We start from the raw sequence: 57,671 nt of genomic DNA, 5'->3' as shown, positions 1-57,671 counted from the left end.
TGACCAGGAAGAACAACAACAACGCCATCGCGTCATTGCGGCCGCCCAATTGGGGCATGACGCCCAGGTCCACATAGAACCAGGGTTGTTGGGCGATCCAGCCGAGAATGGCGAAAAACACGAGGGCCATGCCGAAACTGAAGACGATGCGCTTGATGATATGGCGTTTGGCGAAATGGCCAAGTTCATGCGCCAGCACGGCTTCGATTTCGTCGCCGTTCAGGCGGGCCAGCAAGGTGTCGAAGAAGACGATGCGGCGTGATCGGCCAAATCCCGTGAAATACGCATTGCCGTGGGCGGAACGGCGCGAGCCATCCATCACGAACAGGCCGTTGAGCGCAAAGCCGCAGCGTTGCGCCAGGCGTTGGATGCGCCCCGCCAGTTCCGGGTCGGACAGCGGCGTGAACTTATTGAACAGCGGAGCGATGAACATGGGATAGATGATCAGCAGCGCCAGATTGAACACGGTCCAGAGTGCCCACGCCCAAATCCACCAGTAGGTGCCGGCGCTGCCCATCAGCCACAGCACGGCGGCGGCCAGCGGCAAGCCCAGGACGGCGGCGACCAGCAAGCCTTTGGTCGCATCCGCGATGAACAGTTCGGGTGTCATGCGGTTGAACCCGAAACGGGCCTCCAGCTTGAACTGCCGCCAAAGCGTGAACGGCAACCCCAGCACGCCCAGCAACAGCGCCACCGCGACCAGCAGCAGCATCTGGCGCAGGAAGTCATTGCTGGTAAGCTGGCCTACCATCAGGTCAATGAACTGTAGTCCGCCCATCAGCGTCAGGCATACCAGCAGGATCGCGTCATAGGTGCGCTCCAACATGCCGAGCTTGACGCGCGCCACCGTATAGTCCGCCGCTCGCTGGTGGCTGGACAGCCCGATACGATGCGAGAACTCCACGGGCACTTGGTCGCGGTTACGCGCGACATGGCGAATCTGGCGTGTCGCCAGCCACAGGCGCACGGCAATATCGGTCAGCAGGAAAGCAACGAACAACAGTGTGAACATGGGCGCAGCGGTTTGCTCAAGTAGGGATGTGCGAAAATCGCGTGTTTTATAGGCAAATTATATGGCTGTGAACGAAAATCGCCTGGTTTGGCTCGACATGGAAATGACGGGCCTGGAACCTGAGAAAGAACGCATCATCGAGGTGGCCGTTGTTGTGACGGAGCCGGATTTGACGGTGGTGGCAGAAGGCCCGGTGCTGGTGATCCATCAGCCCGACAGCCTGCTTGACGCCATGGACAACTGGAACAAGTCCACCCACGGAAAGAGCGGCCTGATCGACAAGGTCAAGGCATCGACGGTGTCCGAGGCGCAGGCAGAGGATACGCTGTTGGCGTTTCTTGCGCAGCATGTGCCGGCCGGTAAGTCGCCGCTGTGCGGCAATACCATCAGCCAGGACCGTCGCTTCATGTTTGCTTACATGCCGCGCCTGGAACAGTTTTTTCACTACCGCAATCTGGACGTCAGCACGCTGAAGGAATTGGCGCGTCGCTGGGCGCCCGCCGTCTACAAGGGTTTCGAGAAGAAAAGCCGCCACGAAGCGCTGGCGGACATCTACGAATCCATCGACGAACTCAAGTACTACCGCGAACACTTCCTGAAGGTGTAAGCGGCACAAAGGCGTGCGCGGCGTACACTGGATTGGACCTATTTCCGGGGCGCACCCACTTGCCGCGCTTTCGTCATGCCGTCCTATTCAGTCGCTCAGATCCGCCGTGCCGAACAGCTAGCCCTGGCTGCCGGCCGGGCGCTGATGCCGCTGGCCGGTCGAGCCGCAGCCGAGTTCATCGCGGCTCGCTTTCCCCCTGATCGTTCCATTCTTGCGCTGGCCGGCCCGGGTAATAACGGGGGCGATGCGCTGGAAGCCGCATCACGCCTGCTGGCGCTGGGGTTTGCCGTGCAGGCGGTGCTGCCCTCCGGCCCGGCCAAGCTGCCGCCCGATGCGGCCCGCGCCTGGGCATGCTGGCGTGCGGCGGGCGGACAGACGCAAGAGACGCTGGCCTCCGCGGCCGTCCCCGATATCGTCATTGATGGCTTGTTCGGTATCGGCCTGAACCGGACCCTGGACACGGCTTGGCAAGCGCTGGTTGATACCGTCAATGGCTGGAATGTGCCGGTGTTGGCGCTGGATGTGCCAAGCGGCATCGATGCCGATACCGGCGCGGCGTTGGGGCGGCCGATCCAGGCGCACTGGACACTGTCCTTCATTGCCACCACGGCAGGGCTGACACGCCCTGGCCCTGGCCAGGACGCCGCTGGCGAGCGCTATGTCGATACGCTGGGCGTGACCATGCCGCCGGCCGACTGAGGCAAGGCGCTTTCGCTGGCTGTTCCCGCTGGCCGTCCGCCGAAGCGTGATGCAATCTCTCCCGCCACGGGCACATAGCGTTCGTTGTCTTGGCCGGCCAGGGCATCCAGATGCGCTTCCGAAGCGTCGAACACCTTCCAGTAGATCCGTCCGCACAGTTCGCGCGCCGCATGGCCCGGCCAGTTGTCGGGCAGCATCTGGCTGGGCAGGTGTGGATCATGCAGGACGATCCGACGCCAATTGTGCAGCAGCATGACGCGCACCACGAATGCCTCGGACGGCGAGGGCGGCTCCTCCAGCAGTTTTTCCACCGGGCCGAAATTCCGTGAAAACTGGCGATACTGTTCGGCCACGTCGTCAAGGTTCCAGCATTGAGACGCCAGGCTGGCGATCGGCAGGCCGCCCGCGCCGGCCAGGTCGCGGGCCGATAGCACCAGCGCCCGATCCGGAATACCCAGTTTTTCCAGAATGTCATGCGCCGCCCGCGCCTCGGTATGCGGGTGGGCGAACAGCCCCGGCGCGATCATGCCGAAGCCTTCCCAGACCAATTCTCGGCGCAGTTCCGCGCGTTCGGCCAAGCCATTGCCCGTGCGCGGCAGCGCCACCAGCGTCCATTCCCCGTTCCAGTCCCGCGCCGCGCCTTCATAGATGCGTTGCGAGGCGTGCGCGGTGTGGCGCAGGCCTTGTTCGGAAATCAGGTAGAGGCTGCGCCGGCCATGGCGTTCTGATTGCAGCCAGTTCTGGGCAACCAGCCGGAACACGCTGGTGCGCAGCAGCCGTTCATTGATACCCAGCGGCGCCAGCAGGGCGATCAGGTCGCCCAGCCAGATGGCGCCGCCATGGGGGGCGAGGGCGTCCCCCAGCAAGCTGACGCAAAGGGATTTTGCGCGGGGCGGATCGCTTTTCAACAAGCGGGACAGGAAGCGGTCCAGGGGCGACTGAGGGTTTGCCATAGGGTGGGCCGCAAGCGGCCGATATCAGGATCCGTAATATGATACATAAATCCAATGTGATACAGATTTGAGTTTGACAATGGTTTTTTTGTATTAAATAATCCGCCTATGACATGACGGCACTGCGGAACGTTTGCTTTGCGTTTTCGCAAACCGTCTCTAGGAGACAGACATGTACGCTCAACTCGTCGAAACCGGCGTCAAGCAGGTCAAGACCGCGGACCAGCTGGAGGGCCGCGACCAGACGTTCCAGCGCCGTATTGACGACGGTGTGCGCATCGAGGCCAAGGACTGGATGCCGGACGCCTATCGCAAGACGCTGGTGCGCCAGATCTCGCAGCACGCGCATTCGGAAATCGTCGGGATGCTGCCTGAAGGCAACTGGATCTCGCGTGCGCCGTCCCTCAAGCGCAAGGCGATCCTGCTGGCCAAGGTGCAGGACGAAGCCGGCCACGGCTTGTACCTGTACAGCGCCGCGGAAACGCTGGGCGTGTCGCGTGACGACCTGATCGACGACCTGCACACCGGCCGTGCCAAGTACTCCAGCATCTTCAATTACCCCACGCTGAGCTGGGCCGATATCGGCATGATCGGCTGGTTGGTCGATGGCTCGGCGATCATCAACCAGATCCCGCTGTGCCGCTGTTCCTATGGCCCGTATGCCCGGGCCATGGTGCGCGTCTGTAAGGAGGAGTCCTTCCACCAACGCCAGGGCTACGATCTGCTGATGCAGATGTGCCTGCACGGCACGCCCGAACAAAAGGCGATGGTTCAGGATTCTCTGAACCGCTGGTGGTGGCCCGCCCTGATGATGTTCGGCCCGTCCGATGCCGACTCGCCCAACAGCGCCCAATCCATGGCGTGGAAGATCAAGCTCTTCTCCAATGACGAACTGCGCCAGAAGATGGTCGACCAGACCGTGCCGCAGGCCGAATACCTGGGCCTGACCGTGCCGGATGCCGATCTGAAGTGGAACGCCGAACGCGGCCACTATGACTTCGGCGAGATCGACTGGAGCGAGTTCTACGCGGTGCTCAAGGGCAACGGCCCCTGCAACCGGGAACGCCTGGCCGCGCGCGTCAAGGCGCACGAGGACGGCGCCTGGGTGCGTGACGCCCTGGTCGCTTACGCGGACAAGCAGGCGCAGCGCAAGGCCGCCTGATCCGCGCCCGGCGCATTCTTCATCCCATCATCATTGCAGACCGGTGCGCGCGGTGCGCGCCCGGCATTCCAAGGATATCCATCATGAGCAAAGACTGGCCTTTGTGGGAAGTCTTCATCCGCAGCCAGCACGGCCTGGCGCATAAGCACGTCGGCAGCCTGCACGCCTCGGACGCCGAAATGGCGATCAACCACGCCCGCGACGTCTATACCCGCCGCAACGAAGGCCTGAGCATCTGGGTCGTGCGCGCCTCCGACATTTCGGCCAGCAGCCCCGGCGACAAGGAACCCCTGTTCGAACCGGCCAACAGCAAGGTTTACCGGCATCCCACGTTTTTCCCGATGCCCGAAGAAATCAAGCACATGTAAGGCGGCGGGGGAGACATGGACAAGACACTGTTTGAATATCTGCTGCGGCTGGGCGATTCGTCGCTGATCCTGTCGCAGCGCCTGGGCGCCTGGACGGGCCACGGCCCTATCCTGGAAGAAGACCTGGCGTTGACCAATACCGCGTTGGACCTGCTGGGCCAGGCCCGGATGTGGCTGACGTTGGCGGGTGAAGTCGAAGGCGCTGGCCGAGACGAGGACGCGCTGGCCTATCACCGCGACGCGCACCAATTCCACAACGTGTTGCTGGCGGAACGCGATAACGGCAACTACGCCGACACCATGGCGCGTCAGTTCCTGTTCGACGTATGGCACTACTTCCTGCTGCAACGCCTGGAGCAATCCGCGGACGAGCGCGTTGCCGCCATCGCGGCCAAGTCGATCAAGGAAGTGACTTATCACGTGCGCCGCTCGTCGGACATGGTGGTCCGCCTGGGCGACGGCACCGCCGAAAGCCACGCCAAGATGCAAGCCGCCATTGACGACTCCTGGCGCTTCACCGGCGAACTGTTCGCCGACGACGCCGTGGACCAGGACGTGGCCGCGCGCGGCATCGGTTGCGAACTGGCCTCCCTGCGTGAGCCCTGGCTGGCCCACGTGCGCGAGGTACTGGAAGAAGCCATGCTGACCGTGCCGGACGAAGCGGCCGCCAACCATCTGGCTTACCGCGGCGGCCGCCAAGGCCGACACACCGAGGCACTGGGCTATGTGCTGGCGGAAATGCAGTATCTGCCGCGCGCCTATCCGGGAGCCACGTGGTGAACGCGCTTGCGCCCATTTCCGCCGACCAGGTCTACGCCTGGCTGCAAGAGGTTCCCGATCCGGAGATCCCCGTGCTGTCCGTGGTGGACCTGGGCGTCGTGCGGGACGTGTCCTGGGACGGCGACGCCTGTGTGGTCGTCATCACGCCGACCTACTCGGGCTGCCCGGCCATGCGCGAGATCACGCAAGACATTCAGCAGACGCTGGCCCGCCATGGCATCGACGCCGTTCGTGTCGAAACCCGCCTGGCGCCCGCCTGGACAACGGATTGGATGAGCGAAAAAGGGCGCGAAGCGCTCAAGGGCTACGGCATTGCCGCGCCCGCTGAACGCGCCATCGACATCTCGGGCATCAGCCGCCGCGTCGCTGCGCCCGCCATTGCTTGCCCGCGCTGCGGGTCACGCGATACGCGGATGGTCAGCAACTTCGGGTCCACGTCATGCAAAGCGCTGTATCGCTGCGTTGCCTGTCGCGAACCCTTCGATTATTTCAAGACTCACTGAGAGCGGTTTCGAGATGAGCCAGAACCAATTTCATTCGTTGAAGGTGGCCTCGGTGGCGCGCAATACGCGCGATGCCGTCGTCGTGACTTTCGATCTGCCCGACACGCTGACCGAGGAATTCGCTTTCCTGCCCGGGCAGTACCTGACCCTGCGCACGCAGTTGAACGGCGAGGAGCTGCGCCGCTCGTATTCGATCTGTTCGGCGCCGCACGACAAATTGCTGCGCGTGGCGATCAAAAAGGTCGACGAAGGCACGTTCTCCAGCTGGGCGAACCAGGAACTGCAACCCGGCCAGACGCTGGAAGTCATGGCGCCGGCGGGCAATTTCACGGTCGATTTTTCGCCCGAGAACCAGCGCCACTATGTGGCGTTTGCGGTGGGCAGCGGCATCACGCCGGTGTTCTCCCTGGTCAAGACCGCGCTGTCCACGGAGCCCGGCAGCAAGTTCACGCTGTTCTTCGGTAACCGTGCGTCGTCGGCGGTGCTCTTTCGCGAAGAGATCGAAGACCTGAAGAACCTGTACATGGATCGCTTTTCGCTGGTCTATGTGATGAGCCGCGAGTCACAGGACATCGAACTGTTCAACGGCCGCCTGGATGGTGACAAGGTTGACCAGCTGATGTCGGCCTGGATGAGCCCAGAGGATATCGATTACGCTTTTGTCTGTGGTCCGCAGACCATGACCGAAAGCGTGGTCGAGCGTCTCCAGGCCCGGGGTATCCCGAAGGCGAACATCAAGTTTGAGCTGTTCGGTGCGCCCAAGGGGCCGCGTGCGCTGCGCACCGGCCACGAGGCTCGCCAGGCGCCCGGCAAGGGGCAGTGCGAAGTCACGGTGGTGCAGGACGGCCATAGCCGCAAGTTCGTCATTGAAAAGAATAAAGACAGCGTGCTGGACTCGGCGCTGGCGCAAGGGATCGAGTTGCCGTATTCGTGCAAGGGCGGGGTGTGTTCCACCTGCCGTTGCAAAGTGGTCGAGGGCGAGGTGGACATGGATGCCAACTTTGCCTTGGAAGACTACGAAGTGGCGCGCGGTTTCATCCTGAGCTGCCAGAGCTTTCCGGTCAGCGACCGCCTGGTCATCGACTTCGACCAGGAAACCTGACCCGGCCCACGCCAGTCAGACATACCTATCTAATTGGAGAGACGCAGTGTCCCAGAAATTCTTTGAACGCCACCAACCCCTGCTGGAACAAGCGATGGCCGCCGCCGCACTGCGCGGCTACTGGAGCCCGTTCGCTGAATCGCCCAGCCCCCGCAATTACGGCGAAACCGCCAACGACGACGGCCGCGCGGCCTTTGAAGCCTTGCAGGGCAAACCATTCCCGCTGAACCTGCACGATGCCGATGGCACCGTGGGCGGCGAAAAGTCCCCTTACGGTTTCGACCTGGGCATCACGTATCCGCACGTGCCTGTCGACCGCCTGATCGCCGCGTCCAAGCGTGCGCTGGAAGACTGGCGCCGCGCAGGCCCGCAAGCGTGGGTTGGCGTGTCGCTGGAGATCCTGGCTCGTCTTAACAAGCTCAGCTTCGAGATCGCCTATGCGGTCCAGCACACCACTGGCCAGGGCTTCATGATGGCCTTTCAGGCCGGCGGCCCGCACGCGCAGGACCGTGGCTTTGAAGCCGTGACCTACGCCTGGCAGGAAATGTCGCGCGTTCCGGGCGTGTCCATCTGGGAAAAGCCGCAAGGCAAGAACGATCCGATCCGCATGGAAAAGCAATTCACCGTGGTGCCGCGTGGCGTCGCGCTGGTGATCGGTTGCTCGACCTTCCCGACCTGGAACGGCTATCCCGGCATGTTCGCCAGCCTGGCGACCGGCAACACCGTCATCGTCAAGCCGCATCCGGGCGCGATCCTGCCGCTGGCCATCACGGTCAAGGTGGCGCGTGAAGTGCTGCAAGAAGCGGGCTTCGATCCCGACGTCGTGTTGCTGGCCGCGCATGAAGCCGGCGACGATACCGCACAGAAGCTGGCGCTGGATCCGGCGGTCAAGATCGTCGACTTCACGGGCAGCACCGCGAATGGCGACTGGCTGGAAAACAACGCTCGCCAAGCCTTGGTCTATACCGAGAAGGCAGGCGTCAATCAGGTCATCATTGATTCGGCCGCCGACCTGAAGGGCGTGGCTCGCAATCTGGCGTTCTCGCTGGCCCTGTATTCGGGCCAGATGTGCACGGCGCCGCAGAACATCTACGTGCCGCGCGACGGCATCAATACGCCGGAAGGCCGCGTCAGCTTCGATGACGTCGCCGCCGCCCTGGGCGTGGCGCTGGACAAGCTGGGTGCGGATGCCGCGAAGGCCGTCGAACTGACTGGCGCGATCCAGAATGAAGGCATCGTCGAGCGCATCGAGCGGGCCCGCGCATTGGGCATGCCTGTCGTGGCCGACAGCAAGACGCTGACGCACCCGCAGTTCGAGAACGCCCGCGTCCGCACGCCGCTGCTGCTGCGCACGGAAGCCGGCAATGCTGCGATCAGTCAGGAATGGTTCGGCCCCATCGCTTTCGTCGTGGCCACCGATTCCACCGCGCACAGCATCCAGTTGGCGCGCGACAGCGTCATCCAGAACGGCGCCTTGTCCTTGTCCGCCTACACGACGGATGCGCAGGTGGCCGATCAGGTGCAGGATGCGGCGGAAGTGTCCGGCGTGTCGCTGTCGTTGAACCTGACGGGCGCAGTGTTCGTCAACCAGACCGCGGCATTCAGCGACTTCCATGGCACCGGGGCCAACCCGGCCGCCAATGCGGCGCTGTCCGATACGGCTTTCGTGTCGAACCGCTTCCGCGTGGTGCAGACCCGCCGTCACGTCTGAGCAGGGTGGCGTACATGAGCTATCAGGATATTCAATTCGATCTGTCCAACGGCATCGCGCGCTTGACGCTGAACCGTCCGGACAAGCTGAACAGCTTCACCGCCAACATGCACGGCGAAGTCGCCGACGCCTTGACGCGGGTGGAAACCGAAGGCGCGCGCGTGCTGGTCCTGACCGGTGCGGGGCGCGGCTTTTGCGCGGGCCAGGATCTAAGCGAGCGCAAGCCCGCCGAGGACGGCACGCCGCCTGATCTGGGCGAAACCGTCGACAAGTTCTACGGCCCGCTGGTGCGCCGCTTGAACGCCTTGCCCATGCCTGTCGTGGTGGGCGTGAACGGCGTGGCTGCGGGGGCGGGCGCCAATTTGGCGTTCGCGGGCGATATCGTCATCGCCAAAGCCTCGGCGAATTTCATCCAGTCGTTCTGCCGCCTGGGGCTGATTCCCGACACCGGCGGCACGTTCGTGCTGCCGCGCCTGGTCGGCCGTGCGCGCGCCATGGGTCTGGCCATGCTGGGCGACAAGCTCAGCGCCAAGCAGGCAGAAGCGTGGGGCTTGATCTGGCAATGCGTGGCGGACGAGGAATTCGACGCTACGCTGGACGGTCTGGCCAAGCACTTCTCGACGGCGCCCACCAAGGGGCTGGCGTTCACCAAGCGGGCCTTGCAGGCCAGTCTGGGCAATGACCTGTCTACGCAGCTGGACCTGGAACGCGACATGATGCGCGAACTGGGACGCAGCGCGGATTACGCCGAAGGCGTCGCCGCCTTCCTCGGCAAGCGCGAACCGCAATTCAAGGGGCAATGATGAACGTACACGTTCCCGCCGTGGAAGTGCCGAACGATCCCCAGGAACTGGCGCAGGCTGTCGGCACCGTGATGTACGCGGGTGACGCGGCCTCGCAAGGCCTGGACATGAAAGTCGAGGAAATGGCGCCGGGCTATGCGCGTCTGACGATGCGCGTGCGCGCCGATATGCTGAATGGGCACAAGACCTGCCACGGCGGTTTCATTTTTGCCCTGGCGGACAGCGCCTTCGCGTTCTCGTGCAATTCGCGCAATGTCAGCACGGTGGCGTCGGGTTGCACCATCGATTATCTGGCCCCTGGATTTGAAGGCGATGTGTTGACCGCCGTCGCCCAGGAACGGTCGCTGGCAGGTCGCACGGGCGTCTACGACGTCACCGTGACCAATCAGGACGGCCGCAACGTTGCCTTGTTCCGCGGACGATCCTACCGGATCAAGGGCCAGATCGTCGGCGTGCCCGACGAAGCCTGACGCAAGAGGCCCAAGGCGCAACACCACCACATCCGTCATCCCACCACAAGACAAGGCCGCCGGCAGGGCGGCGCGCGCCCGGGGCCCTTCGCCCCTGACGCCGCCCGGATCGGTGTAGAGAGAATTTCAGGAGAGAGATAACCATGTCCAACACCATGAGCAAGCCGGGGCTGGACCCCATCGAGCATGCCAGCGAGGATGAGCTTCGCGCGTTGCAGTTGCAGCGCATGAAGTGGACGCTGAAGCACGCTTACGACAACGTCCCGCATTACAAAAAGGCGTTCGATGAAGCGGGCGTGCATCCCGACGATCTGAAGCAACTGTCCGATATCGCGAAGTTTCCCTTCACGACCAAGAAGGACCTGCGCGAGAACTACCCCTTCGGCATGTTCGCCGTTCCGCGCGAACGCATTTCGCGCATCCATGCCTCCAGCGGCACGACCGGCAAGCCGACGGTGGTGGGCTACACCAAGAGCGACCTGGATAACTGGGCCAATCTGGTGGCGCGGTCGATCCGCGCGGCAGGCGGCAAGCCGGGCGATACCATTCATATCGCTTACGGCTACGGCCTGTTCACGGGCGGTTTGGGCGCGCATTACGGCGCCGAACGCCTGGGTTGCACCGTCATCCCGATGTCGGGCGGGCAGACCGAAAAGCAGGTGCAGCTGATCAATGATTTCCGTCCGGACATCATCATGGTCACGCCCTCCTATTTCTGCAATATTCTGGAAGAACAGCGCCGCCAAGGCATTGATCCGCGTCAAAGTTCGCTGCGCATCGGCATCTTCGGCGCCGAGCCATGGACGGGGCAGATGCGTGCCGACATCGAGACCGAAGCCGGCATCGACGCAGTGGATATCTACGGCCTGTCCGAAGTGATGGGGCCTGGCGTGGCCAGCGAATGCGTCGAGACCAAGGATGGCCCGGTGGTCTGGGAAGACCATTTCTACGCCGAGATCATCAACCCCGATACCGGCGAACCGGTGGCGGATGGCGAACCGGGCGAGCTGGTGTTCACGTCGTTGACCAAGGAAGCGATGCCGATCATCCGCTACCGCACGCGCGATCTGACCCGCCTGTTGCCCCCGACCGCGCGCAGCATGCGCCGCATCGGCAAGATCACTGGCCGCAGCGATGACATGCTGATCGTGCGTGGCGTGAACATGTTCCCGACGCAGGTTGAAGAACTGGTGTTGAAGATCGCCCAGCTGGCTCCGCACTATCAACTGGTGCTGTCCCGCACGGGCAACATGGACGAGCTGGAGATCCTGACCGAAGTGCGGGCCGAGTTCTCAGGCCTGTCGGACGCCGAGCGCGCCAGCCTGGGCAAGCAGCTGCAACATGCGGTGAAGACGCACATCGGCGTCAGCGCGCGCATTCAGGTGTCGGATGCCGGCCATGTGGAACGCACCCTGACGGGCAAGGCGCGTCGCGTGATCGACAAGCGTCCGAAGGTGGTGTGAGGCCTTCACGCTGAACGCCCGCAAAAAAGGCAGCCTTCGGGCTGCCTTTTTCATGCGCGTCGGGCGTGGCGGACAGGATGGTTACCGCGCCACCGTCCGCACGATCCGCCGATACCAGAAGTGCAGCAGGGCGGCGGACAGCGCCAGCCCGACCATCGCCATCAGCCACATGCTGCCCGCGCCTTCGGGCGAGCCCGGCACGAGAACGTTGCGTATGCCGTCCAGTCCGCCACGGCCCGGGCCGAAGCCGAACCACCAGCCGCCGACCAGGCCAACGCCTGCCAGCGCCACCATTTGCAGCAGCAACGGCACCACCGCGACTTTGTAGGCGCGCAACAGATAGGAGTTGATGCACTGCATGGAGTCGAACAGGTGGAACAGCGGCAGCACCATCAGCAGGGTGGTGGCGACGGCGGCCACATTGGCATCATTGGTGTAGGCCGCCAGGATGAGCGGGCGGCCAACCAGCAGGACCGCCGCGGTCAGCAGCGCGCCGATCACGCCTAGCGCCAGCCCGGCCATGCCGGTTCGGTGCGCATGGGCAAGATTGCCGGCGCCGATCGCCTGGGCGGTGAGCGCGGCGGTGGCGACGCCCAGCGCCATCGGCATCATGTAGCACAGCGCGGCCAGGTTCGACATGATCTGGTGCCCGCCGGTGACATACGTGCCTTCACGGGCCACCAGCAAGGCCATGAACGTGAATGCTGACACTTCCACCAGGTACGACCCACCCATCGGGATACCCAGGCGCAGCAGTTCTTTCAACGTCTTCCAGTCGGGCTTGCCCACCCGCAATTGGAAGCGGCGGTAAAAGCGGTCGTGCGTAATCACCCACAGGCCCAGCCCCAGGCTCATCCAGGACACCAGGGCGGTCGCCAGGCCAGCCCCGGTGGCGCCCATGGCCGGCAGACCCAGGCTGCCGTAGATGAACAGCCAATTGAAGAAGGCCTTGAAGCCGATGGCCGACAGGTTGATGGCCATGACCAGTTTGGGGCGCGACACCGATGTGCCCAGCGCATAGATGGTGCGGAACACCAGCGCGGCAGGCAACGCCAGCACCAGCGCTTGCAGGTAGGAGCCGATCCGTTCGCGCACGCCGGGAGCCACGTTGCCCGACATCGACAGCCAGACGTTCGGGAACAGCATCAGGATCGCGCCCACGACCGACAGGCCCAGCGCCAGCCAGACACCCTGGCCCCAGCTGCGGCCGACTTCCAGGTTGTTTCCCGCGCCATAGTGTTGGGCCAGGATGGGGATCAGGGCGTGGATCACGCCCATCAGGCCAACGAAAACGGTGATGTAGATCGACGCGGACAAGGCCATCGCCGCCAGATCATCGGGGCTGGAATGGCCCGTCATGGCGGTGTCCAGCACGCCGAACGAGATGCCGGCCCATTGGCTGATCAGCACGGGCCACGCTTGCTTGGCGATGCCGCGCAGGGTGGCGCCGAAGGTCATCGGCGCCGTGTTCGCGGGAGTCATCGGTTGGAGCCGATCCGCAGCAGGCGGAACACTTCCTGCCTGTCGGCGCGGCGGCCACCCTGCCACAGGACGTCTGCACCATCGCTATACGCAGCGGTGTTGTCGCGCAGGCTCTGGTTGGTCGTCTGTTGCAGGATCAGCGTGCACTTGGCGTCGAACGTGAAGGTCAGGTTATTGAAAATCAGGAACGATGCTCGCTGGCCGCTGCCCAGGCTCAAGCCGCGGACGCATTCACCCGGCCGCATGTTCTGCTCCAGCGCCTGGGCCAACTGGCCCGAGACGGTGCGGTAGCTGCGAGCGTAGTCCACGGCGGGTTGCCACAGCAGCACCAACAGGATCCACGTCACGGTCAGCCCACCGGCCGACAGTACGGTGCCACGCCACAGGGCCTGCGGACGCACGCGCAGACGCCACACCACCAGCGCGATCCATACGATGGTGAAAACGACGGCCAGTGCAAAGGCAGTCCATGAAATCACGGGCTCATAGCCCGTGGTCTGCCGGGCGATATTGCGGGAGATCTGGGCCGGCCAGTTGAAATGCAGGGCGACCCAGCCCAGCCAAGCCGTGGCGGCCGTCAGCGAAAAACACATGACGGCGAACCAGTCCAGCGTGTTGACGACGCCGCGGCGCAGGGTGGGCAGCGAGAAGGCACCCAGCACGGCGCAAGGCACCGCCAGCAATACGTATTCGGAATCCGTGGCTTCTTCAAGGCCGAACAGCACCAGGGTCGAGCACACGAACATCATCAGCGGCAGCCAGATGTGGGGCGCATAGATCCATGCGCGCCAGCGCCAGATGGCCAGCAACGCCAGCGGCCAGGTCGGCCACAGATACCAGGGCAGGTCGCGCAACGTCCGGCCAACGTCGTGCCATGACGGCAATGCGAAGGACGACAGGTTCCAGGTCTTCCAGTTGCGAATCCAGTATTGGCTGGTTTCACTGGCCGGGATCCACCAGGCCAGGATCAGCGCGGTGGTCAGGAGCGCCGCCCAAGGCAGCCAGCGCTTGCATTTCCACAACTGGCTGCGCGGGTAGAACGCGAGCAAAGCGCCGATCATGATGGGTATCGCGCCCACCCAGCCGCGCGCCAGGAAGCTGGCAGCCAGGGCGATGCCCAGCGTGGTGGTGCCGGTAATCGGACGGTCCACGCTGCGGGCCAGGGAATAGAAGGCCAGCGCCTGGCACGCCATGATGGCGGGCACGACGGTGGTTTCGTGAGTGCGCTGCAAGATACCCACCGTGGCCAGCAGCAGCAGCAGGGCGGCGTCCGCCAGCATGCGCCCATAGTCGCGTGGAGCAGGTTCGCCGCCGAACGGCAGCGCCAGGGGTTGGGCTTCAGCGCGGCGGCCCAGCAGATACGTGCCGTACCAGACGCTCGTCGCGGTGATGCCGAACCACAGCAGATTGGGCAGGCGTCCAGCGGTGATGTCGCCGACGAATGGGCCGAACAGCCAGATGCTGATGGCGCCCACCCAGGTAATGAGCGGGCCTTCTTCGGCGTGCGCCAGGTGGCCCACTTGCGGGAGCAGCCAGGTGATGCCGCCTTCGCGGATCGCCGTGATCATGGTCGCCAAACCGACCGCATCATCCGTTTTCCACGGATCGCGCATGAACAGGCCGGCCAGGATGTAGGCCAGCGACAGGCCTAGCAGAATCAGCCTGGGGAGTTTTGCGGTGGCCACTGACGTGAGTCGGGCCGGCGTGGAAATTGAAAGTGGGGACACGGGCGTTAATGTAACCGAGTGATCTGGTTGCGCCAGCCCCAGCCCATGACAAGCCAGCTAGGGGGAAAAAAAAGCAGCCCGGAGGCTGCCTTTTTGCTGTGACTCCCGCAGGAGCAACAGGATCAGGAAGCGGACTTGACCGTGCCGGCAGTACGGGCGAAGCGGGCGCGGAACTTTTCCACACGGCCGGTTTCGACGATGCGCGTTTGGGCGCCCGTGTAGAACGGGTGCGATTCGGACGTCACGTCGCACTTGAACAGCGGGTACGTCTTGCCGTCGATTTCGACGGTTTCGCGCGTGTGGACGGTCGAACGGGTGATGAACTTGTTGCCCGTTTGCAGGTCGGCGAAAACGACATCGCGGTATTCGGGGTGAATGCCTTCTTTCATGGTGCTTTCCTAGGACTCGCAAGGAGTCTTTCTCAAGTTGTTAGGGTCGCCAGCCAGGACGCGAAAAGCCGTTTACAACGAAACGCCCACGCGAGGCCTCTAGCCACGTATCCAAAAAGTAACCCCAAATTCTAGCATGGGAAATTCCCGATGCGCCAGTCATGGAAAGCAGGCAAGGCCTGGCCCGCTTCCCTTGCCTGATAGGGGGACGGGCTTCAGAGCTCCGTGCGCAGCTTCCAGATTTCCGGAAACAACACCACATCCAGCATGCGGCGCAGGTAATCGACGCCAGATGTGCCGCCTGTGCCGCGCTTGAAGCCGATGACCCGTTCGACGGTGGTGACGTGGCGGAATCGCCACAGGCGGAACGCATCCTCCAGGTCGGTCAGCTTCTCGCCCAGTTGGTACAGGTCCCAATAGCGGTCGGTGTCGCGGTAGACCGTCAGCCAGGCCGCTTCGACGCCTTCCGAGGCTTGGTAGGGTTGTGTCCAGTCACGGTCCAGGCGGTCGGCCGGCACGTCCACGCCGTGGCGAGCCAGCAAGCGCAACGCTTCGTCATACAGCGAGGGGGCTTCGTAGGCGGTTCGCACCTGGGCCAGCAGGTCTTCGCGGTGCGCGTGCGGCTTGAGCATGGCCGCGTTCTTGTTGCCCAGCAGGAATTCCACTTGGCGGTATTGGTAGCTCTGGAAGCCGCTGGAACGAGCCAGGTACGGGCGCAGCGCGGAATACTCGGGCGGCGTCATGGTGGCCAGCACATCCCAGGCGTGAACCAGCTGTTCCATGATCTTGCTCACGCGCGCCAGCATCTTGAATGCGGGCTGCAACCGGTCGGCGGCCACATTGGCGATGGCGGCACGCAGCTCGTGCAGCATCAGCTTCATCCACAGTTCGCTGGTCTGGTGCTGGATGATGAACAGCATCTCGTTGTGCTCGGGCGACAGCGGATGCTGCGCGCCCAGCAATTCGTCCAGATGGAGGTAGTCGCCGTAGGTCATGTCGCGCGTGAAATCCAGCTGCGCTTTTTCCTGGTGGACGATGTCTTCGGGGCGGTGCGGGCAGCTCATGCTTGGCCTCCGGGGCAGGGCGGGGCGGCGCGGCGAGCGGATGCGGGCAATGCGCGCCAGCTGGGCGCGTAAGGGGGGAAATGTCTCATGGTCGTGCCTAGTCGAATAGGGGCGGCTGGAAGGGGCCAGCCGCCCAATGGCCAGCAAACCAGCCTACAGCTCGCGCAAGACGGCGCGAACCGGGCTGGCATCAGCCTGGACCAACGCCAACGGCAGGGCGATCAACTCGTAATCGCCTTCCGGCACATCATCAAGCACCAGGTTTTCCAGTACCCGCATGTCGTGCCGCAAGATCGTGTGATGGCTGTCCAGGGTCTTGCTGGACGCGGGGTCGATGCTGGCGGTATCCAGTCCGATCAGCATGACGCCGCGTTCAGCCAGCCATTCGATGGTCTGGGGCGCATAGGCGGAGAAATCGTCTGTCCACCAGTCTTGGGCGGCATGCTTGGCGGTGCGCACCAGCACGCGAGGCGGAAGATTCAGGGCCGCATGGGCCAGGTGGTCGGTGGTGATCAGCGGACCACAATCAATGGCGTGGATGACGCGACAGGGGCCCAGGAACGGCTCCAGCGACACCGCGCCAATGGCAGCTGCGCCATTCTGGTAGTGCAGCGGGGCATCCGCATGGGCGCCGATATGGGGCGACAGCGTGATTTCACTGACATTGACCGGACACCCAGGCGTAAGCGACCACTTCCATTGCTGGCGGTAGGGCGTGTCGCCCGGAAAGACAGGCGAAGCCGTGGAGACGGGCGGGGAAATATCCCACAGGCGTTTCATGTTGGCGGGTGGTCGGGGTGATGCCGGAATAGGTTAAAGCCTAAAGCAATTCAGGGCGGTAGTCTAACGAATTCCAGCGCGCCGCGCCGCTGCTACAGGCCGCCCAGCTCGGCCATGGAGACAACGGCCGCGCCGGCGACGATCAGGTGATCCAGCAGTTTGATGTCCACCAGCGCCAAGGCCTGTTTCAGTTGCAGGGTGAAGCCGCGGTCGGCGGCGCTGGCCTCGGCCAGGCCTGACGGGTGGTTGTGGGCCACGATCAGCGCGGCGGCATGGTGGCGCAGGGCTTCACGGACGACTTCGCGCGGGTACACCGAGGCCTGGGACAAGGTGCCGCGGGCCAGCTCGCCCGTGGCGATCACGCGCAACTGGTTATCCAGGTATAGCGCAATGCAGTGTTCAACCTGACGGTGTCCCAGGGCTGTCATGCAATATTGTTTCACTTGGCCGGGGTGTTGCAGGGCGTCGCTGCGGGTCAGATCCTCTTCAATGGAGCGGCGGGCCAGCTCCAGCAGGGCGGCCAGGGTGCAGGATTTGGCCGTGCCCAGGCCAGGGACTGCCATCAGGGCCTCGGGCGAGGCTCCCAGCAGGCCTCGCAGGCCTGAAAAATGGTCCAGCAAGCGGCTGGACAGGTCCACCACGTTAAGTCCGGGAATGCCGGTGCGCAGGGCGATGGCAAGCAGTTCCGCGTCCTGGAGCGCGGCGGCTCCGTGACGTAACAGCCGCTCCCGGGGACGCTCGTGTTTTGACAGCCGGGCAGACAATTTCATAAGAGGCTCTAAAATCAGGGTTTATCCAATATCTATACGGTGGCAGATCTTGAGCATCGCCTCTAACGAAGTGAACGTTTTTGTCCGTCAGGATTCCTACCTAACGCTGCATTACCGCATCACTCTGGCTTCTGGTCCCGGCAAGGATTCGGTGTTTACCGATACCTTTGACGGCCGTCCTGGCACGCTGCAAATGGGCGGAGGCCAATGGGCGCCCGGCCTGGAAGCCGCGTTGATCGGTCATGCCGAAGGTGAGCGGTTCAGCGTCACGCTGGAGCCGGCCGACGCCTATGGCGACCGCAATCCCGAACTTATCCAGCGCGTCACCCGTGCGATGCTTGCCGAGCATGCGGGCGCCGACGCCAATTTCGAGCCGGGCGATCTGGTGGAATTCACCGCGCCCAACGGCGGACGCTATTCGGGCGTTCTGAAAGAAATCAACGACGAGACGGCCTTGTTCGACTTCAACCACCCGCTCGCGGGCGTCAGCTTGCGCGTGGATGTGGCGCTGCTGGGAGTTCTCTGATGAGCCAGGCCGTCACCGCCTCCGACGCCGAAGTCCTGCTGGCGCAGCCACGCGGCTTCTGTGCCGGCGTGGATCGCGCCATCGATATCGTCGAGCGCGCGCTTGAATTGCATGGCGCCCCGATCTACGTGCGCCATGAGATCGTCCACAATCGTTATGTGGTGGAAGATCTGCGTGCCAAGGGCGCGATCTTCATCGACGAACTGGATGACGCGCCTGCCGGCTCCATCGTCGTGTTCTCGGCGCATGGCGTGTCCAAGGCGGTGCGTGCTGAAGCGGAGTCCCGCGGCTTGCAGGTGTTTGACGCCACGTGTCCGCTGGTCACCAAGGTCCACATCGAAGTGGCCCGCATGCGCGCGGCCGGCCGCGAGATCATCATGATCGGCCACAAGGGCCACCCCGAAGTCGAGGGCACGCTGGGTCAGGCGCAAGGCGGCATGTATCTGGTCGAGACCGTCGAAGACGTGGCCAGCCTGGAAGTGAACAATCCGGAAAACCTGGCCTATGTCACCCAGACGACCTTGTCCGTGGATGACGCGGCGGCCGTGTCGAAGGCATTGAAGGCGCGCTTTCCCACCATCGTCGAGCCCAAGAAGAGCGATATCTGCTATGCCACCCAGAACCGCCAGGACGCGGTGAAGGTGATGGCTCCTGATTGCGATCTGGTACTGGTTGTGGGCAGCCCCAATAGTTCCAATTCCAATCGGCTGCGCGAAGTGGCCGAACGCAAGGGCGTGGCGTCCTATCTGATCGATGGCGCGCATTCCATCGACCCGGCGTGGCTGGTGGACCGCAAGCGCATTGGCGTGACGGCGGGCGCATCGGCCCCCGAGATCCTGGTGCAACAGGTGATCGAGCGCGTCAAGGAGTTGGGCGCGGTGTCGGTACGCACGATGCCTGGACTGGAAGAGAATGTGGCGTTTCCGCTGCCCAAGGGCTTGTCGCGCAAGGCGGCGCAGACGGAATCGCTGGAATAGGCCGCTGAAAAAAAAGGGCGCCCTTCGGGTGGCGTCAGAGGGACACCAAGGAGACTTCATGCAGTTGTACAGCTATTTCCGCAGCTCGGCCGCGTACCGCGTTCGCATTGCCCTGAACCTGAAGGGCCTGTCCTACGAATACCTGCCGGTGCATCTGCTGAAGGACGGCGGGCAGCAGTTGTCGGAGGGCTATCGCAAGCTGAATCCGACGGCGCTGGTGCCGACGCTGATCGATGGCGACGCCGTGATCGGGCAATCCTTGGCCATCATTGAATACCTGGAAGAAACGCATCCCCAGTCGCCGCTGCTGCCGGCCGATGCCATCGGCCGTGCCCGGGTGCGTGATTTGGCGCTGGGCATTGCCTGCGACACGCATCCGCTGAACAATCTGCGCGTGCTGAAGTATCTGAAGCACACGCTGGGCGTGGACGAAGCCGCGAAGAACGCCTGGTACAAGCATTGGGTGCATCAGGGGCTGGAAGCCCTGGAAGCGCAGTTGGCGCGTTCCAGCGCCACGGGAAGCTTCTGCCACGGCGATACGCCGACCCTCGCTGATCTGTGCCTGGTGCCGCAAGTGGCCAACGCACAGCGCTTCGATTGCGACCTGTCCGCGATGCCGAATGTGGTGCGCATTGATGCGGCCTGCCGCAAGCTGCCGGCCTTTGCGAAGGCCGCGCCGGGCGAGCAGCCCGACGCGGAGTGATGCGCGGATCGGCTTAGCCGATCTGCACCGGGACGAAGATCTTGTCTTCGCCGCGCTGAACCAGCAGGGCAACGGTCTTGCCCGCCTTGGACAGCGCTTCCTTCACTTGCCCGATATTGTGAACGGGCACGCCATTCAGCGACAGCAGCACGTCACCCGGTTCGATGCCCGCCTTGGCGGCCGGGCCGGCGGAGCGCTCGATCAGCAAGCCTTCGGTGCCGGACGCCTGCTGCTCTTGCGGACTCAGGGGGCGCAGCGCCAGGCCGAGTTGGCCGCGCTGCACGTCCTGCTCTCCGGCTGCGGCTTGCGACTTGTCCTTGGGAATGCCGCCCAGCGTGGCCACCAGTTCCTTAGGGGCGCCGGCTCGCCAGACATCCAGCTTGATCTTCTCACCGGGCGAGGCCAGGGTGATCAGGGATGCCAGGTCACCCGAAGACACGATGGTCTTGCCGTCGATCTGGCGAACCACGTCGCCAGGCTGCAAGCCGGCCTTGTCCGCGGCGCTGCCTTTTTCAACGCTGGACACCAGGGCGCCCGACGGCGAGTCCAGCTTGAACGAATTGGCCAGGTCTTGATTCACTTCCTGCACCGTCACGCCCAGCCGTGCATGCTGCACCTTGCCGTGCTCCAGGATCTGGTCCTTGATCTTGTAGGCCACGTCGATGGGGATCGAGAACGACAGGCCCTGGAAGCCGCCGGTGCGGCTGTAGATCTGGGAGTTGATGCCCACGACTTCGCCGCGATCGTTGAACAGCGGGCCACCCGAGTTGCCAGGGTTGACCGCCACGTCCGTCTGGATGAAGGGGACCGACGTGTCGTCAGGCAGCGAACGGCCCTTGGCGCTGACGATCCCCGCAGTGGCGGTGTTTTCCAGGCCGTAGGGCGAGCCAATCGCCAACACCCATTCGCCCACTTGCAGCTGGCCCACGTCGCCCACCTTCACGACGGGCAGGTTCTTGGCGTCGATCTTGAGCACGGCCACGTCCGTCTGTGGATCCGCGCCCAGCACCTTGGCCTTGTACTCGCGGCGGTCGGTCAGTTTGACGGTGACTTCCTTGGCGTCCTGCACGACGTGTGCGTTGGTCAGGATGATGCCGTCGTTGCTGATGATGAAACCCGAGCCTTCGCCGCGCATCGGCACTTCGCGCGCGGGCATGCGTCCCCGGGATCCAGGGATCTGCCCGAAGAACTGGGCGAAGGGGTCATCGTCATCGGCGGACACCTTGCGGGTGCCGCTGACGCTGATGTTCACGACGGCAGGCCCGAAGTCGCGCGTGATCTGCGCAAAATTGGGCGGGCTGGACGTATTGATTGTCTGGGAAATGGCGGGGGTGGCCGGTGCGTTGGCCGCCATCGACACGCCGCCCATTACGGCGGTTGCGCCGGCGCCGCCAATGGCGCCAGCGGCCAGCAGCGCCAGCATCAGGCGCGAGGGTTTCAGTTGCGAGGTCTTCATGTCGGCTCCTGCGTTCATGTTTGAGGACATGGCGCTATCTTCGGGCCTGACACTTAGGTGAATCTTAAATCGCTGGATTCAACGCTGGCGGGCGAATTCCACCCGGGCACGCAGTCCTTGGCCGTCGGGCGGGTCTTCCAGGTAGATCTCGGCGCCGTGGCGGTTGGCGATGGCGCGGGCGATCGACAGCCCCAGGCCGCTGCCGTGTTGCGTGTTGCCTTCGGCACGGTAAAAGCGATCAAACACGCGCTCGCGTTCGGCGGGCGCGATGCCGGGGCCTTCGTCATCGATCATGAATGATGCCTTGTCCGCCGTCTGTTCCAGCCGCAGGCGGATGTGCTTGCCTTCGGGCGTGTGCTTGATGGCGTTGTCCAGCAGGTTGCGGGCCAGCAGCACCAGGGCGTCACGATGCCCCTGCACCCAGGCCTCGGCCGCGCCATCCATATCAATGCTGATCGATTTGGCATTGGCTTGCGGCAGGGTTTCGGACAGCGCCTGACGCAAGACGTCGGCCAGATCGACCGGGGCGGCAGGCGAGGGTTCTGCCGCGCTTTCGTGGCGGGCCATGGACAGCAATTGCTCGACGAGGTGGGTGGCGCGGTCGATGCCCGCGACCAGGCGCTGTTCGGCCACTTGGCGGCTTTCGGCGTCGCCCGCGCGTTGCAAGGCTTGCAGTTGCAGGCGCAGCGCGGTCAGCGGAGAACGCAGTTCATGGGCCGCGTCGCCCACGAACTGTTTCTGTTGGGCGAATGCGCCGCGCATTCGCTCCAGCAGCAGATTCAGTTCTTGTATCAGGGGTTGGATCTCATCCGGCAAGCCCTGCACGTTGACCGGTGACAGATCCTCGGGTTGCCGTGCCGCCACCTGGGCGCGGGCGCGCTTGACGGGGCGCAGCGACCAGCTCACCACGCACCAGATGATCAACATCAAGATGGGCGCGGCCGCCGCGATGGGGGCGATGGTGCGCAGGGCCAGCGCGCGCGCCATGTGCGTGCGCACGTTCATGTCCTGTGCGACCTGGATCACCTGGAACGGGGTGGCCAGCGAATACACGCGATAGGTGATGCCTTCCATCCGGACGTCGGAGAACCCCAGCACGATCTGATCGGGCAGCGGGCGACGCGAACGCGAATTGAACACGCGCAGGCCGTCCGGGGTCCAGATCTGGATGATCAGGTCGTCAGCGACGGGGGAGCCCGCGCCCAGGGCATGCGTGGGCCCGGTGCGCAACAGCCCGTCGCCCGTGCCCAAGGACAGGGCGGTGCGTTGCAGCAGCGAATCGAAGATATCGTCTGCCTGCGCCAGTGTGCTGCGATAGGCGATGGCGCCTTGCACCAGCGCGCCGACCGCGATGGCGGCCAGCAGGAAGAAAAGCAGACGGGCTCTCAGCGAGTAGCTAAGCCGGATGCTCATGTTTTAGGGATGACATAGCCGACGCCTCTGACGTTCTGGATCAGGTTCGGACCCAGTTTCTTGCGCAGGCCATGAATATAAACCTCAACGGCGTTACTGCTGACGCTGTCTTTCCAGCTGTAGAGTTTTTCTTCCAGTTGCGCGCGTGAAAAGATCATTCCGGGGCGCGCGATCAAGGGTTCCAGGACGGCCCATTCGCGGGCGGTCAGCGCAACCGGCGTGCCGTCCACCATGGCCGCATGTGATTGCGGGTCGATGGTGATGCCCTCGTGTTCAAACACGGGCTCGGCGCGGCCGGCGCTGCGGCGGATCAGTGCGCGCATGCGGGCAAGCAACTCGTCCATGTCATAAGGTTTGACGATGTAGTCGTCCGCTCCGGCGTCCAATCCGGCAATGCGGTCGCTGACGGCATCCCGCGCCGTGGCGATCAAAACAGGCGTGCGGTCTTTGCGCGTGCGCAGATCACGCAGCAAGGTCAGGCCATCGCGTTTGGGCAGGCCCAGGTCCAGCAGGATCAGGTCATAGGTGTCGGTGCGCAGCGCAAGTTCCGCGGCGTTGCCGTCCTTGACCCAGTCGACGGCGTAATGCTCCGCTCGCAGGCAGTCCAACACGCTCTCACCGATCATGACGTCGTCTTCGACAAGTAGGATGCGCATGGTGGTCTTCGCTTGGTGTTGTCGGGAATCCAGCAAGTTGGACGTGCGACAGGCGGACGGAGTTCCCGGGACCGGGCGCGTACGCAATAGGAAGGGGCGAAGCCTGGGGCGGAAATGAAAAAAGCAGCCCGAGAGGGCTGCTTTTTGAATTTGGTGCCGGCAATAGGAGTCGAACCTACGACCTTCGCATTACGAATGCGCTGCTCTACCAACTGAGCTATGCCGGCAAGACCATTTGCTTTGATTCTTGCGCGCCGGTGTTGAATTCGGCAATGCTGAACTACAAGCAAAACATCTTTGTTCTTCCCAGTTCGTCGCCCTGTTTATGGGGCCTGATCTGGAAAGACCGAAATCATATCAGAGTTTTTTTGTGATGGGAAACAAACCCGCCAAAAGAATACAAAAAAACGTCGATTTGCGTGGTCAAAAAATTTAGTTCATAATTACGTTCTTGGCAGATCCCCGATAGCTCAGTCGGTAGAGCGACGGACTGTTAATCCGCAGGTCGCTGGTTCGAGCCCAGCTCGGGGAGCCAAAAGCATTTCATACCGACAGTTCAGCGTGCTAGCGCTGAGCACTCAAAGGTCATTCACGAAAGTGGGTGGCCTTTTTGGTTTTTGCGCGCCATGAATCATGAGTCATGGCTAATGTGTCCTGGCCCATGCGCCATGAGTATGAATCTGCGCCATCAAGCTGCCGCATCAGGCCGCTCCCGCCCTGGGTTCCCCGGGTTGCTTTCCCTACCCCTTTGACTGTCTGAAGTCCTGCGCTTTCGCTGGATTGCGTCGACGCCGAGATTGACTTGGATTTGTTATGTAATAACATTTCAATTTTGGGGTGTGACCATGATGCAAAAAGACGGGTCGGAAAACGCAGGGTCGGAAAGCGAGGGGGCGGTCCCGCTGCGTGGTGGGCGCTTGCCGGTGACGGTGTTGTCGGGATTCCTGGGGGCAGGCAAGACGACGCTGCTCAACCATGTGCTGAACAATCGCGAGGGTCGGCGCGTGGCGGTCATCGTCAACGATATGTCCGAGGTGAACATCGACGCGCGCCTGGTGCGCGAGGGCGGGGCGGCGCTGTCGCGCGCAGATGAAAAATTGGTCGAAATGAGTAATGGCTGCATCTGTTGTACGCTGCGCGAGGACCTGCTGATCGAGATCCGCCGCCTCGCCGCCGAGGGTCGTTTTGACTACTTGTTGATCGAATCGACGGGCATCTCCGAGCCCTTGCCCGTTGCCGAGACCTTTACCTTCCGTGATGAGGACGGCGCGAGCCTGGATGATGTTGCGCGGCTGGACACGATGGTCACGGTGGTGGACGCCTTCAACTTCCTGCGCGACTATGCCAGTGAAGACCGCTTGGCCGCGCGCGGCGAGGCGCTGGGCGATGAGGATGCCCGCACGGTCGTTGATTTGTTGATCGAGCAGGTGGAATTCTGTGATGTCCTGGTCTTGAACAAAACCGATTTGGTCGAGCCTGACGAACTGGCTCGACTGGAGGCTATGTTGCATCGCCTGAATCCGCGTGCGGACATCGTGCGCAGCGAATTCGGCCAAGTGTCGCTGGACCGTGTGCTGGATACGGGGCGTTTTGATTTTGAGGCCGCCGCTCAGGCCCCGGGCTGGCTACAGGAGCTGCGCGGCGGGCATGTGCCAGAGAGCCAGGAATACGGGATAGGTAGTTTCGTGTTTCGAGCCAGGCGGCCCTTTCATCCGCAACGATTCTGGGACTGCCTGCATCAGGAGTGGCCCGGGGTGGTGCGGTCGAAGGGCTATTTCTGGTTGGTGACGCGCCCGGCCTTCGCGGCATCGTGGTCGCAGGCGGGGCCGGTCACTCGCTACGGTGCGGCCGGGTATTGGTGGGCGGCGCTGCCGCGTGAGCATTGGCCGGAAGATGAGTCGTCGCGGGCCGCAATCGTGAAGGATTGGGATCCGGTCTACGGCGATCGGTGTCAGGAATTGGTGCTGATCGGCATCGGCATGGACGAGGCCGCGCTACGGGCGCGCTTGCAGGCCTGCCTGATGACGCAGGAAGAAATGACGCGGCCCACCGACGAGTTGGCTGCAATGAGGGATCCGTTTCCGGAATGGGGGCGGCCGCAGAATCCGGGGTAAGGCCCGTTGAGTGGGTGGACATGGACGAGGACAAGCGCATCGGCGTGACGGTGATTTCGGGGTTTCTGGGCAGCGGCAAGACCACGCTGCTCAACCGTCTGCTGCACGAGCCCGCGTATGCCGACGCGCTGGTCATTGTCAATGAGTACGGCGACATCGGCGTCGATCACCATTTGGTGCGGTTGGCGCCTGCCAACGTCGTGCTGATCGAGGGCGGCTGCCTGTGTTGTGTGGTCAGCGGGGTGGTGGTCGACACCCTGCGTGACCTTTTCATGCTGGCGCTCAGCCGCCGGATCAAGCCGTTCCGTCGCGTGCTGATCGAAACCAGCGGGCTTGCGGACCCTGCTTCGACGTTGTTCATGCTGAAGCACGATCGTTTCCTGGCCGAGCGCTACGCCTACCGCGGCGCGATCGTGGTGGTGGACGTGCGTCACGGTGAGGAGCAATTGGCGACGCAGCCTGAGGCATCCCGGCAATTGGCCTTGGCGGATGCCGTCGTGCTCACTAAGTCGGATCTGGCGGATGCGGCGCAATTGCGGCGGGTGGAGCAGGCGGTCATCTCCATCAATCCGGGCGCGCAGCGTTGCGTGCAACGTCAGGATTCGCCGTTGGCGGGCGTCTTGCGGGATGGGCCCGATGCGCTCGCGCGGCGCGATGGCGTGGCGCTGACGAACTGGCTACAGGCATTTGCGCAACCGGCGGCCGGCCACCACGCGCAGGTCGCCAGTTTTTCGCTGACCTTGTCGTCGCCGCTTGGGCGGGCCGCCTTTCTGGCGGGCGTGTCGCGCATTCAGGAGCGCTTCGGCCCGCATCTGTTGCGAATGAAGGGACTGGTGTGTTTCGAGGGCGAGGCGTTGCCGTGCGAGGTGCATGGCGTCCATGGCGAGCTCTATCCCCTGCGTTTGCTGTCGCAATGGCCGAGCGATGATCGCGCGTCGCATCTGGTCTATATCGTGCGCGGCCTGGATGCCGGGGTGGTGCGAGCCGCCGTCTGCGAGGCCTTGGGCCAGATGCCTGCCTGAGTGCGGTCTGGTCCTGCCCGGGCTGAGGGCGGCCGGGCCTTGTGTCGCTATTTGGGCACGGATGTTGCATGAAAATACGGTATAACCGGTACGGTCTGATGCAAAAATCGAGACAATCATGGATCGTCTGAAAGCCATGCAGGTGTTCGTGGAAGTCGCTGACAGGGGAAGCTTGTCGGCGGCGGCGGTCCATCTGGACATGTCGCGCGCAATGGTGTCGCGATATTTGGCCGAAATGGAGCAGTGGGTCGGGGTGCGCTTGTTGCATCGCACGACGCGCCGGCTCAGTCTGACGCCTGCCGGGGCGGAAACGCTGCCGCGATGCCGGCAGATGCTGGACATGGTGGGCGATCTGCGCAGCGCGGTCTCCACGCCGGAAGACACCCCGCGCGGCCAGTTGCGCATCACCACCAGTATGTCCTTCGGTTCGCGGCATCTGGCCAGCGCCGTGACCGACTACGTCAAGCAGCATCCGGGCACCTCGGTGGATCTGATGCTGGTCGAGCGCGCCGTGAATCTGGTGGAAGAGCGCGTGGATCTGGCGGTGCGCATCACCAATGATCTGGATCCCAACCTGATCGCCCGCAAATTGGCCGTCTGTCGCTCGGTGGTGTGTGCGTCGCCCGAATACCTGGCGCGTGAGGGGGTGCCAGCCCGCATCGAGGATCTATCCTTGCGCAACTGCCTGACACACTCCTATTTCGGCAAAAGTCTCTGGCGCTTCGAGCGCGAAGGTCTGCCAGTGGATGTGCCAGTCAGTGGAAACATCAGCGCCAATGAGGTTTCCGTGTTGCTGAGCGCGGCGGTGGAAGGGGCGGGCATTGCCATGTTGCCGACTTACTACGCCGCCGAATATGTGGCGGCCGGACGATTGAAAGCGATTCTGCCGCAGTGCAAACCCCAGGAATTGGGGATCTATGGCGTATACGCCTCGCGGCGCCAGATGCCGCTGATCCTGCGTTCGATGTTGGATTTTCTGGTGGAGCGGCTGGGTTCCGCGCCCTGGGACAAGCCTGTGGCGTCGTCCTGAGGCGCCGCGTTGCGGGCGGCCGAGCTTGAGGGCGGAAGTTATGGCGGTATAATTTGGGTGCGGCTTTCAGCGGGCCGGTCGTGTTTTGTTGGATCTTTCCGCTGGCAAGCCGTGATGCAGCATAATGTCCGCTAGCATCTAGTCTTCGAAAACATCTAAGAATCGTAAGTCTGGCCTGGGGTTGGCCACTGCATCGCGAAGCCGGTCTTCGCATGCACGGAAGGGGACACACGGTGTTCAGGGTGCGGCAGCTGGTCGCAATACCGAATCCGTTGTCTGATGATCCAGGTACTTGATACTGATCGCCGCAGGTAGAAGACGCCGGGATACCGGCGTAGCCCGCAGGCTTGTTGGCGTGTGATGCCAGCTTTTCCAGAATTTGCTTGAGGCGTCTGCCGCGATGGAAATCGGGGGCAGGCACATCGCCCTATCTTGATCGGCGCGGCCAGTTCGGCGCATGTCGTTGATGCATGCCCGCCATGGGCGTCCGCCGTTCAGGGCAATCAATACAGGAATTTTGTGAACTCTACGCAAACCAATGCCGTCTGTCGCGGACCCGCTGATGCGGTGGTTTTGCGCGCGCAGATTAATTCGTTTGCACAAAATCTTCAGGCACAAATGAAAAAGGCCTGGCGCATTCGCCAGGCCTTGATCAATTTGGTTGCGGGGGCAGGATTTGAACCTACGACCTTCGGGTTATGAGCCCGACGAGCTGCCAGACTGCTCCACCCCGCGTCTGAGAAAAGAATATTAACCTTATTTTCAACCTAGCGCAAGTTAGCCCTTTTTGAATTTGAATGTCGATGAACGATAGCGAGGCAATACTCGTGTTGGAAACCGCGCTTTTATGCGCGGTGCAGCCGATGCAACTGTCCGATATGCGCAAGCTATTCGGGGACGATGAACAATTCGACAACAGCAAGCTGCGCTCGCTGTTGGAGACATTGCAAAGCAATTGGGCCGATGGCGGCCTGGAGCTTGTGCAATTGGCTAGCGGATGGCGTTTCCAGAGCCGTCCGCACATGCAGCGCTACCTTGAGCGGTTAAGCCCTGAAAAGCCGCCCAAGTATTCGCGCGCCGTCATGGAGACGCTGGCGATCGTGGCGTGGCGCCAGCCGGTGACGCGCGGCGACATCGAGGATATCCGTGGAGTTACCGTGTCATCACAAATCGTGAAGGCACTGGAGGACCGGGGGTGGATCGAGGTCATCGGGCATCGCGATGCCCCGGGCCGTCCCGCCCTGTTTGGCACCACGCGCCACTTTTTGGACGATCTGGGCTTGCGGGCATTGGATGAGCTTCCGCCGCTGGAATCCGCACAGGCCGCCGCCGCGCTGGCTGGGCTGGACCTGGGCGAAGTGCAGCAGCTGACGGGCGAGGGCGCTGTCCCGGGCGATGCGCCGGCGGACGCCGCTGTCGAGGATGGTGCGGTGCCCGACGGTGAAATCGGTGTGCAGGGCGAAATCGTTGTTGATACGCCATCGGGCGGAGACGAAAATGACAATATCCCGGTTGCGGAATTGTCTGTTTCGGAACACGATGCACCCATAGCCCCGAGCGATAGCGTAGAATCCGTCGTTTCGCGCACAGAAGAAGGCGCGGATCCCGCAGACGAACCCACCGTCCGGGAGCAAGCCGAAGGCTTGTCCAATACGCTGACCCCGTCCGGTTTTCCCGACGAAGGGGCCGGCAATGACACTACCGATATAGCCGCCGACGTCACTGATGCCGGTGCTGCAAAGGAAAGTGTCGAGAACGCAAAACACGCGGAACCGACCGAACCGATTAACGAGACCGATCACGCAGCGCCTGGCGCCGCCGGGCATGAGCCCGCCATCGGTCTTGACGAACGTGTTCGGCCCGACCCCGATGCCGCCTCCGTGGCGTCGGGCGAGGCAGATCCGGAACGGCCTCGCGCCGACCGCGAGTCGGCGTCCCCTGATGATGACGAGCCTGCCCCTGGCAGGCCTACCCAAGTTTGAAATTCGGAGCTGTCCCAGTGACAACGAATACTGCAATGCAGGACGACAATCCCCGTTCGGATGACACCGTTTCCAACGATCAGCCGGGTTCCTCCGCCGCGCGTGAGCCGGCAGCCGAAGGCGAGGCCGGCGCCCGTGGGCGTGGGCGCAAGCTAAGGACGCCGTTCCGCCGCCGTCGTGGCGACGCTGCGGCCGAGCAGGCCCCGGCAACTGAGGGTCAGCCCGCAGCGGCTGCCGCCGTCGCCCCGGTCGAGTCGCCCGACTCCCGTGGCGGCGAGCAGGAAGCCGAGCAAGCGCTGTCGTACCTGGAGACGGCGGATCGCATGGAGCAGCGCCTGGGCAAGTACCTGAACAGCGATTCGGTCATGCCCAAGCTGCATAAGGTGCTGGCGGATGCCGGCGTCGGTTCGCGCCGCGAAATGGAAGAGCTGATCGTGGCCGGCCGCGTGTCGGTCAACGGCGAACCGGCCCATATTGGCCAGCGCGTGGCGCCGAACGATCAAGTCCGCGTCAATGGCAAGCCCATCATGCGCGTGAATACGAAGAAGCCGCCGCGCGTGATCCTGTATCACAAGCCGGCCGGTGAAATCGTCAGCCATGACGATCCGGGTGGCCGTGCCAGCGTCTTTGCGCGTTTGCCCAAGCTGCGCACCGGCAAATGGCTGTCGGTCGGCCGGTTGGACTTGAATACCGAGGGTTTGCTGATTTTCACGACCTCGGGCGACATGGCCAATCGCATCATGCATCCCCGTTATGGCACCGAGCGCGAGTACGCGGTTCGTGTGCTGGGTGAGATGGACGAGGCGCAACGCCAGTCCCTGGTTGATGGCATTGAGCTGGAAGACGGCCTGGCGGCATTTGGCGCGCTGGATTACCTCGGTGGCGACGGTAGCAACCGCTGGTACCGCGTGACCTTGCAGGAAGGCCGCAATCGTGAAGTCCGCCGCATGTTCGAGGCGGTTGGCGTCACCGTCAGCCGCCTGATCCGCACCCGTTTCGGTGATGTGGTGCTGCCTCGCACGTTGCGGCGCGGCCGCTGGGAAGAATTGGATGGTTCGCTGGTCACGGCGCTGATGGTCCAGTTGGGACTGTTGCGTGAAGACGACGAATCTGGCGGCAATCGCCGCCGCTCGAAACAGCCGCAATCGCATGACAGCGCGCTGCCTCCGGGATTCGGCACCATGGACCGCAACGGCATGAACGGTGCTCGCATCGGCCGTCGCGGCAAGCTGCAAGGCGGCCGTCAAGGTAGCGCGGGCCAGACTGCCGCGTGTCCGTCGGATCCTTTCGGCACGGGCCTGATGATCGCGGGCGGTTATGCCAATGGGCATCCGCTGGCGTCGGAAGGTGCGGGCGGTAATCGCAAAACCGGCAAGCCGGGTGGTGGCGCCCGTTCCGCGTCGGCGGGCGGTGGCGGTCGGCCAGGAGGCAAGCAGGGCGGCAAGCCGGGCGGTAAGCCTGCTGGCAAGCCGCGTGGTCCGCGTTCGGCGGCCGCCAATGGCCCCTCGGGCAACGTGGCCTCGGCGGATGCCGTGACGGGTAATGTGGCCGACGCGCCGATGGGCGGTGGCCGCAAGCCGTCTGGTCGCAAGCCTGGCGGTAACAAGCCGGCGGGTGCGGGCGGCGGTAATGGGCGTGCCGGCAAGCCGGCGGGTTCGGGCGGCCGTGGCGGCAACAAGGCTGAAGGTTCGCGCGCTGCCGGTAGCGGCGCGGGCAATAAGGGTCCGGGTGCGGGCGGCAAGCCGCGCGCACCGCGCAGTGCCAATGCGTCGTCTTCGCCGCGTGGCGATGACTGGCAGCCGCGGGGCGCTTCGGCGCACGAATCGCGCCTTGGCGTGATGGGCGGGCGTGGTCGCCAGGGGCGTTGATCGTTGCTGGGCGGCGCGCTGGCCGCGCCGCCGGGTCCGATATGTCCCATATAAACGTAAGCCCGTGACGAATCAGGCGTTTTTCCGGTTTATCTGGTAAAATCAATGGTTTTCATGGCTTCGCGTCATTGCTTTTTGCAGGCAATGGCGTTTGGCGATGATGCTTGGGCGGCTGCAAGTAGCCGTGGGCCGTGCGGCAAGAGTGGTTGCATCGTTGTGACTACGGTGCGGCGGCTACCGTGCAGCAAGCACAGCGCGGCAACCGCAGTAAGCGGGTTCGCCGCACACAAGCCAAGCGCAGTAGGCGGTAGGCAATAGCAGTTGGCATCGGATTTGCGCCAAGTGCCGTCGGGCCCGGATTGTCGGGTTGGGGCGGGACAGTGTGGGGGAAACCCGTGGCGCAAACCACAAATTAGGTCGCAATATAGGGCGCTGCCCAGCATTGCTCCTTACGTGTAGTAGGGAAGCGGCTGGGCTCTGCGCAATATCGGTGGGCTGGGCGTACAGCCCATTTTTTTTGAGTATATGGCTGATTTATTCGCATTGACCGAAGAGGCTCTGGCCGGCATGGACATCGAACTCGTAGACGTCGAGCGTGCCGCCCTGGGCCTTTTGCGCGTGACGATCGATCGGGTCGGCGGTGTGCGCATCGAAGACTGTGAGCAGGTGTCGCGCCAATTGTCGCGGGTGTTTGAAGTCGAGAACATCGACTACAAACGGTTGGAAGTCGGTTCGCCGGGCATTGACCGCCCGTTGCGCAACGAGGCCGAGTTCCGCCGTTTCGTGGGTGAGCACATCGAAATCAAGCTGCGCGAGGCATTAGACGGACGTAAAGTCTTCTCCGGCACGTTGGTCGTGCCTGAGGGCGACGCCGCTGCCTCGGACGCCGCTGCTGGCATGCACAAGACCGTGTTCGGTCTCGAATTTGAGGCAAAAAAGAACGAAGTCCAGGTTTTGAACTTCACGGTCGATGACATCGAACGTGCAAAACTGGATCCCGTTCTGGATTTCAAGGGCAAAAAGCGATGAGTCGCGAAATTCTTCTGTTGGTCGATGCCTTGGCGCGTGAAAAGAACGTCACGCGCGACGTCGTGTTCGGTGCACTGGAAAGTGCGCTGGCCTCGGCCATGAAAAAGCGCTTCAAGGATGATGCGGACATTCGTGTCGCCATCGATAGGGAAACTGGCGATCACGAGGGCTTCCGCCGTTGGCTGGTGGTGCCGGATGAAGCCGGGCTGCAAGAACCCGACAAGCAGGAAATGCTGTCGGATGCGGTGGAAATCGTCCCTGATATCCAGGAAGGCGAATACATCGAAGAGCCGCTCGAACCCATCGAATTCGGCCGTATCGGCGCGCAGGCGGCCAAGCAGGCCATTCTGCAAAAGATCCGTGATGCTGAACGCGAGCAGGTGCTGAACGACTTCCTGGACCGTGGCGAAACCATCGTGTCCGGTACGATCAAGCGCATGGACAAGGGCGATGCCATTGTCGAGACCGGCAAGATCGAAGCGCGCCTGCCGCGCTCCGAAATGATCCCGAAGGAAAACCTCCGGGTTGCCGATCGCGTTCGCGCCTTTGTGTTGCGTGTTGACCACGCCGCGCGCGGCCAGCAAGTGATCTTGTCGCGCACTTCGCCGGAGTTCATCCGCCAGTTGTTCGAGAACGAAGTTCCGGAAATCGAACAGGGCCTGTTGGAAATCAAGGCGGCTGCTCGTGATGCAGGCGTGCGTGCGAAGATTGCCGTGGTGGCATACGATAAGCGTATCGACCCCATTGGCACGTGTGTGGGCATGCGCGGTTCGCGTGTCACCGCAGTCCGCAACGAGCTGGGCGGTGAGCAGGTCGATATCGTGTTGTGGTCGGAAGACCCGGCGCAGTTTGTCATCGGCGCCCTGGCGCCGGCCAACGTCGAATCGATCGTCGTTGATGAAGACAAGCACGCGATGGACGTTGTCGTCGACGAAGAGAACCTGCCCAAGGCCATCGGTGCCAAGGGTCAGAACGTGCGCCTGGCGTCCGAACTGACTGGCTGGCAGATCAATATCATGACGCCGGAAGAAAGCCTGAACCGCCAGGAAGTTGAGCGGTCGGGTCTGCGCGCCACGTTCATGAGCAAGCTGGACGTTGATGAGGAAGTCGCTGACATCCTGATCGACGAAGGTTTCACCGGTATCGAGGAAATCGCTTACGTGCCCATGCAGGAACTGCTGGAAATCGAAGCGTTTGACGAAGACACCATCAATGAATTGCGTGCCCGTGCCCGCAATGCGCTGCTGACTGAGGCAATTGCCCAGGAAGAGCGCCTTGAGACCGCACAGGATTTGCTTGAACTCGAAGGCATGACGCAGGAACTGGCTGGCAAGCTGGCCGAGCGTCAAGTGCATACCCGTGATGATCTGGCCGAATTGGCAACGGACGAACTGGCGGAAATCGCCGGTTTGACCGAGCAGGAAGCCAGCGATCTCATCATGCGTGCCCGCGCCCATTGGTTCGACGAAGAATAACCAAAAGGACACGGGTCTGCGGTGGGTAGTGCTGGATGTATCCACCGCAAGTTCACGTTGTTTGTAATAGCTGCATATAGGGAAGAGAGAGCCTAATGTCGAGTAACACCGTCGCCCAGTTCGCTACCGAGCTGAAAATGCCTGCCAATGTGCTGCTGGATCAGCTGCGCTCGGCTGGTGTTGACCTCAAATCGGTTGACGATTCCGTCACCGACAGCGACAAGGCGAAATTGCTCGAATCGCTGCGTCGCGCCCACGGCGCGACCGAAGGCAAGAAGATCACCCTGACGCGCCGCCAGACGTCCGAGATCCGGCAGGCTGACGCCACCGGCCGCTCGCGCACGATTCAGGTTGAAGTGCGTAAGAAGCGCGTGTTCGTCAAGCGTGATCCCTCCGAAATCGCCCTGGAACAGGCCGCGTCCGCGCGCGCCGAAGATGAAGCCTCCGTCGAAGACGAGCAGCAGGTGTCCGCGCCGGCTGCCCCCGAGGCTCCTGCCGTGGTCGAGCCCCGCGAGGCCACTCCCGTTCAGGCAGAGGCTCCGGCCCCTGTCCAGGCGGAAGAGCCCGTTGCTGTAGAAGCGCCCGCGCCGGTTGAAGCGCCCGCGCCTGTTGAATCCGTCGCGGCCGAAGTGCCCGCCCCCGTCGAGGTGCAAGCCTCCGAAGTCCAGGCCCAGCCTGAACCGGAACCGACGCCGGCGCCTGCTCCTGCCGAGCCCGTGGCCGAAGAGGCCAAGCCCGAAGTTAAGACTGAATCCACCGAGCCCATGGCTGAAGAAGCCAAGCCGGAACCCGTTGTGCTAGCCAATAAGTCCGAAACATCTACCCCCCAGGCCAATGCGCCTATCGCCCAGGCTCAGCCTGCTGCGAAGTCCGAACCCGTCAAATCCGCCGCGAAGCCCGAGCCCGCCGCGCCTGCCGTCAAGGTAGGCAATCGTGCCGACAATCGCCGTGCCGGCCCGCCGCTTGCTGCCTCCGCTACGTCGGCTGGCCGCGATGAGGCCCGCCGTGCCGCCGAGGCCGAAGCTGCCGCGCTGCGCGAGATGCTGAACCGTCCCCGCAAGGTGCTGCGCGCTCCCGAACCGGAGGCGCCTGCTGCTGCCGCTGCCCCGATTTCGGGCACGCTGCACAAGCCTGCTGGCAAGCCGGGCGCCACGCCTGGCGCCAAGAAGGACGCCAAGCCCGCCGCGCCCGGTGCGAAAAAGACCATCAAGACCGCCGAAGTCGCTTCGACCTGGTCTGATGACGCATCGCGCAAGAAGCCCGCCGACAAGCCCGCAGCCCCGGCCAGCCGTGATGGCTGGCGCGCAGGCGGCAAGGGTGGTGGCAAGGGCGGCGGCCGTGGTGGCCGCAACCAGCAGAACGACCGCCGCAACGAGCCGGCACCGCAAGAATTCATCGCGCGTGAAGTTCACGTGCCGGAAACCATCAGCGTGGCCGACCTGGCCCACAAGATGTCCGTCAAGGCCGCCGAAGTCATCAAGCAATTGATGAAGCTGGGCCAGATGGTCACCATCAACCAGGTGCTGGACCAGGAGACGGCCATGATCGTGGTCGAGGAACTGGGTCACGTGGCGATCGCCGCCAAGCTGGATGATCCGGAAGCCTTCCTGGACGAAACCGCCACGGTTTCTGAAGCGGAGCAACTGCCGCGCGCACCGGTCGTGACCGTCATGGGCCACGTCGACCACGGCAAGACCTCGCTGCTGGACTATATCCGCCGCGCCAAGGTTGCCGCGGGCGAAGCCGGCGGCATTACGCAGCACATCGGCGCCTACCACGTTCAGACCGAGCGCGGCATGGTGACCTTCCTTGACACCCCGGGCCACGAGGCGTTCACCGCCATGCGTGCCCGCGGCGCCAAGGCGACCGATATCGTGATCCTGGTGGTTGCTTCGGACGACGGCGTGATGCCGCAGACCCGTGAAGCCATTCACCACGCCAAGGCTGCGGGCGTGCCCATGGTCGTGGCCGTGACCAAGATCGACAAGCCGTCCGCCAACCTGGACCGCGTGAAGCAGGAACTGGTTGCCGAACAAGTCGTGCCGGAAGAGTACGGTGGCGATGTGCCGTTTGTCGGCGTGTCGGCCAAGACCGGCGAGGGCATCGACACCCTGCTCGAAAACGTGCTGTTGCAAGCTGAAGTGCTGGAGCTGAAGGCTCCGGTCGAGGCCGCCGCCAAGGGTCTGGTCATCGAAGCCCGTCTGGACAAGGGCCGTGGCCCGGTCGCGACGATTCTGGTGCAGAGCGGCACGCTCAAGCGCGGCGACGTGGTGTTGGCCGGCGCAAGCTTTGGCCGCGTCCGTGCCATGCTGGACGAAAACGGCAAGCCGATTCAATCGGCCGGCCCGTCGATCCCGGTGGAAATCCAGGGTCTGACCGAAGTGCCCGCCGCCGGCGACGAGCTGATGGCGCTGTCCGACGAGCGCAAGGCGCGCGAAATCGCGCTGTTCCGCCAAGGCAAGTTCCGCGACGTCAAACTGGCCCGCCTGCATTCGGCCAAGCTGGAATCGATGTTCGACAACCTGGGCGAGGGCACGCAAACGCTTACCCTTATCGTCAAGACCGACGTGCAGGGTTCGCAGGAAGCGCTGGTGCAGTCGCTGGTCAAGCTGTCGACCGACGAAGTCCGTGTGCAAGTGGTGCACGCGGCCGTGGGCGGCATCTCGGAAACCGACATCAACCTGGCCATCGCCTCGAACGCAGTCGTGATCGGCTTCAACGTGCGTGCGGAAGCAAGCGCCAAGAAGCTGGCCGAGAACAACGGCATCGACGTCCGCTACTACAACATCATCTATGACGCCGTGGATGAAGTTAAGGCGGCCATGTCGGGCATGTTGGCACCCGAGAAGAAAGAAGAAATCATCGGCCTGGTCGAGATCCGTGAGGTCTACAGCATCTCGCGCCTCGGCAACATCGCGGGTTGCATGGTGCTTGATGGCATCGTGCGCCGTGACTCCCAGGTACGCCTGCTGCGCAACAACGTGGTTCATTGGTCGGGGCATCTGGAATCGCTGCGCCGCTTCAAGGACGACGTCAAGGAAGTCAAGTCGGGCTTCGATTGCGGTCTTACGCTGCGCGGCAACAATGACATCCAGGTGGGCGACCAACTGGAAGTCTTTGAAATCAAGGAAATCGCGCGTACGCTGTAAAGCGTCCGCGAGGCATTATTTCTAATGAGCCGTCACAAGTCCAAAGCCATCCCCGGTCGCAATTTGCGGCTGGCCGACCAGATCCAGAAGGATCTGGCCGAGATCATTCAGCGCGAGATCGATATGTCTCGCGCTGGACTGATCACGCTCTCTGGTGTGGAACTGTCGACCGACTACGCGCATGCCAAGGTGTGGTTCACGGTTTTGGGCGCTGAGCCCGAAGCCGCGACCGCCTTGCTGAACGAGAAGGCCGGTTGGCTGCATTCGCAGTTGTATAAGCTGCTGCACATTCACACTGTCCCCACTTTGCGCTTCTTCCACGACGAGCAAATCGCCCGTGGCATCGAAATGTCGATCCTTATCGACCGCGCAAATCGGCCTGGCCCCCACTCGGGCGTGCCCGACGAACCAGAAGACCAGTCCTGATCGGGCTGTCGTCACTGCTTTTCAACCGGATTCCGACGATGGCTAAACGACGCGGGCTTGCGCTCGACGGTGTGCTGTTGCTCGACAAACCCGTAGGTTTGTCGAGCAACCACGCCTTGCAACGCGCCAAACGTGCCATGGACGCGGCGAAAGCCGGTCACACGGGCACGTTGGATCCCTTCGCCACCGGCTTGCTGGTGTGCTGCATGGGACGCGCGACCAAAATTTCTGGCGCGATGCTTAACGCCGACAAGGCATATCGCGCTACGCTGCAATTTGGCACCGAGACCGATTCTGGCGATTTGACCGGCAATGTCGTGTCAACCGCTGAACCGGGCTTTGCCGTGGAAGAACAGGCGCTGCGCGACGCGCTGTCACGTTTCTCGGGCACGATCGAGCAGATTCCGCCGATGTACTCCGCGTTGAAGCGCGACGGCAAGCCGTTGTATGAGTACGCGCGCGCCGGCATCGAGCTGGAACGCGCACCGCGCCAGATCACGATTCACCGCATCGAGCTGCTGTCCCTGTCGGGGACGCAGGCAGAGATCGATGTGGCTTGCAGTAAAGGCACATACATCCGCACATTGGCCCAGGACATCGGGCGCGTGCTGGGCTGTTACGCCCACCTGACGGCGCTGCGGCGCACGCACGTCGGGCCTTTTTCTTTGGAACGCGCCGTTGCGCTGGAAGCCTTGCAGGCCATGCCAGACCCCAAGCAGGCATTGCTTGCACTGAACGAATTGCCGGAGGGCTTGCTGCCCTCCACCCTGACCTTAAAGGACTCGCTATGACTCGCGCCTTGCGCAACGTCGCCATCATCGCCCACGTGGACCACGGTAAAACAACCTTGGTCGACCAGCTGCTGCGCCAATCCGGCACCTTCCGCGAAAACCAGGCGCTGACCGAACGGGTCATGGACTCGAACGACCTGGAAAAAGAACGCGGCATCACGATTCTGGCCAAGAACTGTGCCGTTGAATACGAAGGCACGCACATCAACATCGTCGACACCCCGGGACACGCGGACTTCGGCGGTGAAGTCGAGCGCGTGCTGTCGATGGTTGACGGCGTGCTGCTGCTGGTGGACGCCGTTGAAGGCCCGATGCCGCAGACCATTTTTGTGACCCGCAAGGCACTGGCCCTGGGCCTGAAGCCGATCGTCGTGGTCAACAAGGTCGACCGTCCGGGCGCCCGTCCCGACTTCGTCATCAACGCCACGTTCGACCTGTTCGACAAGCTGGGCGCGACCGAAGAGCAGCTGGACTTCCCCGTGGTGTATGCCTCGGGCCTGTCCGGTTACGCCGGCCTGACCCCGGACGTGCGCGAAGGCAACATGCGCCCGCTGTTCGAGGCCATCCTGCAACACGTGCCGCAACGCGACGATGATCCCAATGGTCCGCTGCAAATGCAGATCATTTCGCTGGACTACAACAGCTACGTCGGCAAGATCGGCGTGGGCCGCATCAACCGTGGCCGCATGCGCCCCGGCATGGAAGTCGCTTACAGGTTCGGTCCTGATGGCCAAAACGGCCGCGGCCGCATCAACCAGGTCCAGAAGTTCCATGGCCTGGAGCGCGTGGTGGTGGAAGAAGCCGAAGCCGGTGACATCGTGCTGATCAACGGCATCGAAGAACTGGGCATTGGCTGCACCGTGACCGATCCGATCACGCAGGAAGCCCTGCCGATGCTGCGCATCGACGAGCCGACGCTGACCATGAACTTCATGGTGAACACGTCGCCGCTGGCCGGCCGCGAAGGCAAGTTCGTCACCAGCCGCCAATTGCGCGACCGCCTGGATCGCGAACTGAAGTCCAACGTGGCGCTGCGTGTGCGCGACACGGGCGATGACACGGTATTTGAAGTGTCGGGCCGTGGTGAATTGCACCTGACCATTCTGCTGGAAACGATGCGCCGTGAAGGTTACGAGCTGGCCGTGTCGCGTCCTCGCGTGGTGTTCAAGGACATCGATGGCGTGAAGTGCGAGCCGTTCGAATCGTTGACCGTCGACGTGGAAGACGCCCACCAGGGCGGCGTGATGGAAGAACTGGGCCGCCGCAAGGGCGATCTGCAGGACATGCAGCCGGACGGCCGTGGCCGCACCCGCCTGGAATACCTGATCCCCGCGCGTGGCCTGATCGGCTTCCAGAACGAGTTCCTGACGCTGACGCGCGGTACGGGTCTGGTCAGCCACATTTTCCACGAATATGCGCCCATCAAGGAAGGCTCGATCGGCGAGCGCCGCAATGGCGTGCTGATCAGCCAGGACCAGGGCGACGCCGTGGCCTACGCGCTGTGGAAGCTGCAAGATCGCGGCCGCATGTTCGTGAGCCCGGGTGATGCGCTGTACGAAGGCATGATCATCGGTATCCACAGCCGTGAAAACGACCTGGTCGTGAACCCGATCAAGGGCAAGCAGCTGACCAACGTGCGCGCCTCGGGCACCGACGAAGCCGTGCGCCTGGTTCCGCCGATCCAGATGTCGCTGGAATACGCCGTGGAATTCATCGACGACGACGAACTCGTGGAAATCACGCCGAAGTCGATCCGTCTGCGTAAGCGTTACCTGCTGGAAAACGAGCGCAAGCGCGCTGCACGCGAATCCGTCATCTAAGCGGAGCAGAGGGGCAAGGCCCCTCGCGTTGCGGTAGTACGCGCAAGATGCCAGGCATCAACGCGCGCGCGGCTTAGTCCGCTGAATAACCCCATGTTCTTACATGGGGTTATTTTTTTGCCTGCCCGGCCAGGCCATGGGCCGCCACATTCGTCGTGTCCCCGTTGCGCGAAGACGTTCGGCTTCCTGCGCTCAGTATTTACCCCGATGGTATCGATAAATTGATCAGTACTATGATTAATTTGCTCAGCGTACTGAGCAGAGTCAGGATCCGATCGCGCTTCATTCAACAGCCGGCAAAAGGCGCTTACGCCACGGCGACAAGGGGAATACATGAAACGTCGTAGTCGCATCGTCCAGGCGGCCCTCATGGCCGCCTGCAGCATCAGCGCGTCAAGCGCCACCTGGGCGGAGGACGCCTCCGCCTTTCCAAGCAAACCCATCAACGTCATCGTTACATTCCCGCCTGGCGGCGGAACCGACCTGCTGGCCCGGCTGATCGGCAATTACATGACGGAAACCCTGGGCAAGACCGCCGTGGTGGAGAACCGGCCGGGCGCCAGCGGCAACGTTGGCGCGCGCATCGTCGCTGAACGGGCGCCAGACGGCTATTCACTTCTGATGGTGAACAGCTCGTTTGCAATCAATCCGGGCGTGTTCAAAACCCTGCCGTTTGACCCCAAGAAGGACTTCGAGGCGATCATCAATATTGCCTATGTCCCGTCGGTCTTTGTCGTTCCGCCCGACTCGCCGTATCAGAAGTTGTCTGACGTGGTCAGCGCGGCAAAGCCGGGGAAGAATTTGGTGTCGTTCGGCTCCTGTGGCAACGGCACTCCGCAGCATCTTGCTGGCGAAATGCTGAATTTGCAGGCCGATATTCACATGACACACGTGCCATACAAAGGTTGCGGCCCGGCCTTGAATGACGTGACAGGCGGTCAGGTGGGGCTGGCAATCATCACCGCTTCCAGCGCCATGCCTTTCATCAAGGCCGGCAAGCTGCGCGCGCTGGGCGTGACGGCCAAGGAACGCTCGGCCCTGATGCCGGATATTCCGACCGTGGCCGAACAAGGCTACCCCGGCTATGAATTGAATCAGTGGCATGGTTTCCTGACATCCGCAGGAACACCTATAGCCATCAAAAACAAAATCTACGAAGGTGTGGCGCAGATCATGAAGCGCGACGATATTCAGAAAAAACTGGCGGACTTGGGCTACAGCACGGCAAGCGATGGTCCGGCAGCCTTCCAGACCATGGTCAATGACGACATCGACCGATTCTCGGCGCTGGCCCACAAGATTGGCCTTTCGGTAGATTAACCAGGAGCATCACCTCATGAGCAAATTGCGTATCAGCCTGTCCTGCGGAAACTATGACCGTACTCAAGCCCTGTTCGATGGCCGTGCGCCGATCGAGGGCTGCGAAGTGACCGCGGTGCCCCTAGAACCGGAAGAGGCATTTCACCGCGCATTCCGCTATCACGAGTTCGACGTCACCGAGATTTCGATGAGCAGTCACATGATGACGACCGCTCGCGGCGATAACGAGTACGTTGCCATCCCTGCGTTCATTTCACGTGTGTTCCGCCAATCGGGCATTTACGTCCGGACGGATCGTGGCATCAATACCCCGCAGGATCTGCGCGGTAAGACCATTGGCGTGCCCGAGTACCAGATCACGGCCAACGTCTGGATCCGCGGCATTCTCGAGGACGAATATGGCGTCAAGCCCCGCGATATCAAATGGGTGCGGGGCGGCATCGAAGAGCCAGGGCGCGGCGAGCGCGCACCGATCGAGCTGGATCCGGAAATTGACCTCAAGCAGATTCCCGATGACCGGACGCTGTCCGACATGCTGGCGTCTGGTGAAATCGACGGCTATATCGGCGCCCGCGCCCCTTCGTGCTTCTTGCGCGGCGTCCCCAACGTCGGGCGCCTGTTCGGCGACAACTACATCGAGGCCGAGAAGGATTATTACCGCCGCACCGGCATTTTCCCGATCATGCACATGGTGGGCATCCGCAAGTCCCTGGTGAAGGAAAATCCATGGCTGCCGGTCAGTGTCTACAAGGCTTTCATCAAAGCCAAGGCGCTCGCCACCCATGAACTGAACGAGATCTGCCATTTGGCAGTCACCTTGCCCTGGATGGTCCATCACTTGAACGACACGCGTGCGCTGATGGGCGAGGACTTCTGGCCGTTCGGGCTGGAAGCCAACCGGCACACGATCGAGACCTTTGCGCGTTATCACTTCGAGCAAGGCCTGTCCAAGCGCCAGGTCAAGCCCGAAGAGCTGTTCGCGGCATCGGCGCTGGATTTGTCCAAGATCTGACGCATATGAAAGCCCCCGTGCTGCAGTATCACGCGCCCGCCACGCTCGACGAGGCGCTGCAAATGCTCAGCCAAGTGGACAACGCCCGCATTCTGGCGGGCGGCCAGTCCCTGATGGCGATGCTCAATATGCGCTTCGCCTTTCCGGACTGCCTCATTGATGTCAACCGCATCGAGGCGTTGTCATACTTGCGCGATGGCGAGCAAGGCATCGAGATCGGCGCCATGACTCGCCAGCGCGGCGTTGAGTTCTCGGAACTGGTGCAAACGCGCCTGCCGCTGTGGCACGAAGCGATACTGAATGTCGGCCATCGGCAGACCCGCAATCGCGGCACCGTAGGCGGCAGCCTGTGCCAGTTGGATCCGTCGGCCGAAATTCCGACCGTGGCCCTGGCGATGGACGCCGTCCTCACGGTAGCCGGGGTGCGCGGCACGCGCACCGTGAAGATGGCCGACTTTCCCGCCGGATACATGACACCTGCCATGGATCCCGACGAAATGTTGATCGCCATCCGTGTCGAGCCCTGGCCGGCCACGCATGGACACGCATTCATTGAATTCGCACGCAGGCACGGGGACTTCGCCATTGTTTCCGCGGCGGCGCTTGTGTTGTTTGACGAGGATGGCCGCTTGCAGCGGGTGTCGCTGACATTGGGCGGCGTGGCGTCTGCGCCCTTGCGAATGCACGAGGTGGAGGCGGCCTTGCTGGGAAGCCGTGGCGAGGCTGCCGACCTTGCCCGCGCGGCGCGTCTGTGCGCCGCGATTGACGCCGTCGGCGACAGCTATGTTCCGTCCTGGTACCGCCAGCGCCTGGCCGGCGTACTGGCGCAGCGTGCACTGGCGCTGGCAATCGAACGGGCTCACAACCATACCGCGAGGCAGGAATGAATAACGGGCAAGCATCCCAGGCACGGCCGATCAGGCTGCATGTCAACGGAAAGTCTTACGAAGGGACGGCCGAGCCGCGCGTCAACCTGGCGGACTTCCTGCGCGGAGAACTGAAGCTGACCGGCACGCACGTAGGCTGCGAGCACGGTGTCTGCGGCGCCTGTACCGTGCTGGTCGACGGATGCAGCACGCGCGGTTGCCTGATGCTGGCGGTGCAGGCCGAAGGCAGCGAGGTTCAAACGGTTGAGGGCTTGGCCGAGGCGGATGGCACGCTGCATCCGATCCAGCAGGCATTTCACGAGCTTCACGGATTGCAGTGCGGCTACTGCACGCCTGGCATTCTGATGTCGGTCGCTGAAATGTTGACCCATCATCCCGACCCCTCCGAGGCCGAAATCCGCGACGTATTGTCGGGCCACCTGTGCCGCTGCACGGGCTACCAGAATATCGTCAGCGCCGTATTGCGCGCGGCCGTCCTGCTACGGGCGAGACAAGCCTCATGAAAGCGCCAACGCACGCCAAGGTCATGGCCGACACGACGCGCGCCACCGGTATGGGCGCATCGGTGCTGCGCGTCGAGGACGCGGCGCTGCTGACAGGCAATGCCGGGTTCCTGGACGACATTCCCGTTGCGGCGCCGCTGCACGCCTGTTTCGTGCGCAGCCCCCACGCGCACGCGCGAATCCTCTCTATGGACCTGGAACCGGCACGCGCGATGCCCGGCGTGGTCGCGGTGTATGCGTCCGCCGATCTCTATGGCCAATTGACGGAATGGCGCATGCCGCTGGGTTTCGCGCTTGCTGCCTTGCCGGCCAATACCACGCCGTTTGTCCTGGCGGCCCATGAAGTTGCGTTCGTTGGCGAAGCCATCGTGCTGGTCGTGGCGCAAAGCCGTCATTTGGCGGAAGACGCCGCCGCCATGGTTGCCATTGAATACGAACTGCTGGAGGCGGTGTCCGACTGCCGCGAAGCGTCTGAAGAGGCTTCTCCACGGGTTCGCACCGAGCTGGAATCCAACGTCCTGCAACGCTACACCTTGGGCTATGGCGACTGCGAGGCGGCGTTTGGTTGCGCGCATCGCGTGCTCAGCGAACGCTTCTGGACCCATCGGGGCGCGGCCCATCCGATGGAGGGCAGGGGCGTCCTCGCCATGCCCGAACCGGCCTCGGGAACCCTTACCGTCTGGTCTTCGACCCAGATGGCGCATGAGCTGCACTACACCATCGCGTTGATGCTCGGACAGCCCGAAGACCAGTTGCGCGTGATCACGCCGGACGTCGGTGGCGGCTTCGGCGCGAAGTTCATGATTTATCCGGAAGAAATCGCGATCCCTGCTGCTGCCCGCATGCTGGGGCGGCCGGTGAAGTGGCTGGAAGACCGGCGCGAAAACTTCCTGACCTCCATCCAGGAGCGTGACCAATACTGGTCGATCGAATATGCCGTTGATGCCGACGGCCATATCCTGGCGGTGCGCGGTGACATGGTGCATGACCATGGGGCCTACACGCCGCAGGGCACCAATGTGCCGTACAACTCTGCTTCGTCCCTGTCCGGTCCATATCGCGTTCCGGCATACGACTTGGACGTTCGCGTGGTCTACACCAACAAGGTGCCGGTGGCGACCGTGCGCGGCGCGGGTTATCCGCAGGCGGCGTTCGTCATGGAACGCATGATTGACCGCATTGCGCTTGAGCTTGGCATCGACCGCGCCGAATGCCGCCGCCGCAACTTCATTCCGCCTGAAGATATTCCCTACACCAAGCCGCTGAAGTCCCGCGCCGGCGTGCCGCTCACCATCGACAGCGGGGATTTTCCCGCCTTGCAGGCGCGTGCGTTGCTCGAAATCGACTACGAGGGGTTTGAAGCCCGGCGCGCGGAAGCGGCTTCGCGCGGATGGTCACGAGGCGTCGCCGTGGCCAATAGCGTCAAGCCCACGGGGCGCGGCCCGTTCGAGTCTGCCCGCGTGCGCGTGCTTCCCTCGGGCCAGATCACCATCTATACCGGTGCGCTGGCCATGGGGCAGGGCATCAAAACGACTTTGGCGCAGATCTGCGCGGCCCATTTCGGCGTGCAAGCCGAGGCGGTGCAGGTGCAGGCGGGCGATACCTCGTTCATCAACTATGGCATGGGCGGCTTCGCCAGCCGTCAGGCCATCATGGCCGGATCGGCCGTTGAACAGGCGGCGGCCAAATTGCGCACCAAGATCATCAATAGTGCCGCAGCGCTGTTGAACGTGGAGCCCGACTCGCTCACGCTTGCCAACGGCGAGCTGCGCGGTCCTGACAACACCTCCGTTTCCTTGGCACGCCTGGCGATGCTGTGGAAGGGCGTGCCGGGCTACGCCCTGCCTCAGGAGGGAGACCCTGGCCTGGACGAGACGGTCCATTTCCACTGCGATGCTCAGGCATACGCCGGCGCATCCCATGCGTGCGAGGTCGAGGTCGACCCGCTGACCGGTGAAATCCGCATTGTGCGGTACGTCGCCGTGCAAGACAGCGGTCGCATCATCAATCCGATGCTCGCGCACGGACAAGTGCATGGCGGCGTCGTGCACGGCATCGGCAATGCCCTGTTCGAGTGGATGGGCTACGACGCGGGCGGTCAACCGATCACGACGACCTTCGCCGAGTATTTGCTTCCGACCGCGCCGGAGGTGCCGCGCATTGACGTGTTCTTCCAGCCTTCGCCCACGACGCTCAACCCGCTGGGGGTCAAGGGCATTGGCGAATGCGCGACCGTGCCGGTGGCCGCCGCCGTCATCGGCGCCGTCGAACATGCTTTATCGGACATTGGCGTGCGATTGGCGGAGTTTCCGCTAAGCCCTGTGCGTCTGCTGGAATTGATAGACCGCGCTTCGGGCGAGCCAGTTGGCGCTTGCCCATCCCCCGAGGAAAAGTAATGGAATTCACGAACAAATTTCATGTTCCCCTGCCGATGGATGAGGCGTGGAAGTTGATGCTGGATGTGCCTCGCATTTTGCCCTGCCTGCCAGGCGCCCGTCTTACCGAAGTGCTTGGCAATAACAAATACAGAGGTTCCGTGTCCGTCCGGCTAGGGCCGATCAAGCTGGCCTTTGACGGACAGGCCGAATTGGTGCGGACGGACGAGGAGGCGCACATCGCCTGGCTGCAAGGTTCGGGGTTGGACCCCAAAGGCCGCGGCGGCGCGCAATCCGAATTCAGCTTTGCGCTGACGCCAGCCGAGGCTGGCGGCACGGATGTCACCGTCGTCACGCAGCTCGTGCTGTCCGGTTCGGTGGCCCAGTATGGCCGGGGCAGCGGCATGATTGCGGAAGTGGCCTCTCAGATTCTGGGGCAGTTTGAACAGAATCTTGGCCGGTTGCTGGATGATGAAGCGCATCCGGAGGGCGGCCAGCAGGCTTTTTCCGCAGCGCAGACTTCTCCTGCCAGCGCAACAGGGGTGCCCGCGGCAAGCGCCGGAGCACCCGCCCTGCGGCCCGCTGGTCCGGGCGCGAGCGCGGCCGGCTCGGCCGACTCACAGGCGGTGCTGCAACAGGCGCAAGCCGTGCTGTGTCAGGCACAGGCCGTCCTGGCGCTGGCGCAAACCAAAATCATTGAGTCAAGAGGACGCCCGGCACGGCCTGCGCCGAAAGCGGCTGAGCTGAACATGCTCAGCATCGGCCTGAAGGCGCTGTGGTCGCGAATCAAGTATGGCGTCGCCGGACTGTTCGGCAGGCGTTCAGACTGAAGTCCATTGCCCCAAGGCAGGCGCCGCCCGGTTTCGTCCCGAACGATTGCGGGCGGCGGCTCTGTCGTGTCCCGAGGCTGGGGCGGGCGTGGCGCGGGGGCATTTCCCATCGGGTAAGCCTAGACACCGTTTTGTTGGTGTCGGTACTCCTGCGTGGCGCCGCCATACCCATACGCGGCGGCTCGTGCGTCGATCACATGCACATAGGAGCATTCGTGCAGTTCGCCCAGGATCTCCTGGAACGCGGCATAGATCTCCTTGATGAAACGGGCCTTCTCGGCCTTGGTGTTGGTTTCGTCAGTAACGCTGATGTCCAGATGGAAGGCGTTCTTGCCCAGTTCCGACAGCGGACGGCCGCCGATGAACCATAGATCGTGCGGGACGTGCTGAAGCGTAATCGCGATGACGGGCAGCTTTTTGCCAAGCACCGTCTGCGTCAGGCCGGCCACGGAATCCACGACGCGACGGTTGGTGGCGGCATTGGGTTGGCCGGAAAGATGGACGACGATATGGGGCATGGTGGACTCCTGATTGGGTAGGTGTGAGGCCAGTCTAGGGGTCCGATTGACATCGGAAAAGCGGGAATTTACGATTTAATCCATCGAATAATCCGTTGGATGTGCCATGTCTGGATTTGATCTTGACCAGTTGCGCACGCTGGTTGCCGTTCTGGACGCCGGCAGCCTGACGGCCGCCGCGCCCAAGGTGTTTTTGTCGCAGTCATCGGTGAGCGAGCAGATGCGCAAGCTTGAAGACCGCGCCGGGCAGTCCTTGCTGGTGCGTGGCAAGGCTGGCGTGGCCGCAACGCCTGCGGGCGAGCGCCTGTTGGCCCATGCGCGCGCGATCCTGGCCCTGAGCGATGAGGCCTATCGTGACCTGCGGGGTGTGGCCTTGCGGGGCGAGCTGCGGCTCTACATCACGGATTACTTTCGTCCCGGCGATGTGGCGCACATGCTGCGGCGCCTGAACGAGCAGTATCCGCAGGTGCGCTTGCACGTGACGATCATGAAGAGCGGGGCCATCGAGGCCGCCTATGAGCGCGGCGAAATCGATGTGGGCATATCGATGTCGATCCAGGAGCGCGGGGCTTCCCGGGGCCGTGCGCAAGGCACTTTGCTGCGCCGCGAGTCATTGCTCTGGATGGCAGCTGAAGGCACGGGCGCGCAGGCAGGCAAGCCCTTGCCGTTGCTGGTGTTGCCGGAAACGTGTGCGTTGCGGCAATACGTTGAACGGCTGCTGTCACGCCGTGGCGTGCCTTACACGGTGGCGCACGTGGCGTCGGGCGTGGCGGGTTTGCAGTTGGCGATTTCGGCGGGCCTGGGGGTGGCGTGCCTGAACGAATCGGCGCTGGCCCCCGGCATCGCACGCTTGCACGCGCCTGGACTGCCCGCCTTGCCGGCGGTGGAATTCCGCTTGCTGCCGGCAAGGCCTGGCGAGAGCGAATTCATCGGGCTGGCGCGCGAGGCCATCATCAAGGCGATGGGCTGACTCGCGCTTTACCGGCGTAGCCATTCCAGGAAATCGCGGCCCGGGCCTTGCTCACGGACGATGGCGCCGATGGGCGCGAACGAGCCCGGAGACTCAATCGCCACGCGCTGGAAATGGCCGTGCTGCACATACCAGTTGGCCAACGTCAACGGCACCATCGCCAGCGCGTGCTGCGCGCGCATGACGGCAATCAGCAAGGGCATGGGCGGCGCCGCACTAGCCAGCCGGCATCGGCGGGGCACAACGCCCGCCCGCTCGAAGAACGCGGTGAAGACGGCATGGATGGCAAGTTCGGGCCGGGGCTCGATCCACAGTTGCGATGCGACCTGTTCCGACGTGGGCGAACAACCCGGGGCCAGCAAGGGATGTCCGTCCGTGGCGACGATCACGGCGATGTCCTGTTGTAGCGGCACGAATTCCAGGTTGGTGGGCACGGCTTCCGGACGGCGGCAGAGCAGCATGTCCAGGCTGCCGTTGGCGGCAAGCGGCAGCAGTTGTTCGCGGCTGCCTTCCACCACCTCAACATGCAGATCGGGATGTGCGGTCATGTAGGCCGGCAACCGCTCGGCCAGCAGGCCGCCGCTGGCAGCGGGGATCGCGCCCAGGCGCAGGCTGCTCGCGGCGCCGTCGCGCAACGCGGCCACGGAATCGGTCGAGGCGCGCAAGGTCGTCAACATGCCGCGCGCGCATTCCGCCATGAGTTGGCCGCTGCGCGTGGTGCGCATGCCGCGCGCGTGGCGTTCAAACAGGCGAACCCCCAGCAGGTCTTCGATATCGGCCAGCGCATGGGTGGCGGCAGGCTGGCTCAGGCCGATGTGGCTGGCCGCCTGCTGGATGCTGCCCAGGTCGGCGATGCTGGCCAACAGCTGTAGATGGCGCAGCCGCCCTTTGGCGAGCAGGCGGGAAAGCAGGGTGGCAGGCGCGACGTCCATCGATGGATCCAAGCTATTCAAAATACGAATATATCTACGCATTAATGTATTTGAAATAAGGATATGCCCTGGCCACAATGCTGCGATCCCGTTCGTTGCCCGCGCCTTAGGAGTGTCTGGTCCATGAAGTCCCGCCTGCTGCATGCCGTTGTCTGCGCCGTTGCCTTCAGCGCTTCTACTTTCGCCGCCGCCCAGGGCGCGTATCCGTCTCAACCAGTGCGCTTGGTCGTGCCTTTTGCGCCAGGCGGGTCCACGGACGTGCTGGCGCGTGCCGTGGCCGACGGCTTGCGCAAGGAGCTGGGCCAGAGCGTGGTCGTCGAGAACCGCGCTGGCGCGGGCGGGCTGATCGGTACCGAAGCCGTGGCGCGCGCCGAACCGGACGGCTACACCTTGGGCATGGCGACCGTCAGCACCATGGCCGTCAATCCCTTGCTGTACGGCACCCAGCGGGTAGACCCCGCCCGCCAACTGATGCCGGTGGCGTCGGTGGCCACGGTGCCGGTCGTGTGGATGGTGAACCCGGCCTTTCCCGCGCAGGATTTCCCGCAGTTTCTGGCCGAACTGCGCGCGCATCCGGGCAAGTATTCCTTTGGCTCGCCCGGCGTCGGTTCGCTGGGCCACCTGAATCTGGCGGCGATGAATGCCGACCTGAAGGTTGATGTCCTGCATGTGCCATACCGTGGCATGGGGCCGGCGCTGACGGCTGCGGTCGGTGGCGAGGTGCAGGTGCAGCAGGATCAGTACGCATCGGCGCAATCGCTGATCAAGGCGGGAAAGCTGCGGGCCATCGCCGTGTCGGCGCCCGCGCGGCTTGAGGGCATGCCGGCCTTGCCGACGTTGGCCGAACTGGGATATCCGCAGTTGAATGCGCTGGGCCAGACTTGGTTCGGGCTGGTCGCGCCTGCGGGAACGCCCGACGCCGTGGTGCGGACCTTGAATCAGGCCGTGGGCCGCGCGCTGGCCGATCCCGCATTGGTGCAGCGCCTGGCGGCGCTTGGCGCGCAGCCGGACGGCGGGACGCCGGAAGCGTTCGCGCAGCGCATCGCGCAGACGCTGGCTGCCAATCGGAAAATCATTGAAACTGCTGGCATCAAGCTGGACGAATGACAGGCTTTTTTCAACGAGACAGGATCAACCCTTTCACTGGAGAAGCAATGGGTGCCATCGACAAACTTGCGCCGTTCATCGACGCGCGCAGCGACCGTTACGCAGACCTGAGTGACCGCATCTGGAGCTTGGCGGAACTGCGGTATGACGAACATAAATCGGCCGAGTTGCATATCGCCATGCTTGAGGAAGCCGGTTTCCGCATCACGCGGGACGCCGCCGGAATCCCCACGGCTTTCGTGGCGGAAGCGGGCCAGGGCGGCCCCGTCATTGGCATCCTGGGCGAGTACGACGCGCTGTCCGGTCTGAGCCAGGAGAGTGGCGCGTTCGCCTGTCAGCCGTCGCCGGAAACGCCCAATGGCAATGGCCATGGCTGCGGCCATCATCTATTGGGCACGGCCGCGCATTTTGCCGCGGTGGCAGTCAAGGAATTCCTGGAAGCCAACCAACTGACGGGCACGATCCGCTTCTATGGCTGTCCTGCGGAAGAGGGCGGTTCAGGCAAGACGTTCATGGCGCGCGCGGGTCTGTTCGATGACCTGGACGCGGCCTTGACGTGGCACCCGGCGTCGCACACGGGGATCTTCCACCAGTCGTCGCTGGCCAACATCCAGGCCTATTTCCGCTTTCGCGGCATCGCCGCGCACGCCGCCAATTCCCCGCACCTTGGGCGCAGCGCGCTGGATGCGGTGGAACTGATGAACGTGGGAGTGAACTATCTGCGCGAACACATGGTGCCGGATGCGCGCGTGCATTACGCCGTGACCAACAGCGGCGGCATTTCGCCCAACGTGGTGCAGGCCCGCGCCGAGGTCTTGTACCTGGTGCGCGCGCCCATCAATTCGCAGGCGGCGGAGTTGTACGAGCGCGTGAAGAACGTGGCGCGCGGCGCGGCCCTGATGACCGGCTGCGAGCTGGACATCGTGTTCGACAAGGCGTGCTCGAACTACATGCCCAACCGTGTGCTGAACGAAGTCATGTACGCCAACATGCAGTCCCTTCAAGGACCGGCCTATACGCCGGGCGAGGAGCAGACCGCACGCCGCATGTGGGATTCGATCACGGAAGATGACATCGACAACGCGGGCAAGAACCTGGGCGCGGTGCTGCGCAACCCTACGCCGCTGTTCTCTGGCGTGGCGCCTTTTGATCCGGCCAAGACCGAGATCACCTATGGGTCGACGGATGTGGGCGACGTCAGTTGGGTGACGCCCACGGCGCAATGCTGGGGGGCATGCTACGCCTACGGCACGCCCTTCCATTCGTGGCAGATGGTGGCGCAAGGCAAGATGTCCATGGCGCACAAGGGCATGGTGCACGCGGCCAAGGTCATCGCGGCAACCGCCGCGGATCTGTACACGCAGCCCGAGGCGCTGGCGCGCGCCAAGGAAGAACTGCTGGATGCGCGTCGCGGCCAACCCTATCTGTGCCCGATCCCGCCGGAGGTCGTGCCGTCATTCATGCGGAAGTGAAAAATGCCCCCTCGGGGGCATTTTTCATGGGGGCTGAAAAACTCAGGCCGGCAGCGACGGCGCGTATTGCGCGTCGGAATTGACCTTGTCGTGGAATTCCACCACGCGACGCACCACCTTGACGGGATCGTCTTCGATGATGAAAAGGTCCAGGTCGTGCGCGCCGATCATGCCGTTGGCCAGCACTTGGCCGCCTAGCCATTCGACCAGGCCGGACCAGTACTCACTGCCCACCAGCACAATGGGGGCGGGCGGGACCTTGCCCGTCTGGATAAGCGTCAACGCTTCGAAGAGTTCATCCAGGGTGCCAAAACCGCCCGGCATCGCCACATAGGCGAAGCTGTGCATGAAGAACGTGGCCTTGCGCGAAAAGAAATATTCAAACGACAGGCTGATTGTCTGATATTCATTGTTGTGCGCTTCGTGGGGCAGGCTGATGTTCAGCCCGATGCTGGTGCCGCCTGCCTCGAAGGCGCCCTTGTTGGCGGCCTCCATGATGCCTGGGCCGCCCCCGGCGATCACCGCAAAACCGGCGCCGGCCAGGGCGGCCGAAATCGCGACGGTGGTTTCATAGTGGGGAGAATTGCGACTGACTCGTGCACTGCCGAAGACGCTGACCGCGGGCCCGATGTTCGCGAGCTCGTCTGCCGCCGTCCGTATCTCTGACATAATCAGCGGAATTTGTTTGTTGGCGGGTGTTTCCGCAGTTGTTGCCATATCTGCCTTTGTAACCATGAAAAAAACCTTATTACTGGTCGACGGTTCAAGTTACTTGTACCGCGCTTTCCACGCTATGCCTGATTTGCGCAATGCGCAAGGCGAACCCACGGGTGCGCTTTACGGCGTGGTGAATATGTTGCGCAAGCTTGTATCTGACCATAAGGCAGAGTATGCCGCATGTATTTTCGATGCCCGCGGCAAGACCTTCCGGGACGATTTGTATCCGGAGTACAAGTCGCACCGTCCCCCCATGCCGGAAGACCTGGCGGCGCAAATCGAGCCCATCCACCGTGCCGTTCGCGCGCTGGGCTGGCCGGTGCTGGCCATCGAAGGGGTGGAAGCTGACGATGTGATCGGCACTCTGGCCAAGCGCGCTGCCGAGCACGATGTGCACACCATCGTCTCCACCGGCGACAAGGACCTGGCGCAATTGGTCAACAGCCATGTCACCCTGGTCAACACCATGACCGGTGAAGTGCTGGATGAACCCGGGGTCGTCAACAAGTTTGGCGTGCCGCCCGACCGCATCGTGGACTACCTGATGCTGGTGGGTGATACGGTGGACAACGTGCCGGGCGTGACCAAGGTGGGTCCCAAGACGGCGGTCAAGTGGCTGACGGAATTCGGTTCCATCGACAAGCTGATTGAGGAAGCCGACGGCATCAAGGGCGTGGCGGGCAACAATCTGCGCGAAGCCATCCCGAACTTCCCGCTGACGCGCCAGTTGTTGACGGTGAAGTACGACTGCGACCTGGCCGGCCACGTGGAAAGCGTGGACGACCTGATCCCGCGCGAACGCGACAACGCCACGCTGACCGAACTGTACGAGCGCTATGGTTTTCGCACCTGGCTGCGCGACCTGACCGGTGACGCCGAGCGCGTGCCCACGGGCGATGCGCGCATTGCGGCCGAGGCGCCGGCAGCGCCCGCTGAACTGGATTACCGCATTATTTCCGATTGGACGGAATTCGACGCCTGGTTTGAAAAATTGCAGGGCGCGTCCCTGGTGGCGCTGGACACCGAAACCACGTCGCTGGATCAGATGCAGGCCCGGCTTGTCGGCCTGTCGCTGGCGGTGGCGCCGGGCGTGGCGTGCTATATCCCGGTGGCGCATCGCGGCCCCGATGGCGCGACCCAATTGCCCAAGGCCGAGGTGTTGGCCCGCCTGAAACCGTGGCTGGAAGACGAGACCCGCGCCAAGCTGCTGCATCACGCCAAGTACGACGCGCATGTCTTCGCCAACGAAGGCATCCGGCTGGCGGGCATCGCCGAAGACACGATGCTTGAAGCCTATGTGCTGGAGTCCCATCGCGGCGTGGGCCTGAATGACCTGGCCCAGCGTTACCTGGGCCGCAGCGGCGTGTCGTACGAGGATCTGTGCGGCAAGGGCGCCAAGCAGATCGGCTTTGACGAGGTGGCGGTCGACAAGGCCGGCCACTACGCCGCCGAAGACGCTGACTTCACCTTGCAGCTGCATCAGGTGCTGCGCCCGATGGTCGCGGCCGATGACGGGCTGAACCGCATCTACCAGCTTGAGATTCAGGTGTCAGCGGTGCTGACCACCATCGAGCGCAACGGCGTGAAGGTGGATGCCGCTGAACTCGGTCGCCAAAGCCATAAGCTGGGGCAGGAAATGCTGCGCCTGGAGCAAAAGGCCTATGAACTGGCCGGGCAGCCGTTCAACCTGAATTCGCCCAAGCAATTGGGCGAGATCCTGTTTGACCGCATGCAGCTACCGGTCGTGCGCAAGACAGCGGGCGGAGCGCCGTCCACCGACGAAGACGTGCTGACCAAGCTGGCGCAGGACTATCCGCTGCCGCAGGTGCTGTTGGAATACCGGGGCCTGTCCAAGCTGAAATCGACCTATACGGACAAGCTGCCGCGCATGATCAACCCGGACACGGGGCGCGTGCACACGCGCTACGCGCAGGCCGCGGTGATCACGGGCCGTCTGGCCTCGTCCGACCCCAACTTGCAGAACATCCCGGTTCGCACCGAGGCGGGCCGCCGCGTGCGCGAGGCGTTCATCGCGGAACAGGGCTTGCTGCTGTCGGCTGACTATTCGCAGATTGAATTGCGGATCATGGCGCACGTCTCTGACGACGCCAACCTGCAACGCGCCTTCGCCGCGGGCGAGGACATCCACCGCGCCACGGCGTCGGAGGTGTTTGGCGTGGCATTGCCCGACGTGTCGACCGAGCAGCGCCGTGCCGCCAAGGCCATCAACTTCGGGCTGATCTACGGCATGGGCGTGTTCGGCCTGGCGTCCAACCTGGGTATCACGCGGGACGCGGCGCAAGCCTACATCGACCGCTACTTCGCGCGCTATCCCGGCGTGGCGATGTACATGGAAAACACCCGCCGGCTCGCGCGCGAGCAAGGCTACGTGGAAACCGTGTTCGGGCGCCGCCTGCAACTGCCGGAGATCCGCGGCGCCTCCGGCCCTCGCCGGCAGGGGGCCGAGCGCGCGGCCATCAATGCGCCCATGCAGGGCACGGCGGCCGATCTGATCAAGATGGCGATGGTGGCGGTGCAGGGGTGGCTGGAATCCGAAAAGCTGCAAACGCGCATGATCATGCAGGTACACGATGAACTGGTGCTGGAAGCGCCGGACGCCGAGATCGAACTTGTCAAGGAAGCGTTGCCGCGCCTGATGTGCAGTGTGGCCGAGCTGCGCGTGCCGTTGGTCGCGGAAGTGGGCATGGGGAAGAACTGGGAGCAGGCGCACTAAGCGCGCGCCGGCCGTACGCAGGACCGATGGGCCGCCTTTGGGCGGCCCATTTCCGGTTTTGGGATTGCAACAATATAATGTTGCGCTTCCCCCGCCTATATTGCGTCCCCCAAATGTTGCTGCTCTGGGTCCTGCTTGCCACCGTCACCGGTGGCCTTATTGCCGTCTTTGTCGCCAGCTGGCTGGCTTACAAGGTGTTTGCCCAATACCTGCATCACATGGTGAGCCTGTCGGTGGGGGTATTGCTGTCGGTAGCGCTCCTGCACTTGCTGCCCGAGGCCTTTGAGGGGGCGGTGGGCGACGCCCATGCGCTGTTCGGGCTGATGCTGGCTTCGTTGATCGGCTTCTTCGTGCTGGAAAAAATCGCGCTGCTGCGCCATAGCCATCACCACGAGGGCGACGGCCATCACCATCACAAGGGTCACGACCATCACGAGGCGGGGCGCGGGGGCGTGCTGATCCTGATCGGCAGTTCGTTGCACAACTTGTGCGACGGCGTGCTGGTGGCGGCAGCGTTCCTGACCGATCCGCTGCTGGGCGTGCTGACGGCCGCGTCGATCATCGTGCATGAAGTGCCGCACAAGCTAAGCGATTTCGTCGTGCTGCTGAATGCGGGGCTGGCGCGTCGCCGCGCCTTTTCCCTGATCCTGTTCACCAGCTTGTGTTCAGCCGTGGGCGGCATAATAGGGTACTTCGTGCTTCAGCAAGCCCAGGGTTGGGTGCCGTATGTCCTGGTGATTGCCGCCAGCAGCTTCCTTTACATCTCGGTGGCCGATCTGATGCCGCAGATGCACGAACGGGTGTCCCTTTCGGATGCCGTCCCGCAATTGTTGCTGGTAGGCGTGGGCGTGGCGCTGATTTACAGCGTCACCACGCTGATGCACCACGGGCATGAGCATGGAGCCGACGCTGGTCACGGCGCCCCCCATGCGGAGCATGCCCACCCGCACTAGGGACGCGCGCGGAACGGGGGACCCGGTGTCGTTGATCCCTACACAGGAGTACTCCATGAGTTTTTCCGCCGCCGCCGGCAACGTCGCTTCCACCGTTATCCACACGGACACGCAGGGCCTGGTTCACGGGGATTTTCAACTCCCCGTGGCTGATGGTTCCATTGCCGCCTATTACGCCGCGCCTGAAGGCCAACGCGACCTGCCCATCGTGCTGGTCGTGCAAGAGATCTTTGGCGTGCACGAGCACATCAAGGATGTCTGCCGCCGCGTTGCCAAGGCCGGTTACCTGGCCGTGGCCGCCAATCTATACGAGCGCCAGGGTGACGCCTCGGTCTATACGGACATTCCAAAGTTGATTGGCGAAATCGTCAGCAAGGTGCCTGACGACCAGGTGTTCGCTGACCTGGACGCCAGCGTGGCGTGGGCGGCGCAAAACGGTGGCGATGCCAAGCGCGTGGCGGTGACCGGCTTCTGCTGGGGTGGACGCCTGACCTGGATGTATGCCGCGCACAACCCCAATGTGAAGGCGGCCGTCGCCTGGTACGGCAAGCTCAGCGTGGGCCACGGCCCCCTGATCAAGCGCGTGGCTTTTGATGTGGTCAACGAGCTGCACGGGCCGGTGCTGGGCCTGTATGGCGCGAAGGACGGCAGCATTCCGGTATCGGATATCGAGATCATGAAGACCAAGCTGGCCGCCGGCAATGCCGCGGCCAAGCAGTCCGAGTTCGTGGTCTACCCTGACGCCGATCATGCCTTCATGGCGGACTACCGGGCCAGCTACAAGCCCGAGGCTGCCAAGGACGGCTGGAGCCGGATGTTGGCGTGGTTCAAGCGGTATTTGTAGACCGGCGACATCGGGTGCGCCGCCTGATGGGTTGCGCGCGCGTCAGTCCAAAGTGCTATTCCGCCGCTCCGCGCGCTACACCCATCCTACGGAAAACAGGGGATGCGCCGTAGGATGGGTGTAGCGCGAGAAATCAACCGCAAGAACGCGATAGTTCAACGCGCGCAACCCATCAAGCAGCGGTGGAATTTCCGTTGGCCTAGAGAGAATATTGC

General features: G+C 63.2%; 51 protein-coding genes and 3 tRNA genes (1 of these 54 running past the window's edge). 38 read left to right on the top strand and 16 right to left on the bottom strand.

The genetic code is table 11. The features are described from left to right. A protein-coding gene (locus tag HV753_RS19485) for a M48 family metallopeptidase (RefSeq protein WP_175176254.1) crosses the window boundary here: on the bottom strand, positions 1-1,012 show its 5' portion. Its footprint begins 239 nt before the window's first position; only the first 1,012 of its 1,251 coding nucleotides appear in the window; its start codon is at positions 1,010-1,012; the stop codon falls past the left edge of the window. Positions 1,013-1,073: 61 nt separating this feature from the next. Here HV753_RS19485 and orn point away from each other — a divergent pair, with 61 nt between their 5' ends. Both orn and HV753_RS19475 read left to right on the top strand, forming a co-directional pair. Beyond that, the gene (gene orn, locus HV753_RS19480; RefSeq protein WP_006225115.1) at positions 1,074-1,619 is read left to right on the top strand and encodes an oligoribonuclease; all 546 of its coding nucleotides are present in this window, start codon (positions 1,074-1,076) and stop codon (positions 1,617-1,619) included. 75 nt (positions 1,620-1,694) lie between these two features. Further along, positions 1,695-2,318: an NAD(P)H-hydrate epimerase gene (locus tag HV753_RS19475; RefSeq protein WP_175176253.1), complete on the top strand. Its 624-nt coding sequence runs from the start codon at positions 1,695-1,697 to the stop codon at positions 2,316-2,318. Here HV753_RS19475 and paaX read toward each other — a convergent pair. Then, the gene (gene paaX / locus HV753_RS19470) at positions 2,276-3,271 is read right to left on the bottom strand and encodes a phenylacetic acid degradation operon negative regulatory protein PaaX (RefSeq protein ID WP_246288328.1); all 996 of its coding nucleotides are present in this window, start codon (positions 3,269-3,271) and stop codon (positions 2,276-2,278) included. The genes HV753_RS19475 and paaX overlap by 43 nt on opposite strands. Before the next feature lie 172 nt (positions 3,272-3,443). Between paaX and paaA the strand changes: the two genes are divergently transcribed. The 9 genes from paaA to paaK all read left to right on the top strand — a co-directional run bounded on the left by paaA (position 3,444) and on the right by paaK (position 11,633). Next, positions 3,444-4,433 (top strand): 1,2-phenylacetyl-CoA epoxidase subunit PaaA, encoded by a 990-nt coding sequence (paaA, locus tag HV753_RS19465; protein ID WP_175176252.1) that lies wholly within the window; start codon positions 3,444-3,446, stop codon positions 4,431-4,433. 83 nt (positions 4,434-4,516) lie between these two features. Further along, positions 4,517-4,801 (top strand): 1,2-phenylacetyl-CoA epoxidase subunit PaaB, encoded by a 285-nt coding sequence (gene paaB / locus HV753_RS19460; RefSeq protein WP_006225111.1) that lies wholly within the window; start codon positions 4,517-4,519, stop codon positions 4,799-4,801. A gap of 15 nt (positions 4,802-4,816) precedes the next feature. After that, complete coding sequence (gene paaC, locus HV753_RS19455) at positions 4,817-5,581, top strand: 1,2-phenylacetyl-CoA epoxidase subunit PaaC (RefSeq protein WP_175176251.1); 765 nt, start codon at positions 4,817-4,819, stop codon at positions 5,579-5,581. Beyond that, on the top strand, positions 5,578-6,084 hold the full coding sequence (gene paaD / locus HV753_RS19450; protein ID WP_175176250.1) for a 1,2-phenylacetyl-CoA epoxidase subunit PaaD: 507 nt from the start codon (positions 5,578-5,580) through the stop codon (positions 6,082-6,084). The genes paaC and paaD overlap by 4 nt, the downstream gene beginning before the upstream one ends. 13 nt (positions 6,085-6,097) lie before the next feature. After that, a complete protein-coding gene (paaE, locus tag HV753_RS19445; RefSeq protein ID WP_175176249.1) occupies positions 6,098-7,186 on the top strand; it encodes a 1,2-phenylacetyl-CoA epoxidase subunit PaaE in 1,089 nt (362 codons plus the stop codon). Between the two features lie 46 nt (positions 7,187-7,232). Further along, complete coding sequence (paaN, locus tag HV753_RS19440) at positions 7,233-8,897, top strand: phenylacetic acid degradation protein PaaN (RefSeq protein ID WP_175176248.1); 1,665 nt, start codon at positions 7,233-7,235, stop codon at positions 8,895-8,897. A gap of 14 nt (positions 8,898-8,911) precedes the next feature. Further along, on the top strand, positions 8,912-9,700 hold the full coding sequence (gene paaG / locus HV753_RS19435) for a 2-(1,2-epoxy-1,2-dihydrophenyl)acetyl-CoA isomerase PaaG (protein WP_175176247.1): 789 nt from the start codon (positions 8,912-8,914) through the stop codon (positions 9,698-9,700). After that, positions 9,700-10,170, top strand: a complete 471-nt coding sequence (paaI, locus tag HV753_RS19430) for a hydroxyphenylacetyl-CoA thioesterase PaaI (RefSeq protein ID WP_175176246.1) — start codon at positions 9,700-9,702, stop codon at positions 10,168-10,170. Before paaG ends, paaI begins: the two co-directional genes overlap by 1 nt. A gap of 143 nt (positions 10,171-10,313) precedes the next feature. Continuing rightward, a complete protein-coding gene (paaK, locus tag HV753_RS19425) occupies positions 10,314-11,633 on the top strand; it encodes a phenylacetate--CoA ligase PaaK (protein WP_175176245.1) in 1,320 nt (439 codons plus the stop codon). A gap of 81 nt (positions 11,634-11,714) precedes the next feature. On the opposite strand, the gene HV753_RS19420 is transcribed toward paaK, so the two are convergent. The 6 genes from HV753_RS19420 to radC form a co-directional block, all read right to left on the bottom strand. Continuing rightward, positions 11,715-13,115 (bottom strand): MATE family efflux transporter, encoded by a 1,401-nt coding sequence (locus HV753_RS19420; protein WP_175176244.1) that lies wholly within the window; start codon positions 13,113-13,115, stop codon positions 11,715-11,717. After that, positions 13,112-14,842 carry an ArnT family glycosyltransferase gene (locus HV753_RS19415; protein WP_175176243.1) on the bottom strand — a complete coding sequence of 577 codons (1,731 nt, stop codon included), beginning with the start codon at positions 14,840-14,842 and terminating at the stop codon, positions 13,112-13,114. The genes HV753_RS19420 and HV753_RS19415 overlap by 4 nt, the downstream gene beginning before the upstream one ends. A 122-nt stretch (positions 14,843-14,964) precedes the next feature. Beyond that, positions 14,965-15,231 (bottom strand): type B 50S ribosomal protein L31, encoded by a 267-nt coding sequence (locus HV753_RS19410; protein ID WP_006225101.1) that lies wholly within the window; start codon positions 15,229-15,231, stop codon positions 14,965-14,967. A gap of 215 nt (positions 15,232-15,446) precedes the next feature. Continuing rightward, complete coding sequence (gene kynA / locus HV753_RS19405; protein WP_175176242.1) at positions 15,447-16,295, bottom strand: tryptophan 2,3-dioxygenase; 849 nt, start codon at positions 16,293-16,295, stop codon at positions 15,447-15,449. 153 nt (positions 16,296-16,448) lie between these two features. Then, positions 16,449-17,075 (bottom strand): arylformamidase, encoded by a 627-nt coding sequence (kynB, locus tag HV753_RS19400; protein WP_006218257.1) that lies wholly within the window; start codon positions 17,073-17,075, stop codon positions 16,449-16,451. Positions 17,076-17,167: 92 nt separating this feature from the next. Next, positions 17,168-17,845 (bottom strand): RadC family protein, encoded by a 678-nt coding sequence (gene radC / locus HV753_RS19395; protein WP_175176241.1) that lies wholly within the window; start codon positions 17,843-17,845, stop codon positions 17,168-17,170. Positions 17,846-17,894: 49 nt separating this feature from the next. Between radC and HV753_RS19390 the strand changes: the two genes are divergently transcribed. Genes HV753_RS19390 through maiA form a run of 3 tightly spaced genes read left to right on the top strand, consistent with a single transcriptional unit; the run spans position 17,895 to position 20,051 of the window. Further along, complete coding sequence (locus HV753_RS19390) at positions 17,895-18,371, top strand: FKBP-type peptidyl-prolyl cis-trans isomerase (RefSeq protein ID WP_175176240.1); 477 nt, start codon at positions 17,895-17,897, stop codon at positions 18,369-18,371. Further along, entirely contained in the window at positions 18,371-19,348 is a 978-nt protein-coding gene (ispH, locus tag HV753_RS19385; protein WP_175176239.1) for a 4-hydroxy-3-methylbut-2-enyl diphosphate reductase, read from the top strand. The genes HV753_RS19390 and ispH overlap by 1 nt, the downstream gene beginning before the upstream one ends. Positions 19,349-19,406: 58 nt before the next feature. Further along, a complete protein-coding gene (maiA, locus tag HV753_RS19380) occupies positions 19,407-20,051 on the top strand; it encodes a maleylacetoacetate isomerase (RefSeq protein WP_175176238.1) in 645 nt (214 codons plus the stop codon). A gap of 13 nt (positions 20,052-20,064) precedes the next feature. Here maiA and HV753_RS19375 read toward each other — a convergent pair whose 3' ends face one another. The 4 genes from HV753_RS19375 to HV753_RS19360 all read right to left on the bottom strand — a co-directional run bounded on the left by HV753_RS19375 (position 20,065) and on the right by HV753_RS19360 (position 23,803). Continuing rightward, entirely contained in the window at positions 20,065-21,507 is a 1,443-nt protein-coding gene (locus tag HV753_RS19375) for a DegQ family serine endoprotease (RefSeq protein WP_175176237.1), read from the bottom strand. A 78-nt stretch (positions 21,508-21,585) separates the two neighbouring features. Then, positions 21,586-22,920, bottom strand: a complete 1,335-nt coding sequence (locus tag HV753_RS19370) for an ATP-binding protein (RefSeq protein WP_175176236.1) — start codon at positions 22,918-22,920, stop codon at positions 21,586-21,588. Continuing rightward, positions 22,917-23,576 (bottom strand): response regulator, encoded by a 660-nt coding sequence (locus HV753_RS19365; RefSeq protein ID WP_175176235.1) that lies wholly within the window; start codon positions 23,574-23,576, stop codon positions 22,917-22,919. Before HV753_RS19365 ends, HV753_RS19370 begins: the two co-directional genes overlap by 4 nt. A 151-nt stretch (positions 23,577-23,727) precedes the next feature. Next, positions 23,728-23,803, bottom strand: a tRNA-Thr gene (locus tag HV753_RS19360). A gap of 232 nt (positions 23,804-24,035) precedes the next feature. Between HV753_RS19360 and HV753_RS19355 the strand changes: the two genes are divergently transcribed. The 4 genes from HV753_RS19355 to HV753_RS19340 all read left to right on the top strand — a co-directional run bounded on the left by HV753_RS19355 (position 24,036) and on the right by HV753_RS19340 (position 27,742). After that, a tRNA-Asn gene (locus HV753_RS19355) sits at positions 24,036-24,111 on the top strand. A gap of 310 nt (positions 24,112-24,421) precedes the next feature. After that, on the top strand, positions 24,422-25,690 hold the full coding sequence (gene zigA, locus HV753_RS19350) for a zinc metallochaperone GTPase ZigA (protein WP_246288327.1): 1,269 nt from the start codon (positions 24,422-24,424) through the stop codon (positions 25,688-25,690). Positions 25,691-25,710: 20 nt separating this feature from the next. Next, positions 25,711-26,712: a CobW family GTP-binding protein gene (locus tag HV753_RS19345; RefSeq protein WP_175176234.1), complete on the top strand. Its 1,002-nt coding sequence runs from the start codon at positions 25,711-25,713 to the stop codon at positions 26,710-26,712. 118 nt (positions 26,713-26,830) lie between these two features. Then, positions 26,831-27,742, top strand: a complete 912-nt coding sequence (locus HV753_RS19340; RefSeq protein WP_175176233.1) for a LysR family transcriptional regulator — start codon at positions 26,831-26,833, stop codon at positions 27,740-27,742. Between the two features lie 658 nt (positions 27,743-28,400). Here HV753_RS19340 and HV753_RS19335 read toward each other — a convergent pair. Further along, a tRNA-Met gene (locus HV753_RS19335) sits at positions 28,401-28,477 on the bottom strand. A gap of 62 nt (positions 28,478-28,539) precedes the next feature. On the opposite strand from HV753_RS19335, the gene scpB reads away from it, so the two are divergent. From scpB to HV753_RS19265, 14 genes are all read left to right on the top strand, one after another. Further along, positions 28,540-29,724, top strand: coding sequence for an SMC-Scp complex subunit ScpB (scpB, locus tag HV753_RS19330; protein WP_175176232.1), 1,185 nt, complete (start codon positions 28,540-28,542; stop codon positions 29,722-29,724). A gap of 35 nt (positions 29,725-29,759) precedes the next feature. Beyond that, complete coding sequence (locus HV753_RS19325) at positions 29,760-31,592, top strand: pseudouridine synthase (RefSeq protein WP_175176672.1); 1,833 nt, start codon at positions 29,760-29,762, stop codon at positions 31,590-31,592. 525 nt (positions 31,593-32,117) lie between these two features. Next, on the top strand, positions 32,118-32,621 hold the full coding sequence (rimP, locus tag HV753_RS19320; protein ID WP_175176231.1) for a ribosome maturation factor RimP: 504 nt from the start codon (positions 32,118-32,120) through the stop codon (positions 32,619-32,621). Next, on the top strand, positions 32,618-34,096 hold the full coding sequence (gene nusA, locus HV753_RS19315) for a transcription termination factor NusA (RefSeq protein ID WP_175176230.1): 1,479 nt from the start codon (positions 32,618-32,620) through the stop codon (positions 34,094-34,096). Before rimP ends, nusA begins: the two co-directional genes overlap by 4 nt. A gap of 95 nt (positions 34,097-34,191) precedes the next feature. Beyond that, positions 34,192-37,245: a translation initiation factor IF-2 gene (gene infB, locus HV753_RS19310; RefSeq protein WP_175176229.1), complete on the top strand. Its 3,054-nt coding sequence runs from the start codon at positions 34,192-34,194 to the stop codon at positions 37,243-37,245. Between the two features lie 24 nt (positions 37,246-37,269). Beyond that, entirely contained in the window at positions 37,270-37,671 is a 402-nt protein-coding gene (gene rbfA / locus HV753_RS19305) for a 30S ribosome-binding factor RbfA (protein WP_006218273.1), read from the top strand. Between the two features lie 38 nt (positions 37,672-37,709). Next, complete coding sequence (gene truB, locus HV753_RS19300; protein WP_175176228.1) at positions 37,710-38,462, top strand: tRNA pseudouridine(55) synthase TruB; 753 nt, start codon at positions 37,710-37,712, stop codon at positions 38,460-38,462. Further along, positions 38,459-40,282 (top strand): translational GTPase TypA, encoded by a 1,824-nt coding sequence (gene typA / locus HV753_RS19295; protein ID WP_175176227.1) that lies wholly within the window; start codon positions 38,459-38,461, stop codon positions 40,280-40,282. Before truB ends, typA begins: the two co-directional genes overlap by 4 nt. Before the next feature lie 333 nt (positions 40,283-40,615). Continuing rightward, positions 40,616-41,602: a tripartite tricarboxylate transporter substrate binding protein gene (locus tag HV753_RS19290; protein WP_175176226.1), complete on the top strand. Its 987-nt coding sequence runs from the start codon at positions 40,616-40,618 to the stop codon at positions 41,600-41,602. A gap of 16 nt (positions 41,603-41,618) precedes the next feature. Continuing rightward, entirely contained in the window at positions 41,619-42,614 is a 996-nt protein-coding gene (locus HV753_RS19285; RefSeq protein ID WP_175176225.1) for an ABC transporter substrate-binding protein, read from the top strand. Positions 42,615-42,631: 17 nt separating this feature from the next. Then, complete coding sequence (locus HV753_RS19280) at positions 42,632-43,501, top strand: FAD binding domain-containing protein (RefSeq protein ID WP_246288326.1); 870 nt, start codon at positions 42,632-42,634, stop codon at positions 43,499-43,501. Next, positions 43,498-44,004, top strand: a complete 507-nt coding sequence (locus HV753_RS19275; RefSeq protein WP_175176223.1) for a (2Fe-2S)-binding protein — start codon at positions 43,498-43,500, stop codon at positions 44,002-44,004. The genes HV753_RS19280 and HV753_RS19275 overlap by 4 nt, the downstream gene beginning before the upstream one ends. Next, positions 44,001-46,400: a xanthine dehydrogenase family protein molybdopterin-binding subunit gene (locus HV753_RS19270; protein WP_246288325.1), complete on the top strand. Its 2,400-nt coding sequence runs from the start codon at positions 44,001-44,003 to the stop codon at positions 46,398-46,400. Before HV753_RS19275 ends, HV753_RS19270 begins: the two co-directional genes overlap by 4 nt. Then, positions 46,400-47,209: an SRPBCC family protein gene (locus HV753_RS19265; RefSeq protein ID WP_175176222.1), complete on the top strand. Its 810-nt coding sequence runs from the start codon at positions 46,400-46,402 to the stop codon at positions 47,207-47,209. Before HV753_RS19270 ends, HV753_RS19265 begins: the two co-directional genes overlap by 1 nt. Positions 47,210-47,328: 119 nt before the next feature. Here the strand turns inward: HV753_RS19265 and HV753_RS19260 are convergent, their stop codons facing one another. Next, positions 47,329-47,727, bottom strand: a complete 399-nt coding sequence (locus HV753_RS19260) for a tautomerase family protein (RefSeq protein WP_175176221.1) — start codon at positions 47,725-47,727, stop codon at positions 47,329-47,331. Between the two features lie 106 nt (positions 47,728-47,833). Between HV753_RS19260 and HV753_RS19255 the strand changes: the two genes are divergently transcribed. After that, the gene (locus HV753_RS19255; protein ID WP_175176220.1) at positions 47,834-48,697 is read left to right on the top strand and encodes a LysR substrate-binding domain-containing protein; all 864 of its coding nucleotides are present in this window, start codon (positions 47,834-47,836) and stop codon (positions 48,695-48,697) included. Between the two features lie 8 nt (positions 48,698-48,705). Here the strand turns inward: HV753_RS19255 and HV753_RS19250 are convergent, their stop codons facing one another. Beyond that, entirely contained in the window at positions 48,706-49,629 is a 924-nt protein-coding gene (locus HV753_RS19250; RefSeq protein ID WP_175176219.1) for a LysR family transcriptional regulator, read from the bottom strand. A 123-nt stretch (positions 49,630-49,752) separates the two neighbouring features. On the opposite strand from HV753_RS19250, the gene HV753_RS19245 reads away from it, so the two are divergent. Next, entirely contained in the window at positions 49,753-50,736 is a 984-nt protein-coding gene (locus HV753_RS19245) for a Bug family tripartite tricarboxylate transporter substrate binding protein (protein ID WP_175176218.1), read from the top strand. Between the two features lie 47 nt (positions 50,737-50,783). Next, a complete protein-coding gene (locus HV753_RS19240) occupies positions 50,784-52,208 on the top strand; it encodes a M20 family metallopeptidase (protein ID WP_175176217.1) in 1,425 nt (474 codons plus the stop codon). Positions 52,209-52,250: 42 nt separating this feature from the next. Here HV753_RS19240 and HV753_RS19235 read toward each other — a convergent pair whose 3' ends face one another. Beyond that, on the bottom strand, positions 52,251-52,943 hold the full coding sequence (locus HV753_RS19235) for an LOG family protein (protein ID WP_454673399.1): 693 nt from the start codon (positions 52,941-52,943) through the stop codon (positions 52,251-52,253). Between HV753_RS19235 and polA the strand changes: the two genes are divergently transcribed. From polA to HV753_RS19220, 3 genes are all read left to right on the top strand, one after another. Beyond that, positions 52,942-55,659 (top strand): DNA polymerase I, encoded by a 2,718-nt coding sequence (polA, locus tag HV753_RS19230; protein ID WP_175176215.1) that lies wholly within the window; start codon positions 52,942-52,944, stop codon positions 55,657-55,659. The genes HV753_RS19235 and polA overlap by 2 nt on opposite strands. 113 nt (positions 55,660-55,772) lie before the next feature. Then, a complete protein-coding gene (locus HV753_RS19225; RefSeq protein ID WP_175176214.1) occupies positions 55,773-56,612 on the top strand; it encodes a ZIP family metal transporter in 840 nt (279 codons plus the stop codon). Between the two features lie 55 nt (positions 56,613-56,667). Continuing rightward, positions 56,668-57,456, top strand: a complete 789-nt coding sequence (locus HV753_RS19220; protein WP_175176213.1) for a dienelactone hydrolase family protein — start codon at positions 56,668-56,670, stop codon at positions 57,454-57,456. Positions 57,457-57,671 lie beyond the last annotated feature (215 nt).

The sequence above is a fragment of the Achromobacter pestifer genome (assembly GCF_902859625.1).
In the GTDB taxonomy this organism is placed as follows: domain Bacteria; phylum Pseudomonadota; class Gammaproteobacteria; order Burkholderiales; family Burkholderiaceae_B; genus Achromobacter; species Achromobacter pestifer.
This window is presented reverse-complemented; position numbering and strand designations above follow the sequence as displayed.

Bases quoted from the DNA above. Each gene is read 5' to 3' on its own strand.
- paaE (WP_175176249.1), top strand. From the start codon at position 6,098: ATGAGCCAGAACCAATTTCATTCGTTGAAGGTGGCCTCGGTGGCGCGC.
- polA (WP_175176215.1), top strand. From the start codon at position 52,942: ATGAAAAAAACCTTATTACTGGTCGACGGTTCAAGTTACTTGTACCGC.
- paaI (WP_175176246.1), top strand. From the start codon at position 9,700: ATGAACGTACACGTTCCCGCCGTGGAAGTGCCGAACGATCCCCAGGAA.
- kynB (WP_006218257.1), bottom strand. From the start codon at position 17,075: ATGAAACGCCTGTGGGATATTTCCCCGCCCGTCTCCACGGCTTCGCCT.
- paaC (WP_175176251.1), top strand. From the start codon at position 4,817: ATGGACAAGACACTGTTTGAATATCTGCTGCGGCTGGGCGATTCGTCG.
- HV753_RS19240 (WP_175176217.1), top strand. From the start codon at position 50,784: ATGGGTGCCATCGACAAACTTGCGCCGTTCATCGACGCGCGCAGCGAC.
- HV753_RS19255 (WP_175176220.1), top strand. From the start codon at position 47,834: ATGTCTGGATTTGATCTTGACCAGTTGCGCACGCTGGTTGCCGTTCTG.
- truB (WP_175176228.1), top strand. From the start codon at position 37,710: ATGGCTAAACGACGCGGGCTTGCGCTCGACGGTGTGCTGTTGCTCGAC.
- paaA (WP_175176252.1), top strand. From the start codon at position 3,444: ATGTACGCTCAACTCGTCGAAACCGGCGTCAAGCAGGTCAAGACCGCG.
- HV753_RS19225 (WP_175176214.1), top strand. From the start codon at position 55,773: ATGTTGCTGCTCTGGGTCCTGCTTGCCACCGTCACCGGTGGCCTTATT.
- paaX (WP_246288328.1), bottom strand. From the start codon at position 3,271: ATGGCAAACCCTCAGTCGCCCCTGGACCGCTTCCTGTCCCGCTTGTTG.
- infB (WP_175176229.1), top strand. From the start codon at position 34,192: ATGTCGAGTAACACCGTCGCCCAGTTCGCTACCGAGCTGAAAATGCCT.
- HV753_RS19345 (WP_175176234.1), top strand. From the start codon at position 25,711: ATGGACGAGGACAAGCGCATCGGCGTGACGGTGATTTCGGGGTTTCTG.
- ispH (WP_175176239.1), top strand. From the start codon at position 18,371: ATGAGCCAGGCCGTCACCGCCTCCGACGCCGAAGTCCTGCTGGCGCAG.
- rimP (WP_175176231.1), top strand. From the start codon at position 32,118: ATGGCTGATTTATTCGCATTGACCGAAGAGGCTCTGGCCGGCATGGAC.
- HV753_RS19370 (WP_175176236.1), bottom strand. From the start codon at position 22,920: ATGAGCATCCGGCTTAGCTACTCGCTGAGAGCCCGTCTGCTTTTCTTC.
- HV753_RS19220 (WP_175176213.1), top strand. From the start codon at position 56,668: ATGAGTTTTTCCGCCGCCGCCGGCAACGTCGCTTCCACCGTTATCCAC.
- scpB (WP_175176232.1), top strand. From the start codon at position 28,540: ATGTCGATGAACGATAGCGAGGCAATACTCGTGTTGGAAACCGCGCTT.
- HV753_RS19365 (WP_175176235.1), bottom strand. From the start codon at position 23,576: ATGCGCATCCTACTTGTCGAAGACGACGTCATGATCGGTGAGAGCGTG.
- nusA (WP_175176230.1), top strand. From the start codon at position 32,618: ATGAGTCGCGAAATTCTTCTGTTGGTCGATGCCTTGGCGCGTGAAAAG.
- HV753_RS19375 (WP_175176237.1), bottom strand. From the start codon at position 21,507: ATGAAGACCTCGCAACTGAAACCCTCGCGCCTGATGCTGGCGCTGCTG.
- HV753_RS19250 (WP_175176219.1), bottom strand. From the start codon at position 49,629: ATGGACGTCGCGCCTGCCACCCTGCTTTCCCGCCTGCTCGCCAAAGGG.
- HV753_RS19410 (WP_006225101.1), bottom strand. From the start codon at position 15,231: ATGAAAGAAGGCATTCACCCCGAATACCGCGATGTCGTTTTCGCCGAC.
- orn (WP_006225115.1), top strand. From the start codon at position 1,074: ATGGCTGTGAACGAAAATCGCCTGGTTTGGCTCGACATGGAAATGACG.
- HV753_RS19475 (WP_175176253.1), top strand. From the start codon at position 1,695: ATGCCGTCCTATTCAGTCGCTCAGATCCGCCGTGCCGAACAGCTAGCC.
- HV753_RS19420 (WP_175176244.1), bottom strand. From the start codon at position 13,115: ATGACTCCCGCGAACACGGCGCCGATGACCTTCGGCGCCACCCTGCGC.
- rbfA (WP_006218273.1), top strand. From the start codon at position 37,270: ATGAGCCGTCACAAGTCCAAAGCCATCCCCGGTCGCAATTTGCGGCTG.
- HV753_RS19290 (WP_175176226.1), top strand. From the start codon at position 40,616: ATGAAACGTCGTAGTCGCATCGTCCAGGCGGCCCTCATGGCCGCCTGC.
- HV753_RS19340 (WP_175176233.1), top strand. From the start codon at position 26,831: ATGGATCGTCTGAAAGCCATGCAGGTGTTCGTGGAAGTCGCTGACAGG.
- HV753_RS19275 (WP_175176223.1), top strand. From the start codon at position 43,498: ATGAATAACGGGCAAGCATCCCAGGCACGGCCGATCAGGCTGCATGTC.
- HV753_RS19265 (WP_175176222.1), top strand. From the start codon at position 46,400: ATGGAATTCACGAACAAATTTCATGTTCCCCTGCCGATGGATGAGGCG.
- radC (WP_175176241.1), bottom strand. From the start codon at position 17,845: ATGAAATTGTCTGCCCGGCTGTCAAAACACGAGCGTCCCCGGGAGCGG.
- HV753_RS19285 (WP_175176225.1), top strand. From the start codon at position 41,619: ATGAGCAAATTGCGTATCAGCCTGTCCTGCGGAAACTATGACCGTACT.
- paaK (WP_175176245.1), top strand. From the start codon at position 10,314: ATGTCCAACACCATGAGCAAGCCGGGGCTGGACCCCATCGAGCATGCC.
- HV753_RS19245 (WP_175176218.1), top strand. From the start codon at position 49,753: ATGAAGTCCCGCCTGCTGCATGCCGTTGTCTGCGCCGTTGCCTTCAGC.
- zigA (WP_246288327.1), top strand. From the start codon at position 24,422: ATGATGCAAAAAGACGGGTCGGAAAACGCAGGGTCGGAAAGCGAGGGG.
- HV753_RS19235 (WP_454673399.1), bottom strand. From the start codon at position 52,943: ATGGTTACAAAGGCAGATATGGCAACAACTGCGGAAACACCCGCCAAC.
- HV753_RS19325 (WP_175176672.1), top strand. From the start codon at position 29,760: ATGCAGGACGACAATCCCCGTTCGGATGACACCGTTTCCAACGATCAG.
- kynA (WP_175176242.1), bottom strand. From the start codon at position 16,295: ATGAGCTGCCCGCACCGCCCCGAAGACATCGTCCACCAGGAAAAAGCG.
- typA (WP_175176227.1), top strand. From the start codon at position 38,459: ATGACTCGCGCCTTGCGCAACGTCGCCATCATCGCCCACGTGGACCAC.
- HV753_RS19270 (WP_246288325.1), top strand. From the start codon at position 44,001: ATGAAAGCGCCAACGCACGCCAAGGTCATGGCCGACACGACGCGCGCC.
- HV753_RS19260 (WP_175176221.1), bottom strand. From the start codon at position 47,727: ATGCCCCATATCGTCGTCCATCTTTCCGGCCAACCCAATGCCGCCACC.
- maiA (WP_175176238.1), top strand. From the start codon at position 19,407: ATGCAGTTGTACAGCTATTTCCGCAGCTCGGCCGCGTACCGCGTTCGC.
- paaB (WP_006225111.1), top strand. From the start codon at position 4,517: ATGAGCAAAGACTGGCCTTTGTGGGAAGTCTTCATCCGCAGCCAGCAC.
- paaG (WP_175176247.1), top strand. From the start codon at position 8,912: ATGAGCTATCAGGATATTCAATTCGATCTGTCCAACGGCATCGCGCGC.